Here is a 57,671-nt window from a genome sequence, read left to right as displayed (position 1 = left end):
CGAGCGGGCGCTCAATCAGAACCCGGAAAATTCCGGCCCCGCCCATCGCGGCGCGCTTGCCCTTGCCCATCTCGGTGATGCGGCGCGGGCCTGCGACTGGGCCGCACGGGCAAGCGCCATCGATCCCGATGATATCGTCGCCCAATATAATCTTGCCTGCGTCCACTCCGTACTCGGCCATGTGGAACGGGCGATCGATATCCTGGAGGGCTTGCTGCCCCGCAGCTCGGTCTACCACATCAAATGGTTCACCCATGATTCCGACCTGGACAACCTGCGCCGGCATCCGCGCTTCATGAAACTTGTCGCGGAAGCGATGAAAGGGCGGGAACGAGTGGAAGCATAGGTCGCGACAGAAGAAGGGCGCCAAAGGAGAGCGCGGGGCGAACCCATGCTCCCGGCTGATAGGCAGAGTCCTGCGATATCGGGCAAACGGGCTTCTTCTCTGCCGGCACCTACACCAAAGTGCAGTTTGGTGTCTCCGCCACTCTGATAATTCTCCGGGTTGAGAAGCGTAGAGAGAGGCCTAGCTTCCTTTTACCAACCACCTGAAACCCAAAGCCCGGGAGCTTTCGATGAAGTCCAAAGTAGCTGATGTCCTGACTGAGGTGCTGCATTCGGCCGGGGTCAAGCGGATATATGGCGTGGTCGGAGACAGCCTGAACGGGCTTACGGAAGCGCTTCGAAAAAGAGGCGACATCGAGTGGGTCCATACCCGCCATGAAGAAACGGCAGCCTTCGCGGCAGGGGCCGAAGCCCATCTCAGTGGCGAACTGGCCGTGTGCGCCGGCAGCTGCGGCCCGGGCAACCTCCACCTCATCAACGGCCTGTTCGACTGTCATCGCTCGCGGGTCCCCGTCCTGGCCATTGCCGCGCAAATACCTTCGGCCGAAATCGGCAGAGGCTATTTCCAGGAAACGCATCCCGACCAGCTTTTCCGGGAATGCAGCCACTATTGCGAACTTGTCAGCCATCCGGAGCAATTGCCAGCAGTTATCGAAACGGCCATTCGCACAGCTATCGGAAAGCGCGGCGTTGCCGTCGTGGTCATGTCCGGCGACGTGGCATTGAGCGATTTCACGGCGAAGATTTCGACGCCGGCCGCACTCACGCTGGCCCAACCGAACGTCGTGCCGGCGAACGATCAGATCGATCGACTGTCGGAACTACTCAACAACAACTCGAAGGTTACCCTTCTGTGTGGACGCGGCTGCGAAGGAGCGCATGACGAGTTGATCGCCTTTGCGGACCGGCTGAAGGCGCCTGTTGTCCACGCGCTCGGCGGCAAGGAACATGTCGAGTGGGACAATCCCTTCGATGTCGGCATGACCGGTCTGATCGGTTTCTCCTCGGGTTACAAGGCCATGCTGGAGTGCGACACGCTTCTCATGCTCGGCACCGATTTCCCATACCGGCAGTTCTACCCAACCGACGCCAAGATCGCGCAGGTGGACATTCGACCGGAGAATCTTGGCCGCCGAGCCTCGCTCGATCTCGCAATCGTTGGCGACGTCAAATCGACACTGGCAGCAACGCTGCCGAAGCTGACGGAGCGAACGGACAGGGATCACCTGGATGCCTGCCTTGCCGCCTACAGGAAGGCGCGTGAAGGCCTCGACGACCTCGCCACAGGCAGAGAAGGCGGCAAGATTCATCCGCAATATGTGGCACGCCTTCTGAGCGAGCATGCGTCGGACGACGCGGTTTTCACCTTCGATGTCGGAACCCCCACGATCTGGGCTGCGCGCTACCTGAAAATGAACGGAAAGCGTCGCCTCATCGGATCGCTGGTTCACGGATCGATGGCCAACGCTCTTCCTCAGGCGATCGGGGCGCAGGCAACATACAAGGGACGCCAGATCATCAGCATGTCCGGCGATGGCGGCTTTGCCATGCTGATGGGCGACTTCCTGACGCTCGTTCAGCAGAATCTTCCGGTGAAGGTTGTCGTCTTCAACAATTCCGTTCTCGGATTCGTAGCGATGGAAATGAAGGCTTCGGGCTTCCTTGAGACCGGCACCGAACTCAAGAATCCGGATTTTGCGGCGGTTGCCCGCGCAGCCGGAGTCCATGGCGTTCGCGTGGAGGACCCCGCCGAGCTTGACGGTGCTATCAGGGAAATTCTGGCGCATCCCGGTCCGGCACTGCTCGACGTCGTCACGAATACGCAGGAACTGTCGATGCCGCCCCGGATCGAAGCGGCGCAGGTGAAAGGTTTCGGTCTCTGGGCCATTCGCGCGGTGATGAACGGCCGTGGAGACGAACTCGTCGACCTGACGGTCTCGAATTTCCTGTCTCGCTGAGGTCGAATGCTGCCGTCGGTCGGCGCCGGAATAGCCTGCAGGAAAGAGCTCATCGATGGCTCGGCACCGACCTATACTGCTGTAGCTGCTTGAAGCTTGGTTCAGTTCAGATAGGCATCGCGCCAATCACCGTCGGAACCGATCGTCACACCGGCCTCGTTGAACAAATGTACAAAAGGCTCGCGGATGACAATCGATATTCGTGCGCCGGAGGTTGCCCGGCTGATACCGCGCAGTGCCACGGTAAAGCCATTTCCAGTCGCAGTCTCGGCGTGGATGATCGTTTCCGATCCGAGGATTTCGGTGTCACCAACGGTGATCTGCAGGCTGCCCTCCCCGATCTCGCAATGTTCGGGCCTTACGCCGAACGTGACCGGGGCGCCGTCAGGCAGATCGACCTGGCGACCGGGCAAGGGAATATGGGTGCCGTCCTCCAGCGTGATCCCCATCAGGCCACCAATCCGCGCGATCCGGCCCGTGAGAAGGTTCATGGGCGGCGCGCCAAGAAAGCGGGCGACGAAGAGGTTGGCCGGGCGTGCGTATAGCTCGATCGGCGGGCCGACCTGTTCGATGCGGCCTTCGTTGAGCACGACAATCTGGTCGGCCATGGTCATTGCCTCAACCTGATCATGGGTGACGTAGACCATTGTCGACTTCAGCCGCCGATGCAGGCTGATCAGTTCGCCGCGCATCTTCACACGCAGTTCGGCATCGAGATTGGAGAGCGGTTCGTCGAACAGAAAGGCCTTCGGTTCCTTGACGATGGCGCGCCCGATCGCGACGCGCTGGCTCTGGCCGCCGGAAAGCTGGCTCGGACGACGGGTCATAAGGTGCTCGATCTGCAGAATATTGGCCGCCTTGGCGACGCGGGCGGAAATTTCCGGCCTGGCAAGCTTCTGGTTCTCCAGGCCGAATTTGAGGTTCTGCTCGACGCTCATATGCGGATAAAGTGCATAGGACTGGAAGACCATCGCCATGCCGCGCGCGGATGGCAGAAGATGGTCGCAGCGCATGCCATCGATGCGGATTTCCCCCGATGTGACTTCTTCCAGCCCTGCCATCATGCGCAGCAAGGTCGACTTGCCGCAGCCTGAAGGCCCGACAAAGACGGTGAACGAACCGTCGGCGATAGTCAGGTCGATGCCGTGTATGACTTCGAGACTTTGAAAGGCCTTGCGGACTGCCCTGAGTTCAATACCGGCCATTATGCCACCGTCTTAAGTTCGATCGACTGGCCCGCTGCGATGGGCGTCCTCCCGGCAAGACGATGCGTCAGCCCGTCCACCGAGATTTCGGCGACGTTGAGGCTGCCTCCGAGCACGGCGAGAATGAAGCCGTCACCTTCGCGGGTCAATGTGCCGAAAGCACTGCCGGCTGACCAAAACAGACGATAATCGCCCTGCACTTTCGGTGCGAAGGCGAGCGTGCCCGAGACGAAATCGGCGCTGAGCCCCGAGAAGGCGTTGACCAGCTGCCAGGCCGACATCGAGCGTGCGTAATAGGAACCGCATTCGATGTCGTTCCAAGGATTGCGGCGGGAACCGTCATGGCGGTTACGCGCACCGCAGACGATATCCATGCCCTCTTCGATAAGGCCGTGCATGATGAGATGCGAGGCAGCCATATATTCGATGCCGGTCCAGACTTCTTCGGCATAGGGAGCCGCGACCATCGGCTGGCGGATGCCTTCAGGATAGGTTGCGATCAAAAGCCCTGCCTCGTCTTCATAGGCATAGTTTCGGCAGGGATTGAAGTGATCCTCAAGCGTCGGGCGGAAATTGTTCCTGTGCACCGATTTCAGCGCGGTCCTCACCTTGTCTGCGTCAAGGAACGCGCCGATACCGGCGACCTCGGCATGCCACTGGCCGAGGATCTGATCGGAAATGCAGCCCTCGCCCATCTGATATTTGAGCTCTTGAAACTCCTCCGACCAGTAGGTTTCCATGAAACCGTCGGCAAGGACCCCGGCCGCGCGGCCGACATCGAAGGGTATCAGCACGCCCTTGTCAGAGAGGTCGACCTTCTGGATGAACCAGCGGCCATTGAAGAGCTCGGAATTGATATAGGCCGCACCAGCCTTGCCCATGCGCGCCGTCTTTTCAGACAGTTCCGTGTCACCGAGGACCGCCGCCATTTCGGAAACGCCGAGCAGAGCCGCCACATACATGGAGGCGAGCCACGAATTCGGGCCGAACAGCTCCATGTCGAGCGTCTGATGCTGGCGGCCTGAGAGAATACCGGTCTGATCGGGATCCCAGCGATCGGGGTTTTCGGACGACCAGGCATATTCGATCGCCCGTTTGACATTCGGCCAGTAACGGCGGAGCCAATCGGTATCGCCGCAGAGCTTCCAGTCCCGGTAGGTTTTGATGATCGCACCGAAATGGCCGTCGGCGCAGGGACCGATAATATCGAAGCCGGAACCCAGCGGCAGCTTCTGGCGAAAGGTTAGCCCCCCGGTCGGCAACTGATTATAGGTGAATTCGGTCTCACGCAGCGTCCGCTCGATGGCGGGAAAGAGGTGCGAAACCGCCTGCTGATAATTCCAGACATGGGTGCAGGTTCCCTCACAGGAGCCATCCTCGGTATGCTGGCCTTCCCAGGCCCAGAGCGCGCCATTTTCCAGGCGGATGCAGGTGGCGGTGCGCAGCAGCGCCAGGGTCGCACTCGCCGCATCCTTGACTTCCGCCGGAAGCGTCGTGTCGAACAATCCATCGCGAAAGGCCGCGGTTTCCGCATGCAAGGTGTCCCAACGTCCCAGTGCCTCGGTGGCGCTTGCGGTGGAATCTGCCCATTGCGTCGCATAATAGTTCGTCCAGCTCGGCGTCGGCCGATCGGGAATGGCGCCATCCGGCTTGTCGCGATAGGCCCAATAGACATCCCCATGCGGGAAGTTCCATGTAATGACGAAGCGCACCTTCCTGCGTTCGCCAGGGGCGACGGCGAAGCGGGCACCGAGCGTGCCGTGTTCTGGTTGCAGGCTCATGTGTCGAGAGGTGCGAGGCTCGTCATAGTGCCGTTTCGGCAGGCGACCGGGTCTTGCAAATTCCTTCCAGTAGACAGAGAGATCATCGAACCATTGGCCCCGATAATGATGGTCGGTATGGTCGACATCGTCAGCGTCCGTTGCGATCGTCAGATCGCCGCGTTGTGTTGCCGGCAGTGTCGTGTCGGACGAAGTCAGATGCAAGCTGCTGATGCCGCCTTCCTGCCTGAAGGTATGGATACCGCTATTCGAGCCGTAATTGCCGAGCGTGCCGGCAAGCGTATAGGTCAGTTCGTCCGCCGTATCGTTGACGATCTCAAACTCGAACATCGCCACCGGCATCGAGGAATCGCGGTCGTTGTGCGGAATGAAGGGGCTCAATGCCGTGAGCCTGATATCGCCTGGGAAACGCTGATCCTTGAAGACGAGATCGGCGATCGGGAAACGCCCGTAAAAATCGACCTCGCGGAAATGCGGTACGCCGACCAGCGTCTGGCGGTTGGCGCCATGGCCAAAGCCGTCGAACATCTTGCGCAGCCCCGGCGCGCCGGAAGGGTTCAGATCATAGGGGCCGTTGAGCACACGGGCATCGACCAGTTCTCCACCTTTCTCGGCCTTGATGGCGAAATGCGAGTAGCCATTATAGCCCTGCAGCGCCGGCCGGTTGCGGATCGACCAATCGATCAGCCGGCCGCTGCCGGAGATCGACAGGCCGCCCGAGCCGATGCCGCCGAGCGGAAAGGCGATATAGCGCGTGCGCTCGCCCTTATGGGCAAAGCGAGGTTCGATGGAGGCGAGATCATCCCACATGAAATCAATATCCTTGATGTTAGTTCTTGATGCCGCTCATCGTGATGCCTTCGATCACGAATTTCTGGGCGAGGAGAAAGAGGAGAACGACGGGCAGGATCGACATGCTCATGGCAGCCATCACCACCGAGAGATTGCCGGAGGCCATGTAGCCGCGCAGCACGTCCATCGCGACGGGAAGCGTCAGCGATTCATTCGAGCTCAAAAGGACCTTGGCCTGGAAATAATAGTTCCAGGTCTGGGTGAAGGTGATGATGCCGAGGGCCGAGAGTGCCGGCCGAAGCTGCGGTAGCGAGATCCGCCAGAAGATCTTGAAATAGCCGGCGCCATCCATCAGCGCCGCTTCCTCCAGCGCCTTCGGCTGGCTGAGCATGAATTGCCGCACCAGGAAGATGCCGAAACTGGAGGTGAGATACATAAGCGCCAGCCCGATCGGCTTGTCGAGCAGGCCGAGCCGCGCATAACCCAGATAGATCGGCAGGATCGTCACCTGGGCCGGAAACATCAGTCCGATAAGCAGGATGAAGAACAATGTATCGCGTCCGCGGAAGTTCAGCCTGGCGAAGGCGAAAGCCGCGAACGTGCAGGTCACCATCTGGCCGACGGTGACGATGACGGCGATCATGACCGAGTTGAAATAGATCTCCAGGAACGGCACGCGCGAGGCCAGCACCTGCCGATAGTTGGTGAGGTCGAAATTCGGCGGCAGGAAGCTCGGCGGCAGCTTGTAGGCATCAGAGACCGGCCGGAACGACATCGAAAACAACCAGAGGAAGGGCAGCAGCATGCCGATCGCCATCACCACCATGGTGGCGATGATCGCCCAGTCGATCCAGCGTCGGGCGGCGCGCGTCTGCATCATGTTGTTCATTGCTGCACCCACTTGCGCGAGAGGATCTGCTGGATGGCGGTGATGATGAGGATGATCACGGTCATGACGACGGAGATCGAGGCAGCATAACCGATCTGGAAACTGCCGAAGCCTTCCTCGACGATCTGGATAGACAGCGAGCGCGTGGCGTCGCCCGGACCGCCCTGTGTCAGGATGACGATCGATTCGAATACCTGCAGCGCGCCGATCGAGGCGTAGACGATGCAGAAGAAGACGACCGGCGAGATATAGGGCAGCGTGATGCGGAAGAACTGGCGCCAGGCAGGCGTCCCGTCCATCACCGCCGCCTCCAGGATGTTCTTCGGCACGCCCTGGAGGGCTGCGATGAAGATGATCATGAAGAAGCCGGTATTCTTCCAGACGTCCATGATGATGATCGAGGTCATCGCCTGGCCGGCATCGGTGAGCCAGCGCACACCCGGCAGACCGATCAGCCGCAGGTAATAATTGATGACGCCGAGATCATCGCCATAAAAATAGGTCCAAACAATCGAGACGAAAGCGGCAGCGATGATGACGGGCAGGAAGAAGGCGAGCCTGAAGAAATAGAGCAGCCAGCCCGGCATGGCGCGGTTCAGCGCCAGTGCCAGCAAAAGCCCGATCGAAACGTTGAAGGTGACGGCAAAGAGCGCGAAGCGCAGCGTGTTCCAGAGGATCTGAAGCGAGCGCTGATCGGTGAAGAAGCGGATGAAGTTGTCGAAACCGACCCATTGCGAACCGAGCATCGGATCGTAATAGGCAAAGGCCAGGATCGTGGTGACGATCACAGGCGCGATGACAAAGGTCAGGTAAAGCACCGTTGCCGGCAGCACGAAGAGATAGCCGGTCGCTGCCTGCGCGCGGCGTAGCTGTGAAGGCTGGTGTCTTTCGAAGGTGGCGGTCATGGCATCTGCTCGAATGGCGGACATGGTTTGTCATCCGCCGCGCCCGGAATGGCAGATGCCTGCATGGCAATCTGCCACCCGGCCGCGACGGCGGGAGGGCGATCGTGAGAACCCTAGATCGATCAGCCGCCCATGCGCTTCTTCAGCCGCTCGAAGGAAGCGTTGAGCTCGGCATCTGCCTGCTTCACGCCATCGGCGATCGAGACCTCGCCGGCCATCATCGCCGTGTAGTAGCGGATGAAGATCTTCTCGACCTCCTGGAAATTGGCAGGAGACGGCACGGCCTTGGTGTTCGGCAGCGTCTGGTAATAGAGCGCGGCACTCGGCGGGAAGCTCAGGAACCCCGGCGTCTCGGCGGCCGACTTGCGGCCGGGAACACCGCCACCCTTTTCGCCTTCCTCCTTCTGCGTCTCCTCGCTCGTCAGTTCGAGGATCAGCGCCTTGGCAAGATCCGGCTCCTTGCTCGTCTTGGCGACGGCATAACCACCGAAGCCGATCACGGTCGTGTCGGTCACCTTGCTCGGCGGAATGGCGACATCCATGTTGAGCTTGTTGTTCTTGGCGCTCTGGACGATCCAGTGGCCGCGACTGATCATCGCCACCTGGCCGGCCATGAACTGGTTATCCATCATATCCTTGCCGGGGATCGGCGAGACGCCGTCGACATGGATGAGGTCATGGAGGAATTGCAGGCTTTCGGCGACCTTGGGGTCGAGCATGTTGGATGCCGTCCACTCGTCGTTGATGGCACCGGTGCCATTCGAAAAGAACCAAGGCTGGACGAAGAAGTTCTGGTTCGGCACCTCATAACCGAACTGGGTGACATTGCCCGACGCATCCTTGACCGTCAGCTTCTTGGCGACATCGCGGAATTCGTCCCAGGTCCACTTGCCGGCCTTCGGATAGGCAATCCCGGCCTTGTCGAACAGATCCCTGTTGTAGTTGATCATGATGTTGTTCCAGCCGATCGGGATATAGTTGATATCCCCCTTGTAGCTCGACTGCTTGAAGAGGCTCGGCGCGAAGTCCGAAAAGCCGGGATTGGCGGCGACGAAATCGTTGAGCGGCAGGAAGAGAGAGCGCGACGAGAAGCTCTGGAAGGTCTCGATCGCCGTGCCATAGACATCGGCCTGCTGGCCGGAGTTGAACTGGCTGAAGACCTTGGTGACATAGTCGCCCCAGCCCGTCGAGATCGGATCGACGGAAAGCTCGACCTTGACGTTGGGGTATTTCTTGTTGAACCGCGCAATGGCGTTGGTCATGGCGGATAGTTCGGCATCGCCGCCGAAGCCCTGCATCTTCAGGGTCGCCGTGACATCCGATTGCGCAAACGCGCGGCCGACACTTGCGCCGACGGCAAGAGCGGCAGACGAAATCAGCAGCGAACGCCGCGAGAACTCATGCATGTGATCCTCCCTATGCGCCTCCTCCGGCGCGTTCCCATCTATCCGGCCTCCACCGGTCGAAACGTTTCGTATGCTTTTACTGAAATATCGCGGATCCAGCTCTTCCCCGGTCCCGCGTGGCGTCATTTGCTTAGTCGAAACGTTTCGTATAAGAGCATCAGAACGCTCTCGTGGCAAGAGGGTTCGACAAAAAGCGCGGGGGGAGGATGCATGGCCACCATCAAGGACGTGGCAAAACGGGCGGGTGTCGCCATATCGACGGCATCGGCCGCGCTCAACCGCTCAGCCCCTGTGAGCGACGAGGTGATTGCCAAGGTCGAAGCCGCCGTCCGCGACATCGGATATATCCCGCATGCCGGCGCGCGCAGCCTGCGCATGGGCCAGTCGCGGCTGATCGGCCTGATCCTCCCTGACATCACCAACCCGCATTTCGCCAAGGTCGCCAAGGTCGTCGAGTCCGCCTGCCTCAATGCCGGCTACATGGCGGCGGTCTATTCGACGAGCGAGGATCATGATCGCGAGCAGCAGATCTTGACCATGATGCGCATGCAGCGTGTCGAAGGGCTGATCATTATCCCGACACGCTCAGATGCCGAGCACGGCGCCCGCATGATCGACAAGATCCATGTGCCGACGATCCTGCTCGACAGCTTCATCGAGGGCTTGCCCTATGACGTGATCAAGCTCGACAATATCGCCGCCGGCCGCATCGCCACGGAGCACCTGATCGGCCTTGGTCACAGACGGATCGCCGTTACCGTCGGGCGCAACAACATCATCACCGGTGAAGATCGTCTTGCCGGCTATATGCAGGCCCATGCCGCCCATGACCTGCCGGTTGATCCAGGTCTGCTGCTTGAGGGGCGTTTCGACCAGGCGCTCGCGCATGACAGCACGATCAGGCGCATGCGCGAGCCGGATCCGCCAACCGCGATTTTTGCATTGTCGAACATGATGACGCTCGGCGTCCTGAATGCGCTGCGTGAATTGGGTTTCAGAGTGCCTGATGACGTCTCGGTCATCGGGATAGACGATTTCGATTTTGCAAATATCATGAACCCACCGCCGACAGTCGTTGCGGCCCCGGTGCTCGAGATGGCCCAAAAGGCGATCTCCACGCTTCTCAGCGAGATCTCCGACAAAACGCCGCCAAGCGCTGCGCGGACGATCTTTTCCCCAACCCTGATCCTTCGCGAATCCTGCGCGGCGCCCGCAGCCGAGCGGACCGAGGCATGACCTGAGAAGCAACAGTCGATTGAGATCGGCGCGGCGTCGCATACCATTGCGCTCGCTTCATAAAAGCATCATGCGCATTTGCAATGAGAAACACCGAACTGCTCGCTATCCTCAGTCATCACACGGATTGTCTTCATGAAATTGTCTTCGACCGCCGCGCGCCTGTCACCAACAGCCTCGCCCCGCCTTCTCGTACTCGCCGAAACAGCCCTCAAGGCAGGAGAGACGGCGCGCAATGCGCTCAGACGACGCACGGCCGCCGAGATGGTTCACAAGGCGCCGCGCGACTACCAGACGGAAATCGATGTCGCGGTCGAACGGATCATCGTCGAGGAGATGATGAGCGCATTCCCGGCCTATGCGATTAAGGGTGAGGAAGAGGTCGGCAACCGGCAGGCCGGTGCGGATGCACCGGTCATCTATATCGACCCGATCGACGGCACGACCAATTTCGCCTGGGGCATCCCGCATTTCGGCATGACGATCTCGATCGCAGAGGCCGGCCGCGTCGTTGCCGGCGTCGTCTATGACGCCATGCAGGACGAGCTCTTCAGTGCGGAGGCGGGCGACGGTGCCTGGCTGAACGGCGAGCGCATCCATTGCGCCGCGGTTGCCGATATCCAGAACGTGCTCGTCGGTGCCGGCCTGCCGATCCCCGGCCAGGTCAAGGCGGTCCCGGAAGAGCTTTATTTCGATGCCGTCAAGCGCCTTATGGCCAATACCGCCGGCGTGCGTCGTCTCGGTTCGGCAGCGCTTTCGATCGCCTATGTCGCCTGCGGACGGCTGGACGGCTTTTTCGAGGACGGCCTGTCGGTCCATGACTTTGGCGCCTCTGCACTGATGGTCGAGGAAGCGGGCGGTATCGTCACGCGGTTTTCTGGCGCCGCCGTCACCGGCAAAGGCGACATCCTGGCGGCAAGCAAGGCACTCTATCCTTGGCTGCAAGAAGGTTTTCAGCCGAAGGCCTGAGACACTTCAGGCCGTAAAGAGCGGCTGCACGGTTGCAGCCGTTTCTGCCGCTGCCGATTGGTGGATCAGCGCATTGTCGCGGAAGGCGAAGAAGCCGGAGCAGCTGGTAGTGACGACCATCCCGGCTCTGATCGTATCGGTCGGCGCAACCATTGCCTTCAGCCTGACACGATCGGCAAGATCGATATCGACAATCTTGTGCGTGCCGAAATCGCTGACCCGGTGGACGGTCGCGTCTGCCGGCCGGCTGACAGGGCGCACCGCCAGGGCTTCCGGGCGCATCGCCAGCGTCACCGGACCATCCGCAACGGGAATCGAAAAGCCGAAAAGCGGATGCGTGCAGACCCCGTTACGGATCTCGCTCTCAACGAAATTCATCGAGCCGATGAAGCCCGCGACGAACGCCGTCTGCGGCTCACGATAGACTGTACTCGGCGGAGCCACCTGTTCTGTGCGGCCATCGCGCATGACGACGATGCGGTCGGCAAGCGCCAGGGCCTCGTCCTGACCGTGGGTGACGAACAATGTCGTGATGCCGAGCCGCTGCTGGATGTCGCGGACCTCCTCTCGCAGCCGCTCGCGCAAATGCTGGTCGAGGCTGGCGAAAGGCTCGTCGAGCAGCAGGATCTTCGGCTCGAGAACGAGCGAGCGGGCAAGTGCGACGCGCTGCTGCTGGCCGCCGGAAAGCTGCGTCACTGCGCGCCGTCCGTAATCGGCAAGACCGACGAGAGCAAGAGCGTCCTCGACGCGCTGGCGGATTTCGGATTTCGGCAGGCGCCGCAGCTTCAGGCCGAAGGCTATATTGCTGAAGACATCCATATGCGTCCAGAGCGCGTGGCTCTGGAAGACCATGCCGGTCGGGCGCCGCTCCGGCGGCAGGTTCGTCACATCCCTGGCGTCGATGCGAATGCTGCCTTCGCTCGGCCGCTCGAAGCCGCCGATCATGCGAAGCAGTGTCGATTTGCCGGAACCTGAAGGCCCGAGCAGGCAGACGAGCTCGCCGTCGCCGACCTCGAGCGAAAAGTCACGGACGGCATAGGTGTGGCCAAAGCTCTTCGCAACGCCTTCGATCGCCAGATGTGCCATTCTTGAAACCCTTTCTGCCGGCGCTCAGGCGCCGAAGCCCCGCGCGAACGCGCCGGTCCCGACGACACGACGCGCAAATATCAATGCCGCAAAGGACGGCACCCACAGCATGACGGAGAGGACCGCGCCGTATTGCACGACGATCTGGTTGTTGATGAAGCTGATCATCAGCACCGGCATAGTACGGATCTCCGGCGCACCGATCAGCCAGGCGCCCTCCGTCTCGTAGAAAGTGCCGACGAAGGTCAGAAGCACTGCCGCTGATATCGTCGGCGCAACCTGCGGCAAGGTGATCGACCAGAAGACGCGAAGCGGCGTGGCACCGGCATCGCGTGCCGCCTCCTCCATGCGCCGGTCGACATTCTGGAAGGCGGCAACCGGGATCCAGATCATCAGCATCAGCGTGCCGACGAGCTGGATCAGCACCACGCCCCAGAAGGTGCTGATCAGCCCCATCTGCAGGAAGATGCCGGCAATCGCCACCAGCAGGCCGAATTTCGGAAAGGCATGTGAAGCGAGGAACGACAGGAACAGGATATTGCGGCCAGGAAAACGCATTCTCGCGAAAGCATAGGCGGCCGGAAGGCAGATGATTGCCGAAAGCAGCGTCACCGTCGCCGTCAGCCGCAGGCTGAGGAACAGAGCATCCCAGACATCCTTACGCGCCAGCGTCTGCGACCAGAAGCGCAGGCCGAACTGCTGGGGAATGACGGAAGGATAGCGCCAGACCTCGGTGAAGGCCCAGGTGCCGACAACCAGCAGCGGCAGTGCGATGAACAGCGTCAGCAGCAACGAAAGAGCAAAGCCTGTCCAATCGAATTTCAAGGCGGTCGACCGACGCATCATCGGCCCTCGCGATTGCGGGCGATCGACCAGACGTAGAAGACGCCGAAGAGAAGGCAGAAACCGAAGGTGATGACCGCCTGCGTGAGCGCACTCAGCGGATCGTTCATGTCGGCAAAGGTGCGCTGCATGAAAGGCCCCATCATCTCCGGCGAGGCGGGACCGAGCACATAGGGCAGTGTGAAGGCTGAGAATATGCCGAGAACGGCAAAGGAAGCGGTGACCAGCAGGGAATTGCCCATGCGCGGCAGAATGATCGAGACAAAGACCCTGAAAGGCGTCGCGCCGACGTCGCGGGCCGCCTCGATGGAGCTATTGGAAACGGACGTGAGCCCCGCCGTCAGCATCAGCACGGTCAAGGGCAGGTTGTCCCAGACGAGGCCGATGACCGGTCCCCAGGGCGTCAGATAGGGGCTCGGTAGCTTGGGAAGGCCGACGGCATTGAGCAGGATGTCGACCGTGCCATTCGGTCCGATCGTGCGGATCAGCGCATAGGAAAGGATGATCGAGGGCACGAACATGGGAAAGATCGCGAGGCCCTGCACATAGGCGGCAAGGCGACCGCCGGAAAAGCGCAGGTAAAGGGCAATCGGAAGGCCGATCGCAAGCAAAAGCAGGCCGCACACGAAAGTCGTCCACAGCGTCAGCCAGAGATTGTTCAGGCTGTAAGCGTCGGTGAAGAAGAAATGGTAGGACGCGAGCGAAAACTCGGTCGTCCCGTCCGGCTGGCGAACGAAGATGGTGGTCGCGATCGCCGAGAAGATCGGAAAGATGATCAGCCAGCCGACCAGAAACACCGGCATGCCGACGAGGAGGGGCCCGTAAAGGCTCCCCCTGCCTGGAGACTGAGCGCGGCGCGTGACCGCAGGCTGCGCGGCATCCAACGCCATCAGGTGCGGCTGATTCCAGGAGCGACGTTGCGATACCAGCCGTCATTGATCGCCTTTTCCCAATCGCCGCCCGGGAAGGTCGGGATGGTCGCCGGGATGACGTCGGCATATTTCTTGCGCAGGTCTTCAGAAATGTGATCCCAGGAAACGCCCGGGAAGCCGCCGATCTCGGTGATGATGGCTTCCTGCATCTCGCTCGTCAGCATGAAGGCTGCGAGCTTGAGGGCGGCGTCCTTGTTGGCGCCGTTCGTGAAGATCGTCATGGCGGAAAAACCGCCGCAGAGCGCGAGGTCGGAGAGCTGCACGAGGCCAGTCGTCTCGGGCAGAACGCCCTGGGAGATCGCCTGCAGGACCTGGTCGGACCAGACTGGAGCGATGGTGACGACGCCCTGAGCGAGCAGCTGGATCGACTGCGTGTTGCCGGCGGTATAGGCACCCTTCTGGTAAAGCGACGGCGCGAGATCGTTGAGGATCTGCCAGGCCGGCGTCAGCGTCTGGCTGGCATAGTCGGCAGTGAAATTGTCGATCTTGAACTTCTTCGGATCGCGGCCGTTGGCTTCATGGATGGCACGGCGGACGAAATTGCCGCCCGAGCCGCCCTTGTCCGGACGGTTGTAGATGAACTGGCCGGGATTGGCCTTGATCCAGGCCGTCAGCTGTTCCCAGGTCTTCGGCGCATCCTTCGGGTCGAGCTTGGTCTTGTCATAGGCAAGCAGAACCTGCGAGCCGCGATAGGGCAGCGCGTAGGGCGTGTCGAAAGCGAGCGGATTGACGCGGTCGAAGCCCTGGACATTCTCAGCCGAGAACTTCACCCAGAGGCCGGCATCGATGCCACCGGCCGGAAGGCGCGGATCGAACTGTTCGAAGAGGTCGGCCTGCGGATCAGTCTTGGTCTTCAGTGCTGCAAGAGCACGGTCCGCAATGGCGCGCAGGCCATTATTGTCGCCGGCATCGGTGACCTTCAGCGTGATTTCCGGATGAGCCTTTTGGAAAGCCGGACGGATGATGTTGTTCCAGAGGTCGATGATATTGGAATCCGAGCCGCTGTAGAGGTCGATCGTGCCTGCGGCGGCCGAGGCGAAGCGCGGAAGAGCCAGAAGGCCCGCAGCCGCCGACGATGTGATCAGAAATTCGCGTCTATTCATATCCTGTCTCCCTTCGCTATCGAGGCGGCGCCCCAGATGAGTTCTGAGACTTGCTAGCCCTGGCGCGTAACATCGGAATGACAGAAGCGAAGAGAAATGCACACGTGTGCCAAGTTCCTTCCTGATTTTCGTCGGGCATTCCTTGATGGCGGCATCTCCGGTGAAGGGGGCGGCAAAATTCCAGGTGCCTCTGGCCGGATCTGGGTCATCGACCCGATCGACAGGACATCAATTTTATTTGCGGCGGCGACGCCTTGTCCGGTTGGGGTGGCCCTCGAATGAGGACCACCCATTTCGACGTCGTCAGCGTACTGGCTTGAAAGCCGCTCTCACTTCCTCGGCGAAGAGCTGCGGCTGCTCCCAGGCGGCAAAATGCCCGCCTTTTTCGACCTGATGATAGTATGTCAGCGAGGGATAGGCCTGCTTGGCCCAACTTTCCGGTGCACGATAGATCTCCTTCGGAAAGACCGTGATGCCAACCGGGATTTTGATGTCCTTTGTCTTCTGTGCCTCGGCGCTGAAGTTGTTGTTGTTGTTCTCCCAATAGAACCGCGATGACGACGCGCCGGAGTTCGTCAGCCAATAGAGCGTGATGTCATCAAGCATTTCGTCCTTGGAAAAAACGCGCTCGAGAACGCCGCCACTGTCGCTCCATTGGGCAAATTTCTCGTAGATCCAGGACGCCAGGCCAGACGGCGAGTCGGCAAGCGAATAGCCGATCGTCTGCGGCCGGGTCACCATCATGGCGCCATAGGCAGCGTTTCGTCCGAAGAAGGTGCTCAAGGAATTATACGCTTCTCGCTCCGGTGACGACAGGCTCGCGGGGGGCCGGGTCCCCGCTGTTGATGGCCTTCATGAGGTTGCCTGGAACCGTCGCGGGCATATTCAGATGGATTGCCAGCAAACCCTTCGGCGCCTGGCGCGCCAAAGCGTCGGAGATCACCGAACCATGATCGCCACCCTGAGAAACATAGTGATCATAGCCGAGCCGCTTCATCAGGACGTCCCAAGCGCGGGCGACCCGGTCCGGTCCCCAGCCCTGATCGACCGGATGCCCGGAAAATCCGTAGCCTGGTATCGAGGGGATAACCACGTCGAACGCATCTTCCGGCCGGCCACCATGCGCCGTCGGATCCGTGAGAGGACCTATGGTCTTGATGAACTCAAATATCGATCCGGGCCAGCCATGTGTCAGAATGATAGGAAGAGCGTTGGGATGGCGCGAACGAACATGGATGAACTGGATGTCGACACCGTCGATCGTGGTGACGAATTCCGGCAACGTATTGAGTTGCGCCTCGGCCTTGCGCCAGTCGTACAGAGTGCCCCAATAGCGAACCAGCTCCTGGACCTGTGATAGCTGGATACCTTGGGAGGCGTCGTCGACCGTCTCCTTGTCCGGCCATCGGGTATCGGCGATGCGTTTGCGCAAGTCGTCGAGTTGCGACTGCGGAACGTGGATCTGGAACGGACGGATGCTTTCGTCCGCACTCGCAGCTTTCGCGGCAGTACCCGACGCAAGATCGGCGGCATGGGCCGGCAGTGCATAGACTGCCGGAACGAGCAACAGAGTACCAAACATTATGGCGATCGCTTGATCGGCGACGCCACGCCGAGTTGAAATATTATCGGTCTTCGTCATGAAACACTCTCCTTCGATTACTGCCGTATTCGCAGCACCTGTTAACGAAGAGCGGTTTCAAGGATTGACGTGTCCCGCATATTTCGAAAATCGGCTGAAGTGTATCAGCATGTACCGGCGACCTGTTGAGACACAAAGTCGGCAGATTGGCGGGAGTGCGCGACGCAAGCATTGGCGCGTCATCGACGGCCGGGAAAGTGCCATGTTCCCTACATAGCTGGGAAGTGCGGAAGGCGCGATCACGATCTGTGGCGCGCGCTTCCCTAGCGTTTTAAAGCAAGCTTGTCATTTCAACGGAACCAATCAGGGATAAGCCGTCGATCCGTCCGGCTTGCGGGTTATTTTCCGCTCCCAATGAATGTAGTCTTCCGTCTGCAATGCCTTTTCATCGATTTCCAGCCCCCAACCCGGACGGTCAGGCCGCAATTCCATATGGCCATCGACCGGCATATACGGATCGGCCGCCCATGGCGCGTGGACATGGGGCTTGAACTCAAGGACTTTGAAGTTCGGCTGTGCGGCGCAGAAGTGAATGTTGACCGCGGTCGCGAGCGGCCCCATCGGGTTATGCGGCGCGACGGTTACATAGTGGGCCTCGGCGATTGTTGCGATCCTGCGCATCTCCGTTACGCCGCCAACAACGCATATGTCGGGCTGGATTATATCAGCGCCACGGGCCGACAACAGGGAGAGGAATTCGAAGCGATTGTAGAGAGATTCTCCCGTGGCCAGCGGAACGGAGACTTTCGACTTCAGCTCAGCCCATGCCGGAATGTGCTCCGGCCGGATCGGCTCCTCGTAGAAGAGCGGATCATTCGGGGCAATCGCTGCTGCAAGCTGCACCGCCTGATAGGGCTCGAAGATCTTCGCATGAGCGTCGAATGCGAATTCGAAATGCGACGGCGTAATCTGGCGTATTTTGGCGAACCAGTCACCGGTTTCCTTTACAAGCTCGCCCCAGCGACCGGCATGCAGGTCGCGGCGGAAGGGGCTGAGCTTGAAAGCCGTGTAGCCGTATTTTTCGTTCAGCTCGAGGGTCTGGTCCTGCGCCATCTGCGGGTCCGGGGCGGTATAGACGCCGCAATAGACGCGCACCCGATCGCGGACGTTGCCGCCAAGCAGCATGTAGACCGGAAGACCGGCAGCCTTGCCGGCAATATCCCAAAGGGCGTGATCGATCGCCGAAATCGCTGCAAGCCCCAGCGCGCCCGGCGGAAAACGGCACTGCTGATTGAGTTTCAGCACAAGGAATTCCACTCGGCGAGGGTCCTCCCCTTCTATCTGATGGAAGAGGTAGTCGAAGAGCGGCGGCAGCGCCCAGTCGGGGCCGTGATTGTAGCACTCGCCCCAACCGGAAATGCCTTCGCTCGTCTCGATTTTCAGGAGCAGTCGCGGCCGGTCGTCGACGCGTTGCATGTAGGTCTTGAAGCCGGTGATATGCATTGACATTCTTCCTCAGGCGGCGCGGTTCTTGCCGCTTACATTGTCGACGATCGCGCGCAGTTCCGCGCGTTCCGCGTCCGTCAGACTTTCAACGCCGGGAAGACGAACAGGGCCGACATCGGTTCCGAGCATGCCGAGCGCCTCCTTGACGACCGTGACATTGGCGCCGTTCAGGTATTTGGTGCGCAGCGCTTCGAAACCGGCGATGTCGTCGATAAGAGCGCGTGCAGCGGCGTAGTCGCCGGCTTCCAGCGCTTGATGGATGGCATGCGAGCGCTCGGGGAAAACGTTGACGAGCCCCGAGGTAAAGCCGCGAGCACCCATGGCATAGAAGGCAGGCGCCCAGCCCTCGGCGAGGCCGCAGACCCAGATCGCCGGCGCGTCCTTCGTCGAGCGGATGACCTCGGCAAGCAGCATCAGGTTACCGGATGCAAATTTGATGCCGGCGATATTGGGATGCAGGGCAAGCTTGCGGAAATCGGCGACCGAGAATGTGTCGCTGCGGACATAGGCAATGACAGGGACAGTGGACGCCTCGGCAAGTTCGAGGAAATATTTCGCCTGGTAGCTCGGGCCCGCAAAAGGATCCATCGGGTGGTGACCCATGATAGCGTCGGTGCCTTCGGCAATCGCGTGACGGGCGAGAGCCTTGGCTTCCGTCAGCGAACGACCGACGGCCGCACTGATAAGCGACTTGCCATCTGCAGCCTTGATCGTGGCGGCATGGACCGCTTTTACCTCGTCCATCGTCAGCGTGAAGAATTCGCCCGTATTGCCGGCCGCCATCAGATTGTGAACCCGGGCGCTGGCAAGGCGCGCGATCAATGCGGAAAGCTTGGGGAGATCGATGCTGCCATCCGCCTTGTAAGGGGTCACCGGAACGCCGGAAATGCCCGTCAGGGCCTTGCGAATCTTGTCCATTGCAACGGTCACGTCAAATGTCCTCTTTCTTCCTGAATACGATGGTGAGGTAGGTTTCGCCGGAGCGGACGACGTGATCGCGCATCACCCTCTCGGCCTTGTCGCTGTCGTTCGAGACGATGGCGACGGCGATGGCGGTATGCTCGGCGAGAGCCTTGTCGCGCTCCTTGGTGTCGGAATGAATGACGCGGCGAATGCTCGCGTCGTAGAATTGCTGGCGCTCGATCATGCGAGACAGGTACTGGCAGCGCGACGCGATGTGGATCTGCTCGTGAAAGGTCTCGTTCAGCGCAATGAGATCGTCTGCAACGCCATCGGCCGTGGCCGCCTTCATCAACGCGACCGTATCGCTAAGCTTCCTGGCTTCTTCCTTGGTAATCCGCTTGGCGGCGAGATGCGCGATCATCGATTCCAGCGCGGCGCGCGCAAGGATCATTTCCTCCGCCCATCCGGCGTTGAACCGGATCAGCACCCCGCGACGCGGCAGAGTTTCAACCAGCCCTTCGGTTTCGAGCTGCCGGAGCGCCTCCTTGATCGGAGTGGTGGAAACACCGAGCTGCTCGGCGAGCTGGCGCTCGTTGACGCGCTCGTCAGCGCGAAAGCGGCCTGACAGGATCGCCGCCCGCAGCGTCTTATGAACATGATCACGAAGGGTCGTCAGGAATCGCGGATCGATCTTTTCGATGCGGTCGTCGCCCACCCCACCCTCCATCTTATTTTCCATAAGCCGAAAATTCTCCCGTTGACGACAAAATCGTTTTGTGAGATCTGATATACCAGATTTCAGATCGATGTCGATATCAAAATTCGCTCTGATGCGATTGCAGAGATGCTTGGGAGGAAGAAAATGAAGATCCAAAGACGCGGGCTATTGATCTCGTCGGCGCTTGTTGCCGCGAGCCTGATGATGCCACTGGCTGCGGCCGCAGCCACCCCGAAGGACCAACTGGTCATTGCGACGAACATGTCGTCGATGCGTGGCCTCGATCCGAACGAAATCAATCAGCTGGAAGCGGCTGAAATTGTCGCGAACCTTTATGAGCGGCTGATCGTGCTGCCGGCCGACGATATTACCAAGCCGGCTCCGGGTATTGCCGAAAGCTGGAGCGTCTCGCCGGACGGCAAGACCTTCACATTCAAGCTCCGCTCCGGCATCAAGTTCCATTCCGGCAATCCGCTGACGGCAAAGGACGTCGAGTGGTCGCTGCGCCGCCTCGTCAAGCTTGGGCTTGCGCCATCCGTGGACCTGCGCCAATGGGGCTTTACGGACAAGAATGTCGACGATCTGATCAAGGCGAGTGACGACACCACCGTGGTCCTCCAGACCCCCAGCCTCTGGAACCCCAACCTGATCCTCTATTCGCTGGCGAGCTTCTCGACCTCGATCCTGGACAGCAAGCTTCTTGCAGAACATGACAAGGGCGGCGACCTGGGTCGCGAATTCCTGCAGACCAATGATGCCGGTTCCGGCCCCTATGCGCTGCGGACCTGGCGCGTCAACGACCTGCTGATCGCCGATGCCAACAAGGATTACTGGCAGGGTGCTCCAAAAATGCGCCGCGTCGTTCTGCGCCACATGCCGGAATCCTCCGGCCAGCGCCTGCAGCTCGAGGCTGGCGACGTCGATGTCGCGACGCGTCTTTCCTCCACCGACCTTACGGCGGTCGAAGCGGGCGGCAAGGCCGATATCCAGAAGACGCCGGGTTTCGGCTTCTATTATCTCGCCCTGAACCAGAAGGACGAGATTCTTTCCAATCCCAAGGTCCGCGAAGCCTTCCGATACCTGATCGACTATGACGGCCTCGCCAACACCGTCATGAAATATTACGGCATCAAGCAGCAGACAATCATTCCGGCCGGCCTGCCGGGTGTAAGCGAGGTCAATCCCTACAAGCTCGACATCGAAAAGGCCAAGCAGCTACTGACTGAAGCCGGCTATCCAAACGGTTTCTCGAAGGTCTATTACGCAACGCCGGTCACCCCGGAATATGAGGTTGCGCAGTCCCTGCAGGCCAATGCCGCCAAGGCCGGCATCAAACTCGATCTTCAGGGCGGCGATCATATCGGCAAGTTCCGCACGCGCGAATTCGAGATCTTTTCGGCGCGCTCTGGTGAACGCCTGCCGGATCCTCACGCGGTCCTCCAGTCCTATGCGACCAACGCCAACAATTCCGACGATGCCAAGCTGACGGGCCTGAACGCCTGGCGCACCGCCTGGGATGTGCCGAAGGACATTCAGGACATGGTGAGTGCGGCCGCCCACGAGACCGATCAGCAGAAGCGGGCCGATCTCTATGCGAAGATCAACAAGGCCTACCTCGAATCGTCTCCGCCGCTGATCACGTCCTTCCTGCGCACCGACGCAAAGGCGGTTCGCAAGGAAGTGAAAGGCTATCTCGGCCATTCGACATGGCTGACGCGTTGGGACACGGTTTCCAAGGGCGAATGAGGTGAGCATCTCACAAACATCCGGGGCCACATCGGGCGGTGGAGCGGCTGCGCTCGACGCAGTGCGAAAGCTGGCGACATCCTTCAGCGTCATCCTGACGACATTGCTCGGCCTGCTGATCATCACCTTCGTCGTCGGCCGCATGGTCCCGGCCGATCCGGTTATTGCTGTCATCGGCGATCAGGCCGACCAGACGACCTATGAGCGTGTCTACAAGGAGATGGGGCTGGACCAGCCGCTCTATGTTCAGTTCGCGACCTATCTCGGCAATGTCGCCCAGCTGAATTTCGGTCAGTCCCATGTGACAAAGAACCCCGTGGCAAGTGACCTTGCCCGGGTGTTCCCGGCGACACTGGAGCTGGCGACGCTGGCGACGATCATCGGTGCCGGCCTCGGCATTCCGCTCGGTATCATCTCCGCCGTCCGCAAGGGCACCTGGGTCGATCATCTTGCAAGGATCGTCGGATTGCTCGGGCATTCAACGCCGATCTTCTGGCTCGGGACGATCGTTATCCTGGTCTTTTACGCCAAGTTCGGACTCATTCCCGGCAGTGGCCGGCTCGACGTCTACAATGAGGGTCTGGTCGAAGGACCGACCAACTCCATTCTCGTCGATGCCATCATCGCCGGCGAATGGGAGGTTTTCCGCGACGCATTGCTGCATGTCACAGCCCCTGCCCTGATCCTCGGTTATGCGGCCATGGCCTATCTCAGCCGCATGAGCCGCAGCTTCATGCTGGAACAGCTTCGGCAGGAATATGTGCTGACGGCGAAGGCAAAGGGTCTCGGCCAGCGCACCATCATCTGGCGCCATGCCTTCCGCAATATCCGGGTGCAGCTTTTGACCATCGTTGCCCTTGCCTATTGTGGCCTGCTGGACGGCACGGTTCTCATCGAGACCGTCTTTGCCTGGCCCGGCCTCGGGCAATATCTGACCTCCGCCCTGTTCTTCGCGGACATGAACGCGATCCTTGGCAGCGTGCTCCTGATCGGCATCATTTCGATCGTCATCAACCTGCTGTCTGATATCGCCTACCGCTTCCTCGATCCGCGTACCCGGTGACATCATGGCGACACGTTATTTCAACGATCTCCACAATTGGCTGATCAACGAGGAATTTTCCTCGACCCGGCAGGCGCGTTTCCACAAGGCCTACGTCCTGTGGCTCAACCTGCTTGCCAATCCGCTGGCTTTTGCGGGTTTCCTCGTCGTGCTTGCGCTGGTGCTCGTCGCCACCTTCGCGCCGCTGCTTGCCAGCTACGACCCCATTGCCCAGGATCTGACGATGGCGTTGAAGCCACCGTCTGCCGCAAACTGGTTCGGAACCGATGAGTTCGGCCGCGACGTTTATTCGCGCCTCGTCTATGGCGCACGCACGACGCTCTATATCAGCATCCTGGTGACGGTCATCGTGGCGCCGATCGGTTTCGTGATCGGTGCGGCGGCCGGCTATCTCGGCGGCTGGGTCGATGTCGTGTTGATGCGCATCACCGATATCTTCCTGTCCTTCCCGAGCCTCGTTCTCGCACTCGCCTTTTCTGCAGCGCTCGGACCTGGGATCGAGAATGCCGTCATCGCTATTGCGCTGACCGTCTGGCCGCCGATTGCCCGACTGGCGCGCGCCGAAACATTGACGTTCCGCGCCGCCGACTTCGTCGTCGCCGCCGAGCTGCAGGGCGCCGGCATGGGTCGCATCCTGCTCCATCACATCGTGCCGCTCTGTGCTCCCTCGATCATCATCCGACTGACGCTCAACATGTCGAGCGTCATCCTGACGGCCGCCGGCCTCGGCTTCCTCGGTCTCGGCGCCCAGCCGCCGATGCCCGAATGGGGTGCGATGGCAGCGTCGGGCCGGCAATATCTGCTCGACGCCTGGTGGCTGACGACAGTTCCCGGTATCGCAATCCTCGTGGTCAGCCTTGCCTTCAATCTGCTGGGCGACGGCCTGCGCGACATCATGGATCCCCGAAATGCCTGATCAATCCCAGCCGATCCTTTCGGTCAAGAACATGTCGGTCCAGTTCCCGACCCTTTCGGGCGTCGTGACGGCCGTGAAGAATGTCTCATTCAATGTCGGGCGCGAAAAAGTCGGAATCATCGGCGAATCCGGCTCTGGAAAGAGCACCACCGGACGCGCCATCATGCGGCTGCAGCCAGCGACCGCCAAAGTGGTTGCCGACGAAATGCGCTTCGAGGATGTCGATCTCCTGCGCACCAGCGAGACCGATATGCGCTCCATCCGTGGGCGGCGCATTTCGATGATCCTGCAGGACCCGAAATATTCGCTCAACCCGGTCATGACGGTCGGCGAGCAGATCGCCGAAACCGTCATCCTGCATGAACGCGTCGGCCGCCACGAGGCGTACAAACGTACACTCGCCATGCTGGAACGGGTCAACATTCGCGATCCGGAGCGTGTCTTCAACCTCTATCCGCATGAAGTCTCCGGCGGCATGGGACAGCGCATCATGATCTCGATGATGCTGATTTCCTCCCCATCACTGATCATCGCCGACGAGCCGACCTCGGCTCTCGACGTGACCGTGCGCCAGCAGGTGCTGTCGATCCTCGATGATCTAATCACCGAACGCAACATCGGCCTGATCTTCATCTCGCACGACCTCAACCTAGTAAAGAGCTTCTGCGACCGGGTCATCATCATGTATGCCGGACGTATCGTCGAAGAGCTTGAAGCTGCAAAGCTCGAAGAGGCAACCCATCCCTATACACGGGGTCTCTTGCAGGCGCTGCCGAGCCTCGACCACCCTCGAGACCGCCTTGAGGTCCTGAGGCGAGACCCGAGCTGGGCGGAGGCATGAGCATGATGATGTCAGTCAAAAATCTTGCCGTTTCCTTCGGCAGCGGCCACTCCGCCAAACAGGTGGTCAAGGATGTCTCCTTCGACGTCGCTCCGGGCGAGACCTTCGGCCTCGTCGGCGAAAGCGGATGCGGCAAATCCACTGTTCTCGGAGCGTTGGCCGGCAGGATCAAAGTGTGGGATGGCTCGATTGCGCTCGATGGAGAGGCAATCGCCGCCAAGCGCTCAAAATCGCAGCTCGCCAAGCAGCAGATGGTTTTCCAGGACCCTTTCGGCTCACTTCACCCGCGTCACACGATCGGCCGCACGCTTCTCGAACCCCTTGAGATCCATGGCATCGACCAGCGTAGGGAACGCGTGGAGCAGGTGCTGCGCGACGTCGGCCTGCCCGCATCCTTCTATCATCGTTTTCCGCATCAGCTCTCGGGCGGCCAGCGCCAGCGTGTTGCAATCGCGCGTGCCCTGATCCTGAAGCCGCGTGTGCTTCTCCTCGACGAGCCGACATCCGCACTCGACGTGTCCATCCAGGCCGAGATCCTCAATCTGCTGAAGGACCTGCGCGAAAGGGAAAAGCTGACTTACATTCTGGTCAGCCACGACATGGCTGTCATCGCTCACCTCTGCAATCGGGTCGCCGTCATGCAGGGCGGGATGTTCGTGGAAATCGCCTCAAGAGAGGCTTTGCTCAGCGGAAATGTTGAACATTCCTATACGCGCACGCTTCTCGACGGCAGCAGGGGCTACCAACCCGCGCGCCGCGCCGGCTAGTTCGGAATTTTCGGCACGCGAAAGTGCGAAAGGGGCGGCAAGCCGCCCCGCAGTCGCCGATCACTCATCGACGGCGAACACCCAGTGCTCCTCGTGCGGCCCTCACAACTGCGTCGGTAGTAATGTCGAACTTCTTGTAGACGTCGTCGATCTTGCCCGACGCCCCGAAGCTGTGCATGCCGACGAACCGGCCGTCGAGCCCGAGATATCGGTCCCAGCTATCCTGGACGGCAGCTTCCACCGCGACACGCGCAGTTCCGTCTCCCAGAACCTCGCGCTTATAGTCCGGTGCCTGTGCCTCAAACAGCAGACGGCACGGCATGGAGACAACCGCGGTTGGAATGCCTTCCGCCTGGAGCCTCGCCCTTCCCTCGACGGCAAGGTGCAATTCCGATCCCGTCGACATGATCGTCAGCTCGCGAGCGCCGCCCTCGGCCTCAAGCAGAACGTATCCGCCCTTTGCCGACAGGTTGAGAGAGCCCGGCTGCTTTCGCAGAAGCGGCATGGGCTGGCGGGACAGTGCGATCAAGGCTGCCTGCCGCGGGGCATCGAGAATGGCCTGCCAGCATTCGGCCGTCTCGATCGGATCACCCGGGCGGAACACGGCAAGACCCGGAATGGCGCGCAGAGCCGTCAGATGTTCGACAGGCTGGTGGGTTGGACCATCCTCGCCGAGACCAATCGAATCATGCGTCATCACGAAGATCGAACGCACCGCCATCATCGCCGCCAACCGAATGGAAGGCCGGGCGTAGTCGGAAAAGGTCAGGAAGGTGCCGCCATAAGGGATCAGCCCACCATGAAGGGCAATGCCGTTGATGGCAGCCGCCATCCCATGTTCGCGTACGCCGTAATGGACATAGGATCCATTGTACTGACCGGGCGCAATCTCAATCATGGATTTGGCCTTCGTGTTGTTCGACGGTGTCAGGTCCGCCGATCCGCCGATAAGCTCGGGAATGGTCTCGGCGAGGTGGTTAAGAACAATCCCGCTCGCCTGCCTTGTTGCCAGATCCTTTTCGGCAGACAGAAGCTCCTGTTTTGCTGCCTCTATCGCTCTGGTCCAATCGGAGGGCAGTTCGCCCTTCATGCGGCGTTCGAAGTCAGCGCGAACATCCGGCTTCGCCGTCTGGACCCGAACCGCCCAGGCCATGCGGGCATTGCGTCCCTTCGCGCCGATCTTTCTCCAGTCGTCCAGCAGGTCGGACGGGATCTCGAAGGGGGGCGCGTCCCAGCCGAGAATCTCGCGGGCGCCGGCGATCTCCTCTTCGCCCGGTGCGTCGCTATGAGCCTTCTGCGTGCCGGCCCGCGTCGGAAAGCCGAAGCCGATGATGGTTTTGCAAGCGATCATGGACGGGCGATCGGTGACCCGTTGTGCTTCGACAATCGCGTTGCGAATGGCGTCGGTATCGTGTCCGTCGATTTCCTGCACATGCCAGTTCGATGCGCGGAACCGCGCCGGCTGATCGTCGGATTCCGCCAGACTTGTTGCGCCGTCGATCGATATCGAATTATTGTCCCAGAACGCGATCAGCTTGCCGAGTTTCAAGTGGCCCGCAAGCGATATAGCCTCCTGGCTGATGCCTTCCATCAGGCATCCGTCGCCGAGGAAGACATAGGTGTAGTGGTTTGAAAGATCGTCGCCGAACTTGGCGTTCATGATGCGCTCGGCAAGTGCGAAACCAACCGAATTGGCAATGCCCTGTCCGAGCGGACCGGTGGTCGTCTCGATGCCCGTGGCATGACGATATTCGGGATGACCTGCCGTCTTACTGTCGACCTGACGAAAATTCTTGATCTCTTCGATCGTCATATCCCGGTAGCCGGTCAGATAGAGCAGGCTGTAGAGCAGCATCGAGCCGTGTCCGTTGGAGATCAGGAAACGGTCCCGATCGAACCAGTAAGGGTCGTCGGCGTCGAATTTCAAGAAGTCGGAAAAGAGCACGACAGCAATATCGGCCATGCCCATCGGCATGCCGGGGTGCCCGCTCTTGGCCTTCTCGACGGCGTCCATCGAGAGAAACCGAATGCAATTGGCCATGTCGCGCAGGTGCTGATCGCGGGGCGCCGGTACGGACTTCACGGATTCCGTCATGATCGTTTCCTCGGGAGCTGGTGAAAGACCAGCCGGAAGATAGGGCCCGGCGTGAGCAGGGCCACTGCGACATGTTGAAACTTTTCCCGGGAGCGATCGACGATGGGTTCGTAACGCTAGCGACAACTTTCCTGATAGTGACGCGGCTAGCTTCGCTGCAGCCGCCAGGTCCGAATTTCAAACGGCATAATGTCGGCAGGGCCTGCACGTTCGATCGGCTCTTCGAGGATGTTCAGTGGTCCCGAAGCCTGCCAGCCCGAGGGCAAGGCAAGCGAAAGCCGACCGCGCCGGCCCGCCGGTTCGTAAAGCCGCAGGATAAGGCCATCCCCCACCTCTGCCGGTTTCAACCCCGAAAATGCGACCGGTGTACCTTCTACTCCGAGCGGCGATAGCGTGCCCGTCGAGAGCCCGCTTGCCTCCACAGTGACGAGCGGCTGATTGAGATCGATCGCTTCCTGAAGAACATCGCCTTCATGCCAGGCACCCTCATGTGGCATGAGCGCATAGGTGAAACTCTGCTCGCCTTCGTCGGCAAGCGGATCGGGATAGATCGGCGAGCGCACGAGGCTCATGCCGATGACGTTGCCGCGCGCGCTGTGCCCATATTTGGCATTGTTGAGCAGAGCGACGCCAAAGCCCGGTTCGCTGAGATCGACGAAACGATGCGCGGCAGCCTCGAACATTGCCTGCTCCCAGGATGTGTTGGTGTGCGTCTGCCGCTCGACGATACCGAAGGCGCATTCGAAGGTGGCGGTGCGTGAACGCACGGCGACCGGGTTCAGCGTCCTCAGCAGAGTACGCCGGTCATGCCAGTCGATCATCGTCTCGATATCGAGCCTGCGAGCATTGGCGGTCAGCACGTACAATTGGGTGACCGTCGAGTTCCGATATCGATAGACGACACGGATCGCGGCACGATGCGGCCCCTGTTCGACAAGCGTGATACCCTCGGGCTTGTCGAGGCGGACGGCCTTTTCGGCATAATCGGCATCGACATCCCAGGCATCCCAATTGCGCGGCTTGTCGGCCGGATAGACCCAGAGCTGATTTGCAGCACTTTCGATCGCTTCCCTGCCCGTTGCCTTGTGAACGAGGCTCGAAACAGCGCCATCCTTGCCGATGACAACAGACAGATGTTCATTTTCGAGGCTGTGCGTATCGGCTTTCAGCATGCCGGCGGGCTTGAGTGTCTTGCGATCAAAAACTGCGACGGAAAGAGGCGCGACGATTTCGGCGGATGACAGGACCGTCCCATCGGACAGCCTGGCGGTCACCGGCCGCGGCGCAAGCGACGGGTTGACGGCAATAAGCGCGTCCGTCGCCCCGCCTGCCGGAAGATGGGCCATTAGCGCCTTCAGAGCCTTGGCCCGCTCCGCCTTGGCATTGCCGATGACGCCGTCGAGCTCCTGTTCGGCGTCGATATAGACTTCGCGGATGCTCGAGCCCGGCAGGATGTCGTGGAATTCGTTCTTCAGGACGACGCGCCAATCAGCTTCCAGGCTTTGCGGTTTGCCGGCACCCAAGAGATGCGCGAGCGAAGCGATCGTCTCGGCCGTAATCAGCGACCGCTCGGCCTGCCGATGCTTGCGCTTGACGCCGCTTTGCGACGTCAGCGTCGCGCGGTGCAGTTCGAGATAGATTTCCCCGTCCCAGACTGGAAGCTCCTTTTGCGCCGCAGTACGATGGGCCTCTTCGTAAAAGCCCTTCACCATGCCCCAGCGCGCTTTGGGAATGGCCGGGAAGTCACGCAGCTGCACTTCGCGTTCGACCATCTCAGGGGTCACGCCGCCACCACCATCGCCGTAGCCGACCGCCAGCAGCGACGTGTTGTGCTGCGTCTTGCCGCGGAAATTCTTCCAGGTCGGCACGAAGCAATCCGGCTGCACGAAACCATTATAGCCCTGCATGGGATTGTCGAAAGTATGGGTCAGTACCCTGCTTCCATCCAGCCCCTTCCACCAGAAAAGGTCGGACGGAATGTGATTGCTCTCGCTCCAGTTCACCTTGATCGTGAAGAAGCTGTCGATGCCTCCGAGCCGCAAGATCTGCGGCAAGGCGCCGGAAAAGCCGAAGCAGTCCGGCAGCCAGCAGATCGTGTGGCGCAGGCCGAACTGTTTCTCGAAATAGCGCTGCCCATAGAGCACCTGCCGCGCGAGGCTTTCGCCGGTCGGCATGTTGGTGTCGGGTTCGACCCACATGCCGCCGACAGTTTCCCACTTGCCCTCGGCGACCTTCTTCTTGATCCGCTCGAGAAGTTCGGGATCATCATCTTCCATCTGCGCATAATAATGAGCAGTCGATTGATTGAACCGGAAGTCGTCCGACCGCTCCATCAGCGAAAGCGCTGTATTGAAGGTGCGACGCATCTTCCGGCGCGTCTCGCCATAGGGCCAAAGCCATGCGAGGTCGATATGGGCATGGCCGGTCAGCAGCAGTTCGCCGTTCGGCGGAAAACGCTTCTGAAGCTCTTTCAATCGCACAATCAGCTGATCATAGGCGGCGCCCGCCGAAGCGCTCTGCGCTTCGTTGAGGCCGGCCGGGTTTGCCTCAAGCTCCGGCAGTTCCCAGATCTTCTGCTGCATCACCGCACCGGCTGTGCGTGAAATATAAGCTGACGTGTCCGAAGGCCAGTCGAGGCTGCGCAGCGCCTGTTCGGCTGCCTCGATCAGGTGCGGCACGACCTCATGGCTTTCGAGCGCGTCGGCAGCCTCGCCAATCTGCCGCAACAGGAGGTGCAACCTGTGGACTGGTTCGTCCAGCCAAATCAGCCGCGCCTTGTTGAGCTTCGGCGCCCGGTTCGGCTCTCCGAAGGGAAAGCGTGCGACGCTGTCAGTGGTAATCGAAAATTCCCTGGCTTTGATCGGGAACTCCTGATGATAGGGGTCGAGCCCGAATGTCTCTGCCTGGCCGCCGGGATAGTGCAACGTTATCAGGCTCTCGCCGCCGAGATCGAGCTGCAGGCGAACCTCCTCGATTGGCCAGTCGCGCGGCACTGTGGCCGATACCGCGAATTGAACCGTCCCCTTGCGGTGCGGCCAATCCTGATGATGGGCGATCGGCTCGCCGTCGAAGGTCCAGCCGTCGATCACGATGCTTTGCCTGTCGCGCCAGTGAGCGAGCTCGGCTGTACGAACCTTCAGACGATCGAGGCGTTGGGCAATGGTGAGAGACATGGCGGGTCCTATTGGAAATTAAGCAACTGACGGATGGGGAGAAAACCTGGTCGCGCAAATAGGCCGCAGGCAACGCGTCCCGTCTCCTCCAACCGAGGCGCGTGGCAGCTCTTAGATTAAGTAACTTTGTTTTGCAGTCAAGCGCACAAGAAATAGGTTGCGAGAGTTTTACCTGTGATACACAAGCATCCAGGTGCTTAGGGAAGACGGTTATGCGGTATCTTCGATCCGGGCCGCGGCGACGTCAGACAGAGGAAACGGCCGTAACGCGGGGTAAAACAATCGGTCTGCGATCGGGAGAAATCGCCGACAGAAATATCCGCGTCATTCTGGAGGCTATCCGCCGGCACGGTCCATTGACCCGCATGGAACTTGGCCAGCATTCCGGGCTTACCGGGCCGGGCATCACCAATATTCTGCGCCGCCTCGGCGAGGGAGGGTTGGTAACGTCGCACCGCCGCAACGGCGCGGGCAACAGCACGACCGCCACCGAATTTGCGCTGCGCCCTGACGGCGCGTTTTCGATCGGTGTCAGGGTTCGCCAGAACCGGGGCGAAACCGTCCTTATCGACCTCAGCGGCCAGGTCCACGATCGGGACTACTTTTCCCTCGCCCCGACAGCGCGCGCGCCGTCAATTCTTTCAGCCACCCAGAAGATGATCGGCCGGCATGCCGGCATGCCGATCATCGGCCTGGGGATCGGGTCAAACGACTGGACCGCGCAGGAAAGCGATGAGCTCGATGCAGCATCCACGCTTCCCGTCAGTCACGTGGAGAACGAGTGCACCGCAAGCCTGCTTGCCGAGCGCACTATCGGCGCGCCCGCCCCCGAAGGCGGACTGGCGATGATCATCATCGACGAGGATGTCCAGGCCGGCTTCCTCGTTCGCGGCATTCCCTATTCGGGCGTCCACGGACGCGCAGGCAGCATCGGCGAGATGCTGACCGGCCCTGACAATGTCCGGTTGAACACGGTGGTCGGCTTCGGCGCGCTGCGCGCACTGGTCAGCGATGACGAGTTCAAGCGCCTCATTTCGGGCGAAGAGCCGTCTTCCCCTCAGTTGACGCAGTGGATCCGCGATGCGGCAAGCCACCTGCTCGACCCGATCATCGCCATGGCCGGCTTTATCGCGCCTGGTGTGATCATGATCGGCGGCGACCTGCCGCGAAGCGTCATCGAAGCACTGATCCACCAGCTCTCCGTCGAGCGCCGCGACACATCCAAGCGGCCCTTCCTGACACCGTGGATTTCGCCGATGAAGCCGGCAAGCTTCAGCGGCGGCGGCGTGGCGCTGGGGGCGGCACTGCTGCCCTTCCTCAACACCCTGCTGCCACCAGTTTCCGCCTGACGTCTTAGTATCGGATCAGGCAAGCGCCTCGTCCGTGTGGCTAACATCCGAGGCAAGCGCTTTGTCGAGCACTTTCTGGATATTCGTCGCCCTGCGGAACGAAGGTTCCTGTGTTCTGCCTGCCCTGACGGCCTGCACGAAGCGCTGATAATTCGTTTCCACCGGATCGAAGGCAATGTCGCGCCATGTTGCGGTGTGAACATCTTCGCCGAGGCAGGCGCGAAGCGTCGACTTTCCGGTATCATAGATCATCTCGATCGAACCGGTCTCGCCATAGACCCTGAGGCGCAGCTGATCCATCTGGCCGGCCGCGGTTCGCGTCGCCTGGATGGTGCCAATCGCACCCGTCGTGAAGTCGACATTCATCGTGAAGCTGTCGTTCGCATCGAGATCATATTCGCCGATCTTGTCTCCCGGCGCCTTGTTGAAGGTCTTCAGCCGCGCGAAGACGTGGGCGACATCGAGCCCCGAACCATAGGACGCAAAATCGACGATATGGATGCCGATATCGCCGAGTGCGCCGTTCGAGCCGTGCTTCTTGCTGAGGCGCCACAGCCATTTGCTCTCGCTCTTCCAGTCGCCCCAATGGCGCCCGACAAGCCAGCTCTGCAGATGTGATGCCTCGACATGCCTGATCTCGCCGATTTCACCGGCAAGCACCATCTGCCGGCCCTTCTGCAGGGCGGGCGAATTGCGATAGGTAAAATTGACCATGCCGACCTTGCCCGCTTTTTCGATGGCATCGGTCATTTCCATTGCCTTGATGGCATCGGTCGCAAGCGGCTTTTCGCAGAAGACATGTTTGCCCGCCGCAATCGCCTGAAGCGTTGTCGGGTGGTGGATGCGGTCGGGCGTGACATTGGCAACGGCATCGAACTCGCCCCAGGCAAGGGCTTCCTCGAGTGTGCTGAAGTGATTGGGGATGCCATGTTCCAAGCAAAAGGCCGCCAGCCGCTCGGGTACGACGTCAACCCCGCCCACGACGCTAACGCCTTCGATCGCCTTGAAATTTGCAGCATGCTGGTTGGCCATTCCGCCAGTGCCGAGAATGAGTAAGCGCATCTGATCCTCCATAGATGTCAGGTTCGGCCACCTTCACGTAGCCGAGGCAAAACCTCACCGCGCCATCGCGGATGCCCGAAATGGCTCGATTTTTTGTGATCGGGAAATGCGGCTGCGGGCCGCTAACTTGTGTTGAATGTCGCCGGCATCTCAATCCTCCCAAGCTGCGGCTTGACATCAAATCAAAGTAACTTAATCTAATTAATGCAGCATGGAAATGAGGAGAGGTCAACCGACCACCAGGCTGTATCCGTTTAAAATGGGGAGGAGACCCATCATGAAGAGAGCGTTCATCAGCGCGTTAGCGCTGAGCACAATGTTATTTTCAGTGCCTGCCGCATTTGCCCAGGAGCTTGCGACAAAGGACAGGATCGGCGCTGCCGATGCGCCAAAAACCCTTGTCGTCCGGCTCACGAACGACAGCCCGAACAATTCCGACCCCAACATCGCAGAGGGTTACCAGAAGCTCTTTGTCGACTTCATCAAGAAGCACCCGGACTGGAAATTGCAGATGCAGTTCATGTCCTCCGACATCGGCACGGAACAGGCCAAGATGCTGGAGCAGGCCAAGGCCGGCAATGCGCCGGATTGCGCCGCCGTCGACTCCTTCGTGCTCTCGCAGTTCATGGTCAATAAGGTGCTGGCGGATTTCACGCCCTATTTCACCAAGGAAGAAGTCGACGATCTCTTCCCCTTCATCCGCAGCGGCATCACCGACAAGGATCAGACGATCCGCGCCTGGTGGTGGGATACGGACCTTCGCGTCCTCTACCGCAACAAGTCTGTTGTAGCCGATGCGCCGCAGACCTGGGACGACCTGAAGAAGGCCGCACTTGCCTCCACCAAGGAAGGTATGGAAGGCGTCCTCTTCAACGGCGGGCGCTGGGAGGGCACCACCTTCGACTGGCTGGCGAACTACTGGGCGCTCGGCGGCAAGCTCGTCGACGACTCGGGCAAGCCGGTCTTCGGCGAAGGCGAGAACAAGGAGAAATTCCTGAAGGCGCTTAACTACTTCAAGGATCTCGTCGATTCCGGTGCGGCCCCCAAGCGCGTTACCACTATCGCCAATTATGACGACATGAATGCCGCGGCAGCAGCGGCGACGACGGCGCTCTTCATCGGCGGCAACTGGCAATATGCGCAGTTGAAGGCGACGCTCGACGAAGAGGAATTCAAGAACTGGACCTTCTCGCCGATCCCCGGCCCTTCGGCCAATGAGCGCTCGACCGGCACCGGCGGCTGGACGATCGCGTCCTTCAGCAAGGACAAGGAGAAGATCGAGATGTGCGCCAATCTGGCTCGCGACGTCTATATGGGTCCGGCAAACGCGCTGCAGCAGCAGCTGCCGACGCGCAAGTCGCTCTTCGACAAGTATGAGGTCTTCTCGACGGAAGCCAACAAGACCTTCGCCAATGCGCTCGTCGACGGCCAGGCGCGTCCCGGCGTGCCGATCTATCCGGAGATCTCTAACCAGATCCAGATCATGATGGGCGACGTGCTCTCGGGAACGAAGAAACCGGAAGAAGCCCTGGATGCCGCATTCAGCGCGGCGATGGAGGCCTACAAGCGGCTCTGATCCCGGGCATTTTTTGACGCTTCAGATAACGACGGCGCCTGCCTTTAGGCGCCGTCGACAGTGCCAAACCCGGACAGAGAAGCCAATGAGCCCAATTGCCATCGAGGCTGACAGCCCGCCTCAAAGCAGAACGTTCATACGCCGGTTCGCTGGTGCGCCCCTGCCCTGGATCATGCCCGTGATCGTCGTCATCGGCATATTCTACCTGTATCCTGTCATCGACGTTTTCCGGCTTTCCTTCACCAATGCGACGCTGATCGGCGAAAACCAGGACTATACGCTGGGTTCGATCGTCAATGCGCTCAGCTCGCCGCAATTGCCCGACATTCTCTGGGCGACGCTGATCTTCGTCGGCGGCAGCGTCATCGGCCAGCAGATTCTCGGTCTTGCGGTCGCTGTCACTGTCATCCGCGGCGAAAAGCGCGGCCTGTTCGGCACCACGATCCTGAGAACGACGGCGCTGGTCGCCTGGGTCGTGCCAGGCATTGCCGGCGGCATCATCTGGCAGATGCTGTTTTCCGAAGCGCCTTATGGCGCGCTGAACAGCATCTTGAGGCTGATGCACATGCCGACAGTTGCCTGGCTTTCGGATCCGGCGATGGCGCCCTGGTCAACGCTGATCTCGAACATCTGGCGCGGCACGGCCTTTTCGATGGTCGTGATGTATGCGGCACTGAAATCGATCGATCCCTCGCTCTACGAAGCCGCCGAGGTCGACGGTGCCACGGCTTCGCAGCAGTTCTTCTTCGTGACACTTCCGCAGCTGCGCGCCGCAATCCTCGTCAACATGATCCTGATCACCATCCAGACGGTCAACACCTTCGACGCGATCATCACACTGACAGGCGGCGGGCCGGGACGCGCGACCGAGGTGATCTCGCTCTACGTCTTCAACATCGTCTTCCGAAACTACGATCTCTCCGGCGGCAGCGTGCTTTCGGTGCTGATGCTGATCATCAGTCTCGGCCTGGCCTTCGTCTATGCGTCGTTCCTGCCGAAGGAGGAAGAGCAATGAGCGGACGCACCGGAACACGGCTCGGCGATGCCATGAGCTATCTCTTCATGCTGGTGATGTTCGTCTTCTTTGCCGGCCCCCTCACCTATCTCCTGTCGATGGCGCTGCGTGACAAGCGTGAGGTCTATCGCGGCGCGGCGCGTTATATTCCCGACAATCCCACCATCCAGAATTTCATCACCGTTCTCAACAACAGCTACTTTCCAATCTATCTCTGGAACGGCCTGAAGCTTGCGGCCTTGAGCGGCTTCGGCGTGCTCATCGTTGCCTTGCCTGCCGCTTACGCTTTCTCGCGCTTCCAGTTCCGCGGCAAGGGCCTCTCGATGATGGGGCTCCTGCTTTTCCAGATGATCTCGCCGCTCGTCATCATGGTGCCGCTCTATCGTTACATGAACCGTCTCGGCCTGCTCGACACGCATTTTGCCGTCGTCATGGTCTATATCGCGCTCGGTGTTCCCCTTGCGACCTGGCTGTTGAAAGGCACCGTCGACGGCATTCCGCGCAGCCTGGACGAAGCCGCGATGATCGACGGATGCAACCGCTTCTCGGTCTTCTGGCGCATCATCCTGCCCCTGTCGGCGCCGGGCATTGCCTCGGTCTTCATCATCACTGTGATTGCCGGCTGGTCGCAATTCCTGGTGCCTTTCCTGCTGCTCACCAAAAATGACCTGATGCCGATCGGCGTCGGAATCTTTAACTTCCGTGGCATGCAGACCGACTCGTCCATCCAGCTGCTAGCCGCCGCCTGCCTGATTTCCGTCGTTCCGGCGATCGTGGCATTCCTGTCGCTTCAACGGCTGATCCTTGGCGCCATGACCAGCGGCGCGGTGAAAGGGTAAGGTCGGTTTGCGTGTCCGTGGCAGATAGAGGATCTCAATCCATGAACCAGATGAACGGCGCCAGACTGTCCCCCGATCTGACGGGGGCCAATGTCGAGGATGCGGGCGAGCACAACAGGGCCGTCGTGCTGCGTTGCGTTCATCGGCAGGCGCCGATTTCGCGCGCCGAGATTGCCCGGCAGACAGGTTTCACAAAGCCAGCGATCGCCAGGATCGTCGATCGTCTGCTCGACGAGGGCCTGATCATCGAAGCTCGCCGGCGGCATGGTCTGAGGGGGCAACCGGCAATCGAGCTCGAGATCAATCCCGACGCATTCTTCGCGATCGGGATCAACATCGATCGCGATCACCTGACGATTGTCGCTGTGGATGCCGTCGGCAACGTGCGTGCCCGGGTCCACCACGAAAAACGCTATGTGCGTCCGGCCGAGTTCATGCAGCTGACGGCCGATGCGATATCGCATTTCCAGCGAAGCCGCCTCATCGACGATGCCCACCTGGCCGGCATCGGGCTCGCCATGCCCGACTGGCTCGGAGAGATCCCCTTCCTCGGCATGCCCGACGATTATTCGGAATGGATGGAATTCGACGTACGCGCAGCAATAGAAAACCTGACGCAGCATCCGGTCTTCATCGAAAATGAGACCAATGCGGCCGCCCTTGCCGAGCTTGACTATGGTCTCGGGGCGGAAAGCCGCAGCTTCTTTTATATCGCCATCAACGCCTGTCTCGGCGGAGGGCTCGTTCTCGACGGCAACGGCCATCGCGGCGCCATGGCGCTGAGCGGCGAAATCGGATGGCTGCCGATTGCCGACGACCGGGACAAGACCGCGCCGAAAGTCGATCTTCTCGGCGAGATGGTGACGATGTTTTTTCTCTACAAGTTTCTTGGCGAACATGGCCTCCATGCAAGCGTGCCCCAGGACCTTCTCACACTCGATGCACGTGGCAAGGCTCTGGTGTCGAAGTGGCTGAAGGAAATGAGCGCTCACCTTGCCGTTGCGGTCAAGCATATCGGCATGATCGTCGATCCCGATGCCATCATCATCGGCGGCCGATTGCCGATCCGCATGATCGACGAGTTGCTCCGCTACGTTCACGAACATCTGTCGGCCGGAGACAACACTCTGCCTTCGCTGCATCGTGCCTCGATCGGCGAGGACGCTTCGGCGCTCGGTGCTGCGGCGATGCCGATGGCGGCGGCGCTGATGCTGGCATCCGCTGACGCCGTTCAACGCACCCGTTCGCCCCTCAAATTCATGGATCGCCTGAACAACTGAAACAGCCGGCAAGGCCGCTGGGAGGATATTGATGAAGATTGGTTTTTATACGTCGACATTCAACGACCGGCCGCTAGAAGAAGTGGTGAATTTCGCAGCGTCGGCCGGTTTCGATGCAATCGAAATCGATGTCGGCGGCCATATCAAGACACCGGACAAGGTACAGGCTGCGGTGGCACTTGCACGCGACCATAATCTCTTCGTCTCCTCGATCACTTATTTCGGCAATCAGCTCGATGCCGACAGCGACAAGCGCGGCGAGCTTCGCGCCCGTACCGAGGAATTTGCCCAGGCGATCGGCGAAGCGGGCGTGCCGATCTTCGTAATCTTTCCCGGACGCGACGACGATGCCAACGACGAGACCAACTACGATGATTTTGCCGAATTCACCAATCGGTTGATTGCCAAGACGACGTCGAGCGGTCTCGTCTTCGCGATCGAAAACTGGCCGGGGCCTAAGGACAACTTCATCGGAACCACCCCGAAGGGCTGGCAGGAGCTCTTCAAGCGCATACCCGACCGGCGCTTCGGTCTCGAATTCGACCCGTCGCACCTCATCCGCATCGGCGTGGATCCTTATGCCGCGATGGACGCGGTCAAGGATCGCATCGCCATTCTCCACGCCAAGGACACCGCAATCGATGCGGCCACGCAACAGGCGGTCGGCTATCACGGCAAGGGTTGGTGGCAATACAAGTTGCCGGGCCAGGGCCTTCTCGACTGGCCGCGCTTTCTGCGCCAGACGCGGACGAACGGCTTCGACGGCACACTTTCGATCGAGCACGAGGACGCCGCCTACGGATGGCCGGGTAAGGATCTCGCGGCCAGAAAAGAGGGCGAACGCCTTGGTCTCGCCTACCTCAGAAGCGTGTTGGACGAGCTTTGATAGCGACCTGGGAGGACGGAAATGGCCCATGTTAGAGTGAATAGTGCGCGCAAGGATTATGGCGCATTCAAAGCCATCAAAGGCGTGTCGGTCGATATCCGCGACGGCGAGTTCGTCGTCCTCGTCGGCCCCTCGGGTTGCGGCAAATCCACCCTGCTCAGAATGATCGCCGGTCTGGAGGATATCAGCTCGGGCGAGATCCAGATCGGCAAGCATATTGTCAACGAGCTGGCGCCGAAGGATCGTGACATCGCCATGGTGTTCCAGAACTACGCCCTCTATCCGCATATGACGGTCGCCAAGAATATGGGCTTCTCGCTGCGGTTGAAGCGTATGCCGAAGACTGAGATCGATCGGCGCGTTGGCAATGCCGCGAAGATCTTGGGCCTGGAGGCGCTCCTGGAGCGCTATCCGAAGCAGTTGTCAGGCGGCCAGCGGCAGCGTGTTGCCATGGGCCGTGCGATCGTCCGGGATCCCGCCGTCTTTCTGTTCGACGAGCCCCTGTCGAACCTCGATGCCAAGCTCCGCGTCCAGATGCGATCCGAGATCAAGGAGCTGCATCAGCGGCTGAAGACCACGACGATCTATGTCACCCATGACCAGATCGAGGCGATGACGATGGCGGACAAGATCGTCGTGATGAAGGACGGCCTGATCGAACAGTCGGGCTCGCCGCTCGAACTCTACGACCGCCCGAACAACCTGTTCGTCGCCGGTTTCATCGGCTCTCCCGCCATGAATTTCGTCAAGGGAAGCATGACGAATGAAGGTTTCCGAACTGAAGACGGGCTTATCCTGCCGAGCGAGCGGCGCCCGTCCGGCGCCGTCACCTACGGCATTCGTCCTGAGCACATCACACTCGACCCCGACGGCATCGAAGTGACAACCGCCGTTGTCGAGCCGACGGGGTCCGAGACATTGGTGGTTGCCCGTCTTGGCACGCAGACGATCAGCTGCGTCTTCCGGGAGCGGATCAGAGCAGCCCCCGGCGACGTGCTGCGGATTGCTCCGCTCCATGATGCCGTCCACCTGTTCGACGAGGGCGAGCAGCGCATCACTGCTGGCGAACCGGTGCTGAACTGATGACGTGTGACAGGGCATCGGTACACGCCGCTATCTTATGCGCCTTCACGAAGTCATCAGGGATCAATGAGGGTGGCAAGCCGGCTTCGATCAGCCTTGCTTGCCGGGCCAATTCGGTCCCGAAAACCTCGACCAGCTGCGACTGCGGCCGATGGATCGGGCGCACGATGTTGACGGAAAAAGGGATCGAGAACGATAGCCGGCGAAGATGTACGCCGTGGCCGGCATAATCCAGGGCCGTCAGGGGATTGACGATAGCCAGACCAATTCCCTCCCGCACCATCGAACAGACGGATGCCGCGCTATGGGTCTCGATGATCATGCGCCGCCTGATGCCGGCGTTTCGAAAAATCTGATCGATCTGCCGCCGGTAGCTATCCATCGCCGACAAGCTGACAAAGGATTGCCCCTCGAAATCACCTGGTGAGAGAACGGTCTTTTCAAGAAGCGGGTGAGCGTCCGGCAGCACACAAATCTCGTCGAGCGTCAGGAGTGGGGTTACCTCCGTACCCTGCGGGACATGATCGACCTCCGTCAGTCCGAAGTCATAGCGTTGCGCCGACAACCATTCCTCCAGCAGAGGCGACTCCTGCGGAACGATACTGATACCCACGCTCGGGAACCGGTCGATGAAATGCCGGCAGGTCTGCGGCAGGAGCGATTGAGAAAAAACCGGCAGGCATATGATGGAGAGCTGCCCCTGCTCGAACTGGCGCAGCGACGCCGCCGTGCTGATGATCCGGTCCAGCCCGAAATAGGCGCGCTGCACTTCCTCGAACAATTGCAGAGCGTGCGCAGTCGGGCGCAGACGGCCGCGCACGCGCTCAAAAAGCTTCATCTGAATGAGATGCTCGAACCGTGCCAGCTCCCGGCTGATCGTCGGCTGGGAGGTACTCAGCATCGCGGCTGCGTCCGTGACGCTGCCTGTCGTCATCACAGCCCTGAAGACCTCGATATGCCGAAGGGTAACGGCCATGCTCATCTCATATCAAAATTGAATACAGTTGAGAAAAATTGATATTTTTCATATGCCCGGTTTCGTGGTCAACCCGTACGTGAAATCCCCATTGCCCAACTTGAAACGATCTTCGGTTCGGAGGGCTGCCATCTACGGACAACCAGCGCCATGCCCATCATCTCTGCCAATGACCTCACCCCTCTCGCTCACCAGCATGGGACGCCCTTATGGGTCTACGACGCTCCGACGATTCGCGATCGGATAAGGCAGCTCGGCGCGTTCGATGTGATCCGCTATGCGCAGAAGGCGTGCTCCAACATCCATATCCTTTCCCTCATGCGCGAGGCGGGTGTGCTTGTGGACTCCGTGTCGCTCGGCGAAATCGATCGCGCGCAGCGGGCCGGATTTTCCGCCGGCCCTACCCTCTCAGGTGCTGCGGGCATCGTCTACACCGCCGATATTTTCGACCGCCCGACTTTGCGCCGCGTCGTCAACGACAAGGTTGAGGTGAATATCGGCTCCATCGACATGCTGCACCAGCTCGGGGAGCTGTCGCCCGGTCACCGCGTCTGGCTTCGCGTCAATCCGGGTTTCGGCCATGGCCACAGCAACAAGACAAATACGGGCGGCGAAAACAGCAAGCATGGCATCTGGCATGCGGAGCTTAGCCAGGCTGTCGAATTGGTTCGCCGCTATCACCTGCATCTCGTCGGGCTTCACCTGCATATCGGCTCCGGCGTCGATTACGGCCATCTCGAGCGGGTCTGTCATGCGATGACCGGTCTCCTGAGCGATCTCGATCACGATGTCGAGGCGATTTCTGCCGGGGGTGGGCTGTCAGTTCCCTATCGCGACGGGGACAGGGCGATCGATACTGCGCATTATTTCAGCTTGTGGGACAGCGTGCGCAGGCAAGCAGAAAGCAGGCTCGGCCACGCCGTGCGCCTGGAGATCGAGCCGGGGCGCTTCCTTGTAGCAGAAGCCGGTGTGCTGCTGGCCGAGGTCCGCGCAACGAAGCAGGTTGGCAGAAATCACTTCACCCTCGTTGATGCAGGTTTCAACGACTTGATGCGCCCCGCCCTCTATGGCAGCTATCATGAGATCTCGGTGCTGCCGCACGATGGTCGAAGCCTCAGCCCATCCGAGCTACGTCCTACTGTCGTAGCAGGCCCGCTCTGCGAATCGGGAGACGTATTCACGCAAGGGGCGGATGGCGTGGTCGAAACGCGGGCGCTCCCTCCTGCCGAGGTCGGCGATTTGCTCGTTTTCCACGGAACGGGTGCCTATGGCGCGTCAATGTCGTCCAACTACAACAGCCGGCTTCATGCTGCCGAATATCTCATGGACGGAGAGAACTCCCGGCTCATCCGCCGGCGCCAGACTATCGATGAGCTTTGCGAGATGGAATTGATCGCGGGTCATTCTACGGAAGCGGCGTGAGCCCTGAAAAATCCGAGGAGGATTATAAATCGCACGAAAGCTCTTCGGCATGGTGCTCGAAGCCTATTGTCAGAGGTCGAGCAGCAAATCGCCAACGCTTTGATCGTGACCCCGGTTGCTGACTTCGAGCGGCTTGGGGCTTGTTACCTCTTTGCGCTTCCTGGAACCCGTCTTTCTGCCTTTCGCAGGAAGCTCCGCTGATAACTCAAGGAGTTTTGCGGCAGGCCCCGCAGGTCCTGATATCGTCGTGGCAGCCTGGCTGCCTATCTTGTTGGTTTCGTTCTCAACGGTCGTAGTGGAAGTGTCCGATGGCTCGATCTCGGATCGTATCTTGGCGTTCGGCTTTGCAATTTTGATTACTGGGGCAGCGTCCTGCTCTATCTTCGGCGCGAAACGTATCATGAATGGTGACCTTCCCGTTGGTTCGCTCTTTGTTCTCATCGACGAGCACGCTTGTCAAGCTGGCTCACATCCGAACAGCCAGAAGTTCTCCCTTCGAGGAGTTTCTTGACGATAGCAGCAGATTGTTCCGGCTCGTACCCTGCCAGCCGCCCCAGACGAACACGTCTGGCACCATGCAATCCTTTTGGCTGACGACCGGAAGCGATGCTGGATTCTATTTTCGATCAAGCCCGTTCGCCATTCTCGAGCCACCGCACCTCTTCGGGTGAAAGCCTGATGGCGGAGGCCGCCAGACTATGGCGAAGCTCCGCAAGGCTCGCCGGACCGATCAGTGGAATGACCGGCCAGGGTTGGTGCAGGACATACGCGAGTGCGATCTGGATCGGATCCTTGCCGAGGCGACGACCAAGCTCTTCCGCCCGCGCCTTTCGCTGGAAATTCAGTTCGGAATACCAGGCACGGACCAGATCGCGATCCGACAGTTTCTCCCGCCCCGCCCTATCGGTGAAGAAACCGCGCGCCTGGCTGGACCAGGCAAAATTGACCACCTTCCGCTCCTTCAGCCAGCTTTTCCAGGCAGCATTCGACGAAGCGATGCATCCTGGCCAGACGGGATCGACCATCTCCGCGAGTGAGAAGTTGTTGGAAAGGACGCTAGGCCTCGTCTTGCCGGTGCGTTCGGCATAGTCGATCGCTTGATCCATGCGCTCGCGGGTCCAGTTCGATCCACCGATTGGCCCACGGATGCGACCCGCCCTGACTTCCGCATCCATGGCGTCGACGAATTCACCGACCGGTATGTCGGGATTGTCGCGATGCATGAAGTAGACATCGACATAGTCGGTCTGCATCCGCTCGAGGCTTACCGTCAGTTGCTTGGCGATGACGTCGGGATAGCAGAGTGGCGAATGCGCGCCCTTCTCGATGATCACCACATCGCTCCTGACGCCACGGCTGCGGACCCATTCGCCGATGAGCCGGTCCTGCGTTCCTCCCCCATACTGGAAGGCCGAGTCGATGAGATTGCCGCCGGCTTCGAAGAATTCGTCAAGAACGATCGAGGCGGCCGGAAAAGTTGAAAACAGCATCATGCCGAGTGCCAGCATCGAGCTTTCCTTCTCGATGCCGGGAATATGGCCGCGCGGCACAATCACATCCTTTCGCCGGAGCCTCTCGCCGGTCAGCGTCCTCGTCCGAACGGCGGGTGTCTCAAGGGCGTATTCCAGCCCGATGCCGGCGCGCCACTTGTCCATCACCTTGAGATTGCCAAGCGTGTCGAGGGCCGTCATGCCGGGGTAGGCAAACTCGACCCGCCCAGCCTTGACCGCCTCTCCTGCAGCGTCAACCTCGAAGCTGTAGACGTGACGAGGCTCTTCGACGGTGATTTCCTTTCGATTTCCGGCGGCGTCGAACAGCCTGATGACGGCGGTACCGCCTTGCTTACCCGCGGCGAACCAGAAATGATCGATCTCGATCGAACCGGCCGTGCCGAAGATGCGAAGGACGTTGTCCTGCGCAAGTGACACCGAGCAGGCGACTTCGGCAACGATGCCATTCGGGAAGCGCAGGATGGCAGCGCTCCATTCGTCGACGCCCGTCGAGCCGAGATGTCCGACGCCGAATACTTGGTCGGGCTCGATAAGGTCGTTCGGCTGGCCGATGCCGGCGATCAGCCGCGCCATCGAAACCGGATACCCACCGACGTCTAGGATACCGCCACCCGCGAGATCGTTTGCAAACAGCCTGTGATCTTCTTCGAATGGCTTGGCAAAACCGAAGCTCGACTTGACCATGCGGACATCGCCGATCGCCTTTTCCTTCAGAAGCTCGATCAGCCTCAGCGTCAGGGGATGCAATCGGTACATGTAGGCTTCGCCGAGGAAGGTCCCGGCCGCACGTGCAGCGGCTTGCATGGCTTCGGCCTCGGCTGCCGAAAGGCCGATCGGCTTCTCGCACAACACGTGCTTTCCGGCCTTCGCCGCCTTGATCGCCCATTCTGCGTGAGTCGGGTGTGGCGTCGAAATGTAGACGGCGTCGATCTCTTTGTCCGCCAGAAGAGCGTCGTAGCCGCGAAGGATTCGCGCGCCCGGAAAGCGCTCGGCCAGGCCCGACCGTTCCGGCTCGCGGGTGGCGATCGCCTCCACGCGGCCAGTTCTTGATTGAGCAACGCCCGCGAAGAAATCGTCCGCAATCCGGCCAGGGCCAAGGATGCCCCAGCGAATTCTATCCGTATCGGTCATATCGTTTTCCTAAGCCTGTCGAGCCAACGGCGTTTTCGACCGCGGTGTGTTTCAGGAGAGCTGCACGACGGCGCAGCCGTAACCTTCGAGCGCGAGCGCACCGTCCACCGGCTTGCCTGCGTCCAGAAGATTGGCGCCGGCGGGAACCCGAGCAATCGTGGCGGGCTTGTCCGTGTAGTTCTGGATGAAGAGAAGGCGGCGATCCTCGTTCATGCGCATCGTCACCTCGACACCCTCGGGCAAATCGGCGACCAGCGGCTCGATCCCGGCATCCCCGAACAGGCGCTCCGACAGGGCCTCCGTAAGGTCGGGCGTGAGATAGGTGCCGAGATAGACGACGCGACCCTTACCGATCTTTCTGGATGTCGCCATCGGCCTTCCGTCGGCGTAACGGTTCGACCAGATGGCGATCGCCTCGACATCATCGTCGACGCTCAGGTTTTCGTAGAAATATCCGGCGGTCAGTTCACGATTGCCGATCTTGAAGCGGCGCTCGCGCCGGTGGGATTCCGCCGGCCTGTTCGGCGGCACGACCAGACCGCCGGATCGCTCCATGACCTCAAACAGGCCCTTGGCGCCAGGTGCCGCAAGCCGGCCGAAATCTTCCACCCGCACGCCCGTCAGCTTCGAAAGCGACGTTCCCGGCGCCGTCTCCCTGATCACGTGATTGTTCTCGTCGCGCGTCCCCGTCCGCGCGCCGAACACCACCGCGCCGCCCTCTTCGGCGAACGACTTCAGTCGCTCCGTCCATTCGTCCTTCCACATGACCCAGTGCGGCACGTAGAGAAGCTTCAGCTTCGAGAGATCGTCTTCGGGATGAATGAACCCGCAGGCAATGCCCCGGTCGTAGCAATACTGATGCAGCAGGACGGCGTCGTCCTGTGGGCTTGGCAGGCCGATCGAATAGGTCTTGTGAGCCTCCTGATTGTCGAAATCCGATCCGGCAATGCCGACATCCATGCGCACATAAGTACCGAGGATCCTGTCCTGCAGCGCCGTCATCTCGGTGGCGAAACGCTTCGCCTCGTCGTAGCGATGGCGCGGGACGTCGTCGTGATCGATGATCCCCATCCAGTAGATCTCGGCGCCGAAATGGGCAGGCCGCCAACGGAAGAACATCAGCCCGTCGGCACCGCGCGCAACGGAGGACATCGCCATTCGGCGCATTTCCCCTGGCTCCGGCGTCAACGTGCAGAAGCCTGGCTGGCTGCCGAAGCTCGACTGCTGTTCGGGCACGATATAATTGCCGGAAAAGCCCCGGCAGATATCGAGATGAAGCGCCTGGACCTTGGCGTGATTGCCGATGCGCTGGAATTCGTCGTAGAGCATCGGATAGATATCATAGCCGACGAAATCGAGATCGGTGGTGAACTGTCCGCGGAAGTCGATATCCCGCAGGCCGCCCAGATTGTGGAAGACGAACCAGGACGGTTTGACGGCGCGCAGAATCTCGACCTGGTCATGCTGGAAACGGGCCGTCGAGAAGGCCAGGAAGCGATGGTAGTCCTGCACATGGCCCGGGCTCGGAAAGGTTGGTCCGAAATCGATTGGCAGCACCACCTGATCGAAGCTCTGGTAAGCGGTCGCCCAGAAATCTCCTCCCCAGGCATGGTTGAGCTTGTCGATCGTACGGTACTTCTCGGCAACGAAGGCCTGAAACTCACTCAGCGTCGCCTTTGAAAAGCTCTCCGGCATGCTGGTGTTGAGTTCGTTGTCGGTCTGCCAGCCGACGACGCGTGGATTGTCACGATATTGCTCGGCCATCGCTTTCGTGATGCGCCGGCTATGCTCCCGAAACACCGGACTTGCGGTGTCGCAGTGCTGGCGCGAGCCATGGCTCATAGACCGGCCCTTGCCATCCACCCGCAAGATCTCGGGATGCGCGACGGTCAGCCAGCGCGGCGGTGTGGCCGTCGGGGTGCACATGATCGTGTCGATGCCATGCTTTCCGAGGATGGCGATCGCCCTGTCGAACAGGTCGAAATCAAAGCGTCCGAGCTCAGGTTCAAGAATATGCCAGGCAAATTCCGCCATCCTGACGACATTGAAGCCTGCTTTGGCCATGCGTTCGGCGTCGCGCTCCCAGTAACTCTCGTCGACATGTTCGGGATAGTGCGGAGCGCCAACGAGAAAGCGGTCGGTCTTGACCGGATTCCAGGCGGAGATTTTTGCTGACTTGTTTTCAGACACGGGCGTCTATCCTGATACCTATTTGTCGATGATTGCCTTGCGGGCGCTGATCGTGCGGCCCCCGTCAGGCGCGAAGAGATAGAGTTCGGCAGCGTCGAGCTTGAGCGTCACGGGCTGGCCGGCCTTGAATGGAGCGACGTAGCTGAGCTGGATCGTGATGTTTCCGGTTCCGCTTTCCGATGCGACGGTCCTGAGATCGCCGGCGTCGACATAGAGGATCGTTTCACGGCCAAGATGCTCGACCAGGCGGACGATGCCGTGCACTGCGCCGCTCTCTGCTCCATCCGCGATCACGGAGATGTTCTCCGGCCGCACGCCGAGCGTGAGGCTCGTCCCCATCTGAAGCGCCGCGGGGCTTAAGAGTTCGACCGTTGTAGGTGCCAGTCCCGGCGCGGAAACCCTGACCTGATGACCCGAGACCTCGTCCACGGTGACGGACAGGAAATTCATTCTCGGAGCGCCGAGGAATCCCGCCACGAACAGGTTGTCGGGATTGCGATAGAGTTCGAGCGGCGATCCGACCTGTTCGATAACGCCCTGGTTCAAGACGACGATGCGGCTTGCCATGGTCATAGCCTCGACCTGATCGTGGGTCACGTAGACCATGGTCGCACCGAGCTCGGAATGCAGGCTGGACAGCTCGACCCGCATTTGCGTGCGCAATGCCGCATCGAGGTTCGACAGCGGTTCGTCGAACAGGAAGACATCCGGCGAGCGAGTGATCGCACGGCCGATCGCGACGCGCTGGCGCTGGCCGCCCGACAGTTGCTTCGGCCGCTTTTCGAGCTGATCGGTAATGCGCAGAATTCTGGCGGCGCGCGCAACCGCCGCATTGATCTCTGCCTTCGGCCTTTTCGCCATGCGAAGGCCGAAGCCCATGTTTTCGGCGACCGTCATGTGCGGATAGAGGGCATAGGACTGGAATACCATCGCGATGCCACGGTCACCCGGCTCCTCACGGCTGACGTCGCGCCCGTTGATGAGGATCTGACCCGAGGTAATGCCTTCAAGACCCGCGATGGTCTTGAGCAGGGTCGACTTGCCACAGCCGGACGGACCGACCATGACGATGAACTCGCCCTCCTCCACCGAGAGATCGATCCCTCGCAATGCGTGGTAGGCGCCGTAGTTCTTGTTTATCTGTCGCAGTTCGAGGCTGGTCATGCTTCCTGGCTCTCTGCTTTTGAAGATCTGATTTCCGGATTCCTGAGGATGTTCATCCTTTGACCGCTCCCATCGTCAGGCCGGCGATGAAGTGTCGCTGCATCAGGAAGAACATCACGACGGGCGGAACGGCGACGACGATCGTTCCGGCCGAGATGAGGTTCCAGGCCGAGACCCATTCACCACGCAGGTTGGCAAGACCGGCGGTCACCGGCTTGACGGAATCGCTCACCGTCAGGACGACCGCCCAGAAGTAATCGTTCCAGATGAAGGTGAAGAGGAGGATGGCGAGTGCTGCCAGCGCCGGCCGGACGAGAGGAACCGCGACATGAATGAGTGTCTGGAAAGGAGAGGCTCCCTCGGCCCTTGCCGCCTGGAACAATTCGTCAGGCAGGGCTGCGATGAAGTTGCGCATGAAGAGCGTCGCAAAGCCGGTCTGGAACGCCACATGGAAGATGATCAGCGCCGTTGTCGTATCGATCAGGTCGAGCCGCACCATCAGGTCGCGCACCGGGATCATCATGATCTGGTGAGGAAGGAAGTTGCCGCCGACGAACAGCGCGAAAATCAGCATGTTTCCCGGAAACCGGTATCTCGACAGAACGAAGCCGGACAGCGTGCTTAAAATCAGGACGCCGATCACCGAAGGGATCGTGATCGTCAGACTGTTCAGGAAATATTGCGCCATCGGCGTCTGGGTGAAGACGGCGGTGTAGTTGTCGACGAGGCCGAACTCGGTCGGCCATCCCCAGAGGTTTCCACCCATCACGTCCGCGGTCGATCGAAACGAGGTCAGGATGATTGCGAAGAGCGGGCAGAGCCACAGGAGAAGGACGACAAGCACAGCCAGGAAATAGAAGCGGCGATGCCAGACGGCCGTCTCGGGAATTGGACGAGGATACATCAGCCGCCCCTTTCTTCGGTGCGGATGATCCGCGACAGATACCAGACGATGAAAAGCCCCATGATCACGAACAGGACCGATGCGATCGCCGCGCCATATCCGAAGCGATAAGAGAAGATGGACTGCTCGAACATCTGGTAGGCGAGCACCGACGAGGAACCGAACGGTCCGCCGCGCGTCATCACGGACACCATGTCGAAGGATCGGAGTGCACCGACGACGGTCACAGCAATGGCAATGAAGGTGACCTGCGTCAGCTGCGGTAGAACGATGTGCCAGAGCATGTTCCATCCCTTTGCGCCATCGACACGCCCGGCGCCGATAAGCTCCTCGCTCAGGTTGTTGAGACCGGCGAGATAGAGCACCATGCAGAAGGTGATCTGCGGCCAGAGTGCCGCGATCACGATCGCGAAAGTGACGAAATGCTCGTCCGAAAGCACGGCCGGCGCTGTCGCTCCGAATGCCTTGAAGATCAGCGCGAGGAGCCCGAATTCCGGCGTATATACCCAGGTGAAGACAACGCCGACGGTGACGGAGGCGAGCACCAGCGGAATGAAGAACAGCGACTTCAAAAGGCGCATGCCGCGGATCTTCTGATTGACGAGCAAAGCAATCGCCAGCCCGAGCGGTGGCGCGGCCATGAACATTATCAGCCAGATCAGATTGTTCTTCAGCGACGTGTAGAACTGCGGATCGTTGTAGAGCTCGACATAATTTCCAAGCCCGATCCACGTCATCGGACCCATTCCGTCCCAGTCGTGGAGACTGATCCACAGGCTTCGGACGGCCGACAGCAGGATGACGGTGAAGAACAGGATGATGGCCGGAGCGATAAGCATAGTCGGGGTGAGCCACCAACGCTGGCGGCGCCATAACATCAACATTGTCCAGAACCTCGTGGAGGATTGAAGGAGCGGAACCGCAGTTCCGCTCCCCGGTCGCCGGGAGGAGAACTAGATCTTGTAGATACGCTTGCGAGTGCCTTCGAGGCGCTGCAGGATCGCCTGGCGACGGTCGGGTTTGGCCATGAACTCCTGGAAGCCCACAAGGCCTGCCTGCGCCATATCCGGATCGCTGTCGCGGTCGTAATATTGCGAGGTTCCCTTGACCTGCTTCAAGGATTCGACCGCGGCATTGACCAGCGGATCCTTGCTGGGCGGCAGGTCGCTGCGCGGCGGCACGTTGCCGCCAGGCTCCAGGTAGGTCGCGAGATTCTCCGGCTTGTAGAAATAGGCGAGGAATTCGCGCGCACCCTGCTTGTTCTTGCCGTTCGTCGGGATGTGGACAGAGTTCAGCGAGAATTCCTCGAACCGGGGAATGTTGGCATCGAGGGTCGGGAACGGTGCGAAGGTCAGTTGCGGCAGGTCTGCTTCCGTGAATGCTGAGCGAAGGAAGGCGCCGAGATTCATCATTCCGGCCTTCTTCTGGGCGAGCAGGGCTGCCGCCTCCTGCCAGCCGAAGGACGTATGATTCGGGGTGAAGACCTCCTTCTTGATCATGGCTTCCCACTGATCGAAGACCGGTGTCAGGGCCGGGTCGAGATAGCTCATCTGCCCGTCCATCAACGCCATATGCTTGTCGAGCCCATTGATGCGAAGATTCATCTGGTCGAACCAGCCGGCGGCCGGCCAGAGCTCCTTCGTGCCTATGGCGACCGGCGTCAACCCGGCCGCCTTGGCCTTGTCGCAGTAGGCCGAGAATTCCTCAGATGTCGTCGGCACCGTCAGGCCGTTCTGATCGAAGACATCCTTCCGGTAGAACATGCCCCAGAGCGTGCCGCCAGTGGGCAGACCGTACTGCTTGTTGTCGACCGTAACTGCGCCCGTACTTGCGCCGAGAACATCCTTGTACTTCTCCTTCTCGAACAGGTCCGAGATGTCGTCGAACAAGCCTCGCTTGACGAAGGCCCGCATGCGGTTGCCCGAGAACCAGAAGCAGACATCCGGCGCACCTGCCGTCAGATAATTGCGGATCGCCGTCTTGTGGGCCTCGTGGTCCATATTGTTGATGACGACCTTCGTACCGGCCTGCTTGCCGAAGTCCTCGGCGATCTTCTTCAGCGCTTCGAGCGCCTTGCCGTTGCTTTCGGCTGAGATCACGTTGACTTCCTGGGCCTGGGCAATTGCCGGGATCGGGAAGCCGCCTACAACCGCGGCCGCAGATGCCATGCCTGCGCCCTTTAGAAAGGTGCGGCGCGTGGTCGACGAAAAATGCTTGGAAAATGCCATTGAATTCCTCCCAGTTGAGCAGATCAACACGTCCCGGCGGCCGTCCTCCACAACGGGGACGCCGGGCATTCAACGTGTCGATCTCCACATTCCGAGTTGATCGACCAGGCAAACTTATGCATAAATCAGGAAGCGTCGCAATAGTTTATTTACAAAATAAAGGAACTCGGTCGTGAAGCTCAAAGGTGACCAGACGACTGCCAGGGCCATGAACCGCCGTCTGATCTTGAACCTGCTGAGGCAGGAAGGGCCGAAGAGCCGTGCCGAATTGGCAACGATCACACAGCTCAGTCCCGCCGCCGTCACCTTCGTCGTCGGTGATCTCGTGGAGGAAGGCATCGTCACGGAGGGAGAGGCGGTTTCAAGCTTCACCGGTCGTCGGCCAATCCCCGTAGAAATCAACTATGGGCACGGGCTGGCGATCGGCTTCAAGCTCATGGCCGACACAGTGGAATGCGTCGCGACCGACCTCGCGACGAGCCCCCTCGCCGCCATCAGGATTCCGATGCCCAGCAAGGCGCCGGATGATGTCGCAGATCTGCTGGCCGTAACGGTGCCCAGACTCGTCGGACTTGCGGGACGCACACATGCCAAGCTTACAGGCATCGGCATATCGATGCCGGGCGTTATCAACCATGAGCAAACGATGTGCATCAGAAGCCACCGCTTCAATTGGGACAACGTCCCGCTGGCATCCCTTCTCGCCAATCGTGCGAATGTTCCCGTCTGGCTCGAGGACGATACCAATGCCTATGCCATCGCACAGCAGTTGTTTGGCCTCGGCCGCCAGCATCGCAACATGGCGGTGCTGGCGGTCGGCGTCGGTATCAGCTGCGCCCTCGTCATCGAGGGCAAGCTCTATCGCGGCGCCAACGGTGCAGCCGGCAAGTTCGGACACACGCTCTATGAGGAAAACGGCCGCCTCTGCGAATGCGGCAAGCGCGGCTGCCTGATGGCCTACCATTCCGAGGCTTCGATGGTGCGGCGTTGGCGCGAGGCGAATGGGGGGGGCCAGGATCTGGGCACGCCTGAGCTGCGTCAGGCGCTTGCTGCAGAAGATCCGACGGCTGTCCGGATCGTCGAGGATGCGGGGCGCGGTATCGGAACGGCTCTCGCCAACCTCGTCAATGTGACGGATCCGGAAGTGGTCGTGGCGGGCGGAGAAGCTGTCTCACTCGGCGAACATTTCCTGGCGCCTCTGCAAGAAGCGCTGGCACTTAGAACCTTCAGGATGCCACCCCCCATTCTTCCCGATTGGGAAGACAATTCGTGGGCACGCGGCGCCGCAGCGTTGGTAACGCAAAAGATGTTCGATTTCGAATCGGTCGGAGGCGTCGCGAGACCTCTCCAGGTATTCGGATAGAAGGCTTCCATAGCGAGCGAAGATGACCCGGGTCGAGAATGAATGAGCTCGCCCACGATGCCGCCCAGACAGGGCGGTCGATTGTGACAACGCTCACGCCGCGTCATGCTCCAAAGCTGCAGACCCCGAGAGATCGAACTGCAGTTCGGCAAGCTTGGAATATGCGCCGCCCTTGCGGATCAGCGCGGCATGTGGGCCCTCCTCTATCACCCGGCCGCCGTCGACCACCAGAATTCGATCCGCCTTGAGCACCGTGGCAAGCCGATGCGCAATCACGATCGTCGTGCGATTGCACATCAATTCGTCGAGCCCCTTTTGCACGAGCATTTCGTTTTCTGCATCGAGAGATGCCGTGGCCTCATCCAGCAGAAGGATCGGCGCGTTCTTCAGGACGGCGCGTGCGATCGCAAGTCTTTGCCGCTGGCCGCCCGATAAGGTAAGACCACGCTCGCCGACCACGGTCCGATAGCCGTCCGGCAGTTCGGAAATGAACCCGTGTGCCCTCCCCGTCGTGGCTGCCGCCGCAATCTCGTCCTGCGACGCATCGGGTCGTCCGAGACTGATATTTTCTGCGATACTCGTCGCGAAGATGGTCACGTCCTGCGGCACGATGGCAATTTCCCCTCGAACCGCAGCGGTAGCGGTCGTGCGCACGTCGCAGCCATCGAGCGAAATGTCGCCGGAATAATCCTTGTAGAAACCGAGCAGGAGCGAAAAGACCGTGCTCTTGCCCGAACCGGAAGCGCCGACCAGTGCGACTGTTTCGCCGGGTCGGATGCTCATCGACAGGCCTGTGAGGACTTGCCTGTCCGGAGCTCCGGGATAGGCAAAATGCAGGTCCCTGATTTCGATTGCGCCTCTTGCCGGCTGGCTGAGCGGAGCATGCGAGGCCGGTTCACTCTCGCCGGCATCTTCATCAAGCAGTTCGAAAAGACGTTCGGCCGAGCCTGCTGCCTGCGCCAGTTCACCCCAGACCTCCGAGAGCGAGCCCAGTGAACCAGCGGCAATGACGGAATAGAGCAGGAACTGGCTGAGGCTTCCCGCCGACAGCGTTCCGGAAAGCAGGTTGTGAGCACCGATCCAGAGAACCCCGACGACGCTTCCAAAAATGAGGGCGATGGCGACGGCGGTCAGGAGCGCGCGAGAGCGGGCGGCAAAGACGGCGCTGCGATAGGACGCCTCGACATCATCAGCATATCTGTCGCCGGCCACTCCCTCCCCGTTGAAGGCCTGCACTGTCCGGCTTCCGGCAATCATCTCGCTGGCGAAAGCGGATGCGCTCGCAAGAGCGTCCTGGGCCGCACGCGATTTTCTGCGAACCGAGCGACCGAAAAGGACGAGCGGCGCGACCACGAGGGGGATGGCACCCAATGTGATGGCGGAAAGTCCCGGGCTCGTCACGAACATCATCACCAGCGCGCCGAGGCACAGCAACGAATTACGCAGGGCTACCGATGCGGCGAGGTTCAATGCGGACTTGATCTGCGCAGCGTCCGCCGTCAGCCGGGATGCAATGTCGCCGGATTTGTTGGCGTCAAAAAAGCGCGCCGGCAGACGCGTCACGTTCCGGAAGGTTTTCACGCGCAGGTCGCTGACGATGCGCTCGCCAAGCGTGGTGACAAAATAATACCGGCAGGCGCTTGCTATGGCGAGCCCGACGGCAAGAGCGAGAAGCATCAGGAAATAGCTATTGACGAAGCCATCGTCTGACTGGCCGAACCCGTGATCGATCATCCGACGGACCGCCATCGGCAGCGCAAGCGAAATCAGAGCCGCAGCCACGAGCGAAACCAGAGCACATGAGAGCAAGCTCCGATGTGGTCGCAGCAGGGGCAGCAGCCGGACAAGACCGGAGACGACCGGTTTTTTCTTTTCGGACCGCGGTCGGGAGCCTGCAATCGCTTCGGCGGGAGGAGTGGCGGGTCGGTCGTGCGCGGCAATCATCAAGGCGAGGGTCTCCTGGATTGGAATGCCTCCTTTTTGGCATTGGCGCGGCGATCGTCTTTGACCGCGATCAATTACCGGTCGGTTCCGCCGGAGCGTTGCCGCGACCGAGAGCGAAGTGAGGGGTGCATGCAGCACCAATGGTCGCAGTTTGATCCGGGTCAATTAATCTGACGGCGTTGGACGCTAGAGCGGGCCATGACCTATGTCGGACGCATCAAAGACAACATCACCGGGCTTGCGCAGCCCGCCAGATTCCTGGAACTGGCCGATCGGGCCTTGCCTGGACTTTCGATAGTCACTGCCCTCTGTTTCGTCATAGGCCTTTATCTGAGTTTCGCCTCCGATGGCGATTACCAGCAGGGTGAGACCGTCAGGATCATGTATGTCCATGTCCCGGCGGCATGGATGGCAATGCTCTGTTATACGGTGATGACCGCAAACGCCATTGGCTCCCTGGTATGGCGCCACCCGCTTGCCGATGTCGCCGCGCGTGCCGCTGTGCCAATCGGCGCTGCCTTTACCTTCGTGTCGCTCGTGACGGGCGCGATCTGGGGCAAGCCGATGTGGGGAACCTGGTGGGTGTGGGACGCGCGCCTGACATCGATGTTCGTGCTTTTCCTGATGTATCTCGGGCTATTGGCGATCAACCGCGCAATCGACGAACCGACGCGCGCCGCTCGTGTCACAGCGGTTCTCATTCTCGTGGGCTTCGTCAACATTCCGATCATCAAGTTCTCGGTCGACTGGTGGAACACATTGCATCAGCCGGCAAGCGTGCTCAGGCTGGATGGCCCCGCTCTGGACATCGAATTCCTTCGCCCGCTCCTGACCATGGGCCTGGCCTTCACGGCACTCTTTTTCACCCTCCACATGGCTTCGATCAGGAACGAAATCTGGCGGCGGAAACTCATGTCGCATCACCGCTTGGCCGCACGGGCCGCAACACAAAGGGAGAATTGAAATGACACATCAGGAATATGTGCTGGCAGCCTATATGGTCGCATTCTCCGTCATGATCGTCATCAGCGTCACGACCTGGTTTCATGGCCGCATCTATCGCCGGCAGGTCGAGGCGGTTGCGAAGATCAAGCATCGCGCTCGTCGCGAGGTTCGCTAAATGCGGCACTATGTCTTGGCCGCCGTGCCGCTGCTCGTTTTTGCAACCATCGCCGGAGCCGCCGGGCGCACGCTTTATCGGCAGGCGATGGAAGGATATTCGCCCTCCGTCCTCCCTTCCGCACTGATCGGTCAGACACATCCCGCGATCGATCTGCCGCCGCTTGCCGGGTTACAGTCTCCCGGACTTCAAGATGGCGGGCTTACCGGCCAGGTCACGATCGTCAACGTGTTCGCGTCCTGGTGCAATCCCTGCCGGCAGGAACATGCCGCGCTCATGCGGCTGTCGAAGGACCCGCGCGTCAAGCTGATGGGCATCAATTACAAGGACAATGCCGAGGAGGCCGCCGTCTTCTTGCGCGACAACGGAAACCCCTATGCTGCCATCGGGGTCGATCCGACCGGAAGGGAGGCGATCGATTGGGGTGTCTACGGCGTGCCGGAGACCTTCGTCATCGACCGCGACGGCCGGATCCTGTTCAAGCAGGTCGGCCCGCTCGACGACAAGGCCCTGTCGGCAGGCATTGGTCCTGCACTCGACAAGGCATTGGCTGCCGGCGGCTGACCGGAAGCCCCTGGCCTGCGACTGGATCAGTGGCTTGGACTTAAGCCTGTTGCGACCGCTTTTCCGGATCTCAATCTGCAGCAAGCTGCAACCGATCGAGGCAGCTTCCCGATCCGAGATTCTCGACGAGCGCCAGTACTGCACGGCGCTGCAATTCGGTCTCCACATTTCCTTCGAGCGTGATCTGCCCGTTATGGACGGAGACGCTGATCCTTTGCGGCGTCAGGCCGAGATCGTATTTCAGGCGTGCTCGAACCGCCAGAAGGATCGCGTCGTCCTCGCGCGGTAACCTGAGCGGCGTTGCGTCCGCGATCAAAGCGAGGATATCGCGCCGGCTGACGATCCCGACGAGCCGTCCGACGTCGACGACCGGAATACGCTTGATGCGATGGACCTCGAGGCTTTCGGCAATATCCGAAACCTCGCTGTCGGGGCTGGCGACGATGACGTCGCGTGACATGATATCTCTGACGGACCAGCCGTTGCCGCGAATGTATCGGTCGAGATCGACATCGGACGTGATTTCCGCGTTACGCGCGGTACGCGGCGCATGCCGGATCTCGCGCCGCAGCAGCAGGTCGCCTTCGGTCAGAATTCCGCAGATCCGCCCTTCGTCGTCAACGACAGGCAGCCCGCTGATGTTGTTTTGCATCATCACCGCAACGGCATGGCGGATCCCTGCCGCAGGGCTGATCGAAACCACGTTGCTCGTCATAATGTCCTTGGCCTGCATGTGTGCACCTCCCTTTCCGGAAACATCTGGTGCCATGAGAGTAGGATGGCTTGGACGAACTGACCTTGACCTCCGTCAAAGTCGCGGTGTCGGATTGAGCAACTCGGCGAGCCTGGCCTGCTCTTCTGCTGTGAGTTTGCTGCCGGTGGGTTTGCCGGCCCGCTTGCGGGCAAAGACGACGAGAGAAACCCCGCCGGCAAGAATCAGCAGCACGGGGGCACCCCAGAGCAGCAGCGTCCTCACACTGAAGCGCGGCTTCAGCAGCACGAATTCCCCGTAGCGCGAGACGATGTAGTTCAACACCTGCTCGTCACTGTCGCCATCGGTGATGCGCTCGCGCACCAGCAGGCGCAGGTCCTTGGCGAGATCGGCATTGGAATCGTCGATCGACTGGTTCTGGCAGACCATGCAGCGCAGTTCGGCCGAGAGTGCTCGGGCGCGGGCTTCGAGGGCCGGGTCGGTGAGCATCTCGTCCGGGTTGACGGCGAAGGCGGACAGGGGCGTGAAGATAACGAATAGGACTATGAGGAGCCGTGAGAGAAGCCGCATCCCCCTTCTCCCCTCGGGGAGA

47 protein-coding genes and 1 pseudogene (1 of these 48 running past the window's edge) are annotated in these 57,671 nt (G+C 60.4%); 21 read left to right on the top strand and 27 right to left on the bottom strand.

The genetic code is table 11. The annotated features are described in order from the left end of the window. Together PMI11_RS32370 and poxB are read left to right on the top strand one after the other, a co-directional pair. A protein-coding gene (locus PMI11_RS32370; RefSeq protein WP_007825958.1) for a TPR end-of-group domain-containing protein crosses the window boundary here: on the top strand, positions 1–346 show its final stretch. It extends 1,514 nt beyond the left edge of the window; the window shows 346 of its 1,860 coding nt (coding positions 1,515–1,860); the start codon falls outside the window, past its left edge; its stop codon occupies positions 344–346. A 229-nt stretch (positions 347–575) separates the two neighbouring features. Beyond that, complete coding sequence (poxB, locus tag PMI11_RS32365; RefSeq protein WP_007825957.1) at positions 576–2,303, top strand: ubiquinone-dependent pyruvate dehydrogenase; 1,728 nt, start codon at positions 576–578, stop codon at positions 2,301–2,303. 101 nt (positions 2,304–2,404) lie between these two features. Here poxB and ugpC (PMI11_RS32360) read toward each other — a convergent pair whose 3' ends face one another. The 5 genes from ugpC (PMI11_RS32360) to PMI11_RS32340 all read right to left on the bottom strand — a co-directional run bounded on the left by ugpC (PMI11_RS32360) (position 2,405) and on the right by PMI11_RS32340 (position 9,281). After that, a complete protein-coding gene (gene ugpC / locus PMI11_RS32360) occupies positions 2,405–3,508 on the bottom strand; it encodes an ABC transporter ATP-binding protein (RefSeq protein WP_007825956.1) in 1,104 nt (367 codons plus the stop codon). Beyond that, entirely contained in the window at positions 3,508–6,099 is a 2,592-nt protein-coding gene (locus PMI11_RS32355) for a GH116 family glycosyl-hydrolase (protein WP_007825955.1), read from the bottom strand. The genes ugpC (PMI11_RS32360) and PMI11_RS32355 overlap by 1 nt, the downstream gene beginning before the upstream one ends. 19 nt (positions 6,100–6,118) lie before the next feature. Next, positions 6,119–6,970, bottom strand: coding sequence for a carbohydrate ABC transporter permease (locus tag PMI11_RS32350; protein WP_007825954.1), 852 nt, complete (start codon positions 6,968–6,970; stop codon positions 6,119–6,121). After that, positions 6,967–7,899, bottom strand: coding sequence for a carbohydrate ABC transporter permease (locus tag PMI11_RS32345; protein WP_113184388.1), 933 nt, complete (start codon positions 7,897–7,899; stop codon positions 6,967–6,969). The genes PMI11_RS32350 and PMI11_RS32345 overlap by 4 nt, the downstream gene beginning before the upstream one ends. Before the next feature lie 98 nt (positions 7,900–7,997). Further along, on the bottom strand, positions 7,998–9,281 hold the full coding sequence (locus PMI11_RS32340) for an ABC transporter substrate-binding protein (RefSeq protein ID WP_007825951.1): 1,284 nt from the start codon (positions 9,279–9,281) through the stop codon (positions 7,998–8,000). A gap of 210 nt (positions 9,282–9,491) precedes the next feature. Here PMI11_RS32340 and PMI11_RS32335 point away from each other — a divergent pair, with 210 nt between their 5' ends. Further along, positions 9,492–10,517 (top strand): LacI family DNA-binding transcriptional regulator, encoded by a 1,026-nt coding sequence (locus PMI11_RS32335; RefSeq protein WP_007825950.1) that lies wholly within the window; start codon positions 9,492–9,494, stop codon positions 10,515–10,517. A gap of 135 nt (positions 10,518–10,652) precedes the next feature. Continuing rightward, a complete protein-coding gene (locus PMI11_RS32330; protein WP_007825941.1) occupies positions 10,653–11,486 on the top strand; it encodes an inositol monophosphatase family protein in 834 nt (277 codons plus the stop codon). Positions 11,487–11,492: 6 nt separating this feature from the next. Here PMI11_RS32330 and PMI11_RS32325 read toward each other — a convergent pair whose 3' ends face one another. The 8 genes and pseudogenes from PMI11_RS32325 to PMI11_RS32290 form a co-directional block, all read right to left on the bottom strand. Beyond that, positions 11,493–12,572, bottom strand: a complete 1,080-nt coding sequence (locus PMI11_RS32325) for an ABC transporter ATP-binding protein (RefSeq protein WP_007825939.1) — start codon at positions 12,570–12,572, stop codon at positions 11,493–11,495. Between the two features lie 24 nt (positions 12,573–12,596). Continuing rightward, the gene (locus tag PMI11_RS32320; RefSeq protein ID WP_037072597.1) at positions 12,597–13,418 is read right to left on the bottom strand and encodes an ABC transporter permease; all 822 of its coding nucleotides are present in this window, start codon (positions 13,416–13,418) and stop codon (positions 12,597–12,599) included. Beyond that, positions 13,415–14,305: an ABC transporter permease gene (locus tag PMI11_RS32315; RefSeq protein WP_007825935.1), complete on the bottom strand. Its 891-nt coding sequence runs from the start codon at positions 14,303–14,305 to the stop codon at positions 13,415–13,417. The genes PMI11_RS32320 and PMI11_RS32315 overlap by 4 nt, the downstream gene beginning before the upstream one ends. Continuing rightward, entirely contained in the window at positions 14,305–15,450 is a 1,146-nt protein-coding gene (locus PMI11_RS32310; protein WP_007825934.1) for an extracellular solute-binding protein, read from the bottom strand. The genes PMI11_RS32315 and PMI11_RS32310 overlap by 1 nt, the downstream gene beginning before the upstream one ends. Before the next feature lie 303 nt (positions 15,451–15,753). Continuing rightward, positions 15,754–17,092 (bottom strand): annotated as a pseudogene (locus PMI11_RS32305) (epoxide hydrolase family protein). 303 nt (positions 17,093–17,395) lie between these two features. Then, positions 17,396–18,535 (bottom strand): mandelate racemase/muconate lactonizing enzyme family protein, encoded by a 1,140-nt coding sequence (locus tag PMI11_RS32300; protein ID WP_007825931.1) that lies wholly within the window; start codon positions 18,533–18,535, stop codon positions 17,396–17,398. A 12-nt stretch (positions 18,536–18,547) separates the two neighbouring features. Next, positions 18,548–19,456: a dihydrodipicolinate synthase family protein gene (locus tag PMI11_RS32295; RefSeq protein WP_037072595.1), complete on the bottom strand. Its 909-nt coding sequence runs from the start codon at positions 19,454–19,456 to the stop codon at positions 18,548–18,550. 13 nt (positions 19,457–19,469) lie between these two features. Then, the gene (locus tag PMI11_RS32290) at positions 19,470–20,180 is read right to left on the bottom strand and encodes a GntR family transcriptional regulator (RefSeq protein ID WP_037072594.1); all 711 of its coding nucleotides are present in this window, start codon (positions 20,178–20,180) and stop codon (positions 19,470–19,472) included. A gap of 123 nt (positions 20,181–20,303) precedes the next feature. Here PMI11_RS32290 and PMI11_RS32285 point away from each other — a divergent pair, with 123 nt between their 5' ends. From PMI11_RS32285 to PMI11_RS32265, 5 genes are read left to right on the top strand one after another with little or no spacing between them, the layout of a single operon-like run. Next, positions 20,304–21,905: an ABC transporter substrate-binding protein gene (locus PMI11_RS32285; protein WP_007825928.1), complete on the top strand. Its 1,602-nt coding sequence runs from the start codon at positions 20,304–20,306 to the stop codon at positions 21,903–21,905. Between the two features lies 1 nt (position 21,906). Further along, a complete protein-coding gene (locus tag PMI11_RS32280; protein ID WP_007825926.1) occupies positions 21,907–22,968 on the top strand; it encodes an ABC transporter permease in 1,062 nt (353 codons plus the stop codon). A gap of 4 nt (positions 22,969–22,972) precedes the next feature. Continuing rightward, positions 22,973–23,884: an ABC transporter permease gene (locus tag PMI11_RS32275; protein WP_007825924.1), complete on the top strand. Its 912-nt coding sequence runs from the start codon at positions 22,973–22,975 to the stop codon at positions 23,882–23,884. After that, the gene (locus tag PMI11_RS32270; RefSeq protein ID WP_007825922.1) at positions 23,877–24,725 is read left to right on the top strand and encodes an ABC transporter ATP-binding protein; all 849 of its coding nucleotides are present in this window, start codon (positions 23,877–23,879) and stop codon (positions 24,723–24,725) included. Before PMI11_RS32275 ends, PMI11_RS32270 begins: the two co-directional genes overlap by 8 nt. 5 nt (positions 24,726–24,730) lie before the next feature. Further along, positions 24,731–25,492, top strand: coding sequence for an ABC transporter ATP-binding protein (locus PMI11_RS32265; RefSeq protein ID WP_202803165.1), 762 nt, complete (start codon positions 24,731–24,733; stop codon positions 25,490–25,492). A gap of 64 nt (positions 25,493–25,556) precedes the next feature. On the opposite strand, the gene tkt is transcribed toward PMI11_RS32265, so the two are convergent. Together tkt and PMI11_RS32255 are read right to left on the bottom strand one after the other, a co-directional pair. Continuing rightward, on the bottom strand, positions 25,557–27,587 hold the full coding sequence (tkt, locus tag PMI11_RS32260; RefSeq protein ID WP_007825918.1) for a transketolase: 2,031 nt from the start codon (positions 27,585–27,587) through the stop codon (positions 25,557–25,559). A 146-nt stretch (positions 27,588–27,733) separates the two neighbouring features. After that, positions 27,734–30,760, bottom strand: coding sequence for an alpha-mannosidase (locus tag PMI11_RS32255; RefSeq protein WP_007825917.1), 3,027 nt, complete (start codon positions 30,758–30,760; stop codon positions 27,734–27,736). A 212-nt stretch (positions 30,761–30,972) separates the two neighbouring features. On the opposite strand from PMI11_RS32255, the gene PMI11_RS32250 reads away from it, so the two are divergent. Continuing rightward, positions 30,973–32,109: an ROK family transcriptional regulator gene (locus tag PMI11_RS32250; protein WP_007825916.1), complete on the top strand. Its 1,137-nt coding sequence runs from the start codon at positions 30,973–30,975 to the stop codon at positions 32,107–32,109. Between the two features lie 15 nt (positions 32,110–32,124). Here PMI11_RS32250 and PMI11_RS32245 read toward each other — a convergent pair whose 3' ends face one another. Beyond that, entirely contained in the window at positions 32,125–33,171 is a 1,047-nt protein-coding gene (locus PMI11_RS32245) for a Gfo/Idh/MocA family protein (protein WP_007825915.1), read from the bottom strand. 277 nt (positions 33,172–33,448) lie between these two features. Here PMI11_RS32245 and PMI11_RS32240 point away from each other — a divergent pair, with 277 nt between their 5' ends. The 6 genes from PMI11_RS32240 to ugpC (PMI11_RS32215) all read left to right on the top strand — a co-directional run bounded on the left by PMI11_RS32240 (position 33,449) and on the right by ugpC (PMI11_RS32215) (position 39,850). Further along, complete coding sequence (locus PMI11_RS32240; RefSeq protein WP_007825914.1) at positions 33,449–34,747, top strand: extracellular solute-binding protein; 1,299 nt, start codon at positions 33,449–33,451, stop codon at positions 34,745–34,747. An 85-nt stretch (positions 34,748–34,832) separates the two neighbouring features. Then, positions 34,833–35,762 carry a carbohydrate ABC transporter permease gene (locus PMI11_RS32235; protein ID WP_007825912.1) on the top strand — a complete coding sequence of 310 codons (930 nt, stop codon included), beginning with the start codon at positions 34,833–34,835 and terminating at the stop codon, positions 35,760–35,762. Continuing rightward, positions 35,759–36,601 carry a carbohydrate ABC transporter permease gene (locus tag PMI11_RS32230; RefSeq protein ID WP_007825911.1) on the top strand — a complete coding sequence of 281 codons (843 nt, stop codon included), beginning with the start codon at positions 35,759–35,761 and terminating at the stop codon, positions 36,599–36,601. The genes PMI11_RS32235 and PMI11_RS32230 overlap by 4 nt, the downstream gene beginning before the upstream one ends. A 41-nt stretch (positions 36,602–36,642) precedes the next feature. Then, entirely contained in the window at positions 36,643–37,881 is a 1,239-nt protein-coding gene (locus PMI11_RS32225; protein ID WP_007825909.1) for an ROK family transcriptional regulator, read from the top strand. A 31-nt stretch (positions 37,882–37,912) separates the two neighbouring features. Further along, positions 37,913–38,767, top strand: a complete 855-nt coding sequence (locus tag PMI11_RS32220; protein WP_007825907.1) for a sugar phosphate isomerase/epimerase family protein — start codon at positions 37,913–37,915, stop codon at positions 38,765–38,767. 21 nt (positions 38,768–38,788) lie between these two features. Next, positions 38,789–39,850 (top strand): ABC transporter ATP-binding protein, encoded by a 1,062-nt coding sequence (gene ugpC / locus PMI11_RS32215; RefSeq protein ID WP_007825905.1) that lies wholly within the window; start codon positions 38,789–38,791, stop codon positions 39,848–39,850. Here the strand turns inward: ugpC (PMI11_RS32215) and PMI11_RS32210 are convergent. After that, complete coding sequence (locus tag PMI11_RS32210; protein WP_007825899.1) at positions 39,822–40,826, bottom strand: LysR family transcriptional regulator; 1,005 nt, start codon at positions 40,824–40,826, stop codon at positions 39,822–39,824. The two genes, ugpC (PMI11_RS32215) and PMI11_RS32210, sit on opposite strands and share 29 nt — an antisense overlap. A gap of 150 nt (positions 40,827–40,976) precedes the next feature. On the opposite strand from PMI11_RS32210, the gene lysA reads away from it, so the two are divergent. Then, a complete protein-coding gene (lysA, locus tag PMI11_RS32205) occupies positions 40,977–42,248 on the top strand; it encodes a diaminopimelate decarboxylase (protein ID WP_007825897.1) in 1,272 nt (423 codons plus the stop codon). A 69-nt stretch (positions 42,249–42,317) separates the two neighbouring features. Here the strand turns inward: lysA and PMI11_RS32200 are convergent, their stop codons facing one another. The 7 genes from PMI11_RS32200 to PMI11_RS32170 form a co-directional block, all read right to left on the bottom strand. After that, positions 42,318–42,650, bottom strand: a complete 333-nt coding sequence (locus tag PMI11_RS32200) for a hypothetical protein (RefSeq protein WP_007825896.1) — start codon at positions 42,648–42,650, stop codon at positions 42,318–42,320. Between the two features lie 224 nt (positions 42,651–42,874). Beyond that, positions 42,875–44,890, bottom strand: coding sequence for an aldo/keto reductase (locus PMI11_RS32195; protein WP_007825895.1), 2,016 nt, complete (start codon positions 44,888–44,890; stop codon positions 42,875–42,877). Positions 44,891–44,941: 51 nt separating this feature from the next. Further along, a complete protein-coding gene (locus PMI11_RS32190) occupies positions 44,942–47,080 on the bottom strand; it encodes a beta-galactosidase (protein WP_007825894.1) in 2,139 nt (712 codons plus the stop codon). A gap of 18 nt (positions 47,081–47,098) precedes the next feature. Continuing rightward, a complete protein-coding gene (locus PMI11_RS32185) occupies positions 47,099–48,244 on the bottom strand; it encodes an ABC transporter ATP-binding protein (RefSeq protein WP_007825892.1) in 1,146 nt (381 codons plus the stop codon). Between the two features lie 52 nt (positions 48,245–48,296). Next, positions 48,297–49,148 (bottom strand): carbohydrate ABC transporter permease, encoded by an 852-nt coding sequence (locus PMI11_RS32180; RefSeq protein ID WP_007825891.1) that lies wholly within the window; start codon positions 49,146–49,148, stop codon positions 48,297–48,299. Next, positions 49,148–50,032, bottom strand: coding sequence for a carbohydrate ABC transporter permease (locus PMI11_RS32175; RefSeq protein ID WP_007825890.1), 885 nt, complete (start codon positions 50,030–50,032; stop codon positions 49,148–49,150). Before PMI11_RS32175 ends, PMI11_RS32180 begins: the two co-directional genes overlap by 1 nt. 69 nt (positions 50,033–50,101) lie before the next feature. After that, positions 50,102–51,376, bottom strand: coding sequence for an ABC transporter substrate-binding protein (locus tag PMI11_RS32170; protein ID WP_007825889.1), 1,275 nt, complete (start codon positions 51,374–51,376; stop codon positions 50,102–50,104). A gap of 172 nt (positions 51,377–51,548) precedes the next feature. Between PMI11_RS32170 and PMI11_RS32165 the strand changes: the two genes are divergently transcribed. Continuing rightward, positions 51,549–52,739, top strand: coding sequence for an ROK family transcriptional regulator (locus PMI11_RS32165; protein ID WP_007825888.1), 1,191 nt, complete (start codon positions 51,549–51,551; stop codon positions 52,737–52,739). 93 nt (positions 52,740–52,832) lie between these two features. Here PMI11_RS32165 and PMI11_RS32160 read toward each other — a convergent pair whose 3' ends face one another. Continuing rightward, positions 52,833–54,683 (bottom strand): ABC transporter transmembrane domain-containing protein, encoded by a 1,851-nt coding sequence (locus PMI11_RS32160; protein ID WP_007825887.1) that lies wholly within the window; start codon positions 54,681–54,683, stop codon positions 52,833–52,835. 198 nt (positions 54,684–54,881) lie between these two features. Here PMI11_RS32160 and PMI11_RS32155 point away from each other — a divergent pair, with 198 nt between their 5' ends. The 3 genes from PMI11_RS32155 to PMI11_RS32145 are packed head-to-tail and all read left to right on the top strand — an operon-like array spanning position 54,882 to position 56,367. Continuing rightward, on the top strand, positions 54,882–55,646 hold the full coding sequence (locus PMI11_RS32155) for a heme ABC transporter permease (RefSeq protein ID WP_007825886.1): 765 nt from the start codon (positions 54,882–54,884) through the stop codon (positions 55,644–55,646). Between the two features lies 1 nt (position 55,647). Continuing rightward, a complete protein-coding gene (locus PMI11_RS36920) occupies positions 55,648–55,803 on the top strand; it encodes a hypothetical protein (RefSeq protein ID WP_007825883.1) in 156 nt (51 codons plus the stop codon). Beyond that, on the top strand, positions 55,804–56,367 hold the full coding sequence (locus PMI11_RS32145) for a DsbE family thiol:disulfide interchange protein (protein ID WP_007825882.1): 564 nt from the start codon (positions 55,804–55,806) through the stop codon (positions 56,365–56,367). It abuts the gene before it with no gap. A gap of 70 nt (positions 56,368–56,437) precedes the next feature. On the opposite strand, the gene PMI11_RS32140 is transcribed toward PMI11_RS32145, so the two are convergent. Together PMI11_RS32140 and PMI11_RS32135 are read right to left on the bottom strand one after the other, a co-directional pair. Then, positions 56,438–57,100: a CBS domain-containing protein gene (locus PMI11_RS32140; protein WP_007825880.1), complete on the bottom strand. Its 663-nt coding sequence runs from the start codon at positions 57,098–57,100 to the stop codon at positions 56,438–56,440. A 75-nt stretch (positions 57,101–57,175) separates the two neighbouring features. Further along, on the bottom strand, positions 57,176–57,649 hold the full coding sequence (locus tag PMI11_RS32135; RefSeq protein ID WP_007825878.1) for a cytochrome c-type biogenesis protein: 474 nt from the start codon (positions 57,647–57,649) through the stop codon (positions 57,176–57,178). Between the last annotated feature and the right edge of the window lie 22 nt (positions 57,650–57,671).

It is taken from the genome of Rhizobium sp. CF142 (genome assembly GCF_000281145.1).
Classification (GTDB): Bacteria; Pseudomonadota; Alphaproteobacteria; order Rhizobiales; family Rhizobiaceae; genus Rhizobium.
This window is presented reverse-complemented; position numbering and strand designations above follow the sequence as displayed.

Coding starts and splice junctions, on each gene's coding strand:
- PMI11_RS32135 (WP_007825878.1), bottom strand. CDS start 57,649: ATGCGGCTTCTCTCACGGCTCCTCATAGTCCTATTCGTTATCTTCACG.
- PMI11_RS32285 (WP_007825928.1), top strand. CDS start 20,304: ATGAAGATCCAAAGACGCGGGCTATTGATCTCGTCGGCGCTTGTTGCC.
- PMI11_RS32340 (WP_007825951.1), bottom strand. CDS start 9,281: ATGCATGAGTTCTCGCGGCGTTCGCTGCTGATTTCGTCTGCCGCTCTT.
- PMI11_RS32170 (WP_007825889.1), bottom strand. CDS start 51,376: ATGGCATTTTCCAAGCATTTTTCGTCGACCACGCGCCGCACCTTTCTA.
- PMI11_RS32140 (WP_007825880.1), bottom strand. CDS start 57,100: ATGCAGGCCAAGGACATTATGACGAGCAACGTGGTTTCGATCAGCCCT.
- PMI11_RS32235 (WP_007825912.1), top strand. CDS start 34,833: ATGAGCCCAATTGCCATCGAGGCTGACAGCCCGCCTCAAAGCAGAACG.
- PMI11_RS32275 (WP_007825924.1), top strand. CDS start 22,973: ATGGCGACACGTTATTTCAACGATCTCCACAATTGGCTGATCAACGAG.
- PMI11_RS32155 (WP_007825886.1), top strand. CDS start 54,882: ATGACCTATGTCGGACGCATCAAAGACAACATCACCGGGCTTGCGCAG.
- PMI11_RS32230 (WP_007825911.1), top strand. CDS start 35,759: ATGAGCGGACGCACCGGAACACGGCTCGGCGATGCCATGAGCTATCTC.
- PMI11_RS32325 (WP_007825939.1), bottom strand. CDS start 12,572: ATGGCACATCTGGCGATCGAAGGCGTTGCGAAGAGCTTTGGCCACACC.
- PMI11_RS32355 (WP_007825955.1), bottom strand. CDS start 6,099: ATGTGGGATGATCTCGCCTCCATCGAACCTCGCTTTGCCCATAAGGGC.
- PMI11_RS32210 (WP_007825899.1), bottom strand. CDS start 40,826: ATGGCCGTTACCCTTCGGCATATCGAGGTCTTCAGGGCTGTGATGACG.
- PMI11_RS32335 (WP_007825950.1), top strand. CDS start 9,492: ATGGCCACCATCAAGGACGTGGCAAAACGGGCGGGTGTCGCCATATCG.
- PMI11_RS32250 (WP_007825916.1), top strand. CDS start 30,973: ATGCGGTATCTTCGATCCGGGCCGCGGCGACGTCAGACAGAGGAAACG.
- PMI11_RS32290 (WP_037072594.1), bottom strand. CDS start 20,180: ATGGAAAATAAGATGGAGGGTGGGGTGGGCGACGACCGCATCGAAAAG.
- PMI11_RS32175 (WP_007825890.1), bottom strand. CDS start 50,032: ATGTTGATGTTATGGCGCCGCCAGCGTTGGTGGCTCACCCCGACTATG.
- PMI11_RS32330 (WP_007825941.1), top strand. CDS start 10,653: ATGAAATTGTCTTCGACCGCCGCGCGCCTGTCACCAACAGCCTCGCCC.
- tkt (WP_007825918.1), bottom strand. CDS start 27,587: ATGACGGAATCCGTGAAGTCCGTACCGGCGCCCCGCGATCAGCACCTG.
- PMI11_RS32200 (WP_007825896.1), bottom strand. CDS start 42,650: ATGATACGTTTCGCGCCGAAGATAGAGCAGGACGCTGCCCCAGTAATC.
- PMI11_RS32270 (WP_007825922.1), top strand. CDS start 23,877: ATGCCTGATCAATCCCAGCCGATCCTTTCGGTCAAGAACATGTCGGTC.
- PMI11_RS32295 (WP_037072595.1), bottom strand. CDS start 19,456: ATGGACAAGATTCGCAAGGCCCTGACGGGCATTTCCGGCGTTCCGGTG.
- PMI11_RS32185 (WP_007825892.1), bottom strand. CDS start 48,244: ATGACCAGCCTCGAACTGCGACAGATAAACAAGAACTACGGCGCCTAC.
- PMI11_RS32195 (WP_007825895.1), bottom strand. CDS start 44,890: ATGACCGATACGGATAGAATTCGCTGGGGCATCCTTGGCCCTGGCCGG.
- PMI11_RS32245 (WP_007825915.1), bottom strand. CDS start 33,171: ATGCGCTTACTCATTCTCGGCACTGGCGGAATGGCCAACCAGCATGCT.
- PMI11_RS32320 (WP_037072597.1), bottom strand. CDS start 13,418: ATGATGCGTCGGTCGACCGCCTTGAAATTCGATTGGACAGGCTTTGCT.
- PMI11_RS32220 (WP_007825907.1), top strand. CDS start 37,913: ATGAAGATTGGTTTTTATACGTCGACATTCAACGACCGGCCGCTAGAA.
- PMI11_RS32265 (WP_202803165.1), top strand. CDS start 24,731: ATGATGTCAGTCAAAAATCTTGCCGTTTCCTTCGGCAGCGGCCACTCC.
- ugpC (WP_007825905.1), top strand. CDS start 38,789: ATGGCCCATGTTAGAGTGAATAGTGCGCGCAAGGATTATGGCGCATTC.
- lysA (WP_007825897.1), top strand. CDS start 40,977: ATGCCCATCATCTCTGCCAATGACCTCACCCCTCTCGCTCACCAGCAT.
- PMI11_RS32350 (WP_007825954.1), bottom strand. CDS start 6,970: ATGAACAACATGATGCAGACGCGCGCCGCCCGACGCTGGATCGACTGG.
- PMI11_RS32315 (WP_007825935.1), bottom strand. CDS start 14,305: ATGGCGTTGGATGCCGCGCAGCCTGCGGTCACGCGCCGCGCTCAGTCT.
- PMI11_RS32255 (WP_007825917.1), bottom strand. CDS start 30,760: ATGTCTCTCACCATTGCCCAACGCCTCGATCGTCTGAAGGTTCGTACA.
- ugpC (WP_007825956.1), bottom strand. CDS start 3,508: ATGGCCGGTATTGAACTCAGGGCAGTCCGCAAGGCCTTTCAAAGTCTC.
- PMI11_RS32160 (WP_007825887.1), bottom strand. CDS start 54,683: ATGATTGCCGCGCACGACCGACCCGCCACTCCTCCCGCCGAAGCGATT.
- poxB (WP_007825957.1), top strand. CDS start 576: ATGAAGTCCAAAGTAGCTGATGTCCTGACTGAGGTGCTGCATTCGGCC.
- PMI11_RS32180 (WP_007825891.1), bottom strand. CDS start 49,148: ATGTATCCTCGTCCAATTCCCGAGACGGCCGTCTGGCATCGCCGCTTC.
- PMI11_RS32240 (WP_007825914.1), top strand. CDS start 33,449: ATGAAGAGAGCGTTCATCAGCGCGTTAGCGCTGAGCACAATGTTATTT.
- PMI11_RS32310 (WP_007825934.1), bottom strand. CDS start 15,450: ATGAATAGACGCGAATTTCTGATCACATCGTCGGCGGCTGCGGGCCTT.
- PMI11_RS32345 (WP_113184388.1), bottom strand. CDS start 7,899: ATGTCCGCCATTCGAGCAGATGCCATGACCGCCACCTTCGAAAGACAC.
- PMI11_RS32300 (WP_007825931.1), bottom strand. CDS start 18,535: ATGCATATCACCGGCTTCAAGACCTACATGCAACGCGTCGACGACCGG.
- PMI11_RS36920 (WP_007825883.1), top strand. CDS start 55,648: ATGACACATCAGGAATATGTGCTGGCAGCCTATATGGTCGCATTCTCC.
- PMI11_RS32145 (WP_007825882.1), top strand. CDS start 55,804: ATGCGGCACTATGTCTTGGCCGCCGTGCCGCTGCTCGTTTTTGCAACC.
- PMI11_RS32225 (WP_007825909.1), top strand. CDS start 36,643: ATGAACCAGATGAACGGCGCCAGACTGTCCCCCGATCTGACGGGGGCC.